This window comes from Archangium violaceum Cb vi76 (assembly GCF_000733295.1).
GTDB lineage: Bacteria > Myxococcota > Myxococcia > Myxococcales > Myxococcaceae > Archangium > Archangium violaceum.
This window is the reverse complement of sequence record NZ_JPMI01000166.1, coordinates 1-57,671: the sequence shown is the minus strand read 5'-3', so window position 1 is coordinate 57,671 and position 57,671 is coordinate 1. Positions and strand designations below refer to the sequence as shown.

The 57,671-nt window shown below is 69.0% G+C and carries 46 protein-coding genes and 1 pseudogene (1 of these 47 running past the window's edge); 25 read left to right on the top strand and 22 right to left on the bottom strand.

Features of this window, described 5'->3' with window-relative positions; translation table 11 throughout:
* From Q664_RS24455 to Q664_RS24445, 3 genes are all read right to left on the bottom strand, one after another.
* On the bottom strand, nt 1–596 hold the start of the coding sequence (locus Q664_RS24455; protein WP_052518618.1) for a neutral/alkaline ceramidase. It extends 1,450 nt beyond the left edge of the window; only the first 596 of its 2,046 coding nucleotides appear in the window; it begins with the start codon at nt 594–596; its stop codon lies beyond the left edge, outside the window.
* An 87-nt stretch (nt 597–683) separates the two neighbouring features.
* Nucleotides 684–1,853 (bottom strand): two-component system sensor histidine kinase NtrB, encoded by a 1,170-nt coding sequence (locus Q664_RS24450; RefSeq protein ID WP_043400357.1) that lies wholly within the window; start codon nt 1,851–1,853, stop codon nt 684–686.
* Nucleotides 1,854–1,997: 144 nt separating this feature from the next.
* Nucleotides 1,998–2,618, bottom strand: a complete 621-nt coding sequence (locus Q664_RS24445) for an acyltransferase (protein ID WP_052518617.1) — start codon at nt 2,616–2,618, stop codon at nt 1,998–2,000.
* A gap of 283 nt (nt 2,619–2,901) precedes the next feature.
* Between Q664_RS24445 and Q664_RS24440 the strand changes: the two genes are divergently transcribed.
* On the top strand, nt 2,902–3,234 hold the full coding sequence (locus tag Q664_RS24440; protein WP_043400352.1) for a cupredoxin domain-containing protein: 333 nt from the start codon (nt 2,902–2,904) through the stop codon (nt 3,232–3,234).
* 19 nt (nt 3,235–3,253) lie between these two features.
* Here Q664_RS24440 and Q664_RS24435 read toward each other — a convergent pair whose 3' ends face one another.
* Together Q664_RS24435 and Q664_RS24430 are read right to left on the bottom strand one after the other, a co-directional pair.
* Complete coding sequence (locus Q664_RS24435) at nt 3,254–4,657, bottom strand: sigma-54-dependent transcriptional regulator (RefSeq protein ID WP_043400349.1); 1,404 nt, start codon at nt 4,655–4,657, stop codon at nt 3,254–3,256.
* A 3-nt stretch (nt 4,658–4,660) separates the two neighbouring features.
* A complete protein-coding gene (locus Q664_RS24430) occupies nt 4,661–6,106 on the bottom strand; it encodes a sensor histidine kinase (protein WP_043400346.1) in 1,446 nt (481 codons plus the stop codon).
* Between the two features lie 383 nt (nt 6,107–6,489).
* On the opposite strand from Q664_RS24430, the gene Q664_RS24425 reads away from it, so the two are divergent.
* The 7 genes from Q664_RS24425 to Q664_RS24395 all read left to right on the top strand — a co-directional run bounded on the left by Q664_RS24425 (nt 6,490) and on the right by Q664_RS24395 (nt 15,713).
* On the top strand, nt 6,490–7,986 hold the full coding sequence (locus Q664_RS24425; RefSeq protein WP_235216855.1) for a TolC family protein: 1,497 nt from the start codon (nt 6,490–6,492) through the stop codon (nt 7,984–7,986).
* A gap of 13 nt (nt 7,987–7,999) precedes the next feature.
* Nucleotides 8,000–9,418: an efflux RND transporter periplasmic adaptor subunit gene (locus tag Q664_RS24420; RefSeq protein ID WP_043400341.1), complete on the top strand. Its 1,419-nt coding sequence runs from the start codon at nt 8,000–8,002 to the stop codon at nt 9,416–9,418.
* 4 nt (nt 9,419–9,422) lie between these two features.
* Entirely contained in the window at nt 9,423–12,719 is a 3,297-nt protein-coding gene (locus Q664_RS24415) for an efflux RND transporter permease subunit (RefSeq protein ID WP_043400339.1), read from the top strand.
* A gap of 121 nt (nt 12,720–12,840) precedes the next feature.
* Nucleotides 12,841–13,431 (top strand): hypothetical protein, encoded by a 591-nt coding sequence (locus Q664_RS61150; protein WP_052518608.1) that lies wholly within the window; start codon nt 12,841–12,843, stop codon nt 13,429–13,431.
* Nucleotides 13,432–13,467: 36 nt separating this feature from the next.
* The gene (locus Q664_RS24405) at nt 13,468–14,091 is read left to right on the top strand and encodes a hypothetical protein (protein ID WP_063934749.1); all 624 of its coding nucleotides are present in this window, start codon (nt 13,468–13,470) and stop codon (nt 14,089–14,091) included.
* Nucleotides 14,092–14,456: 365 nt separating this feature from the next.
* Nucleotides 14,457–15,047: a hypothetical protein gene (locus Q664_RS61145; RefSeq protein ID WP_052518607.1), complete on the top strand. Its 591-nt coding sequence runs from the start codon at nt 14,457–14,459 to the stop codon at nt 15,045–15,047.
* A 36-nt stretch (nt 15,048–15,083) separates the two neighbouring features.
* Nucleotides 15,084–15,713 (top strand): head protein, encoded by a 630-nt coding sequence (locus Q664_RS24395; protein ID WP_200883762.1) that lies wholly within the window; start codon nt 15,084–15,086, stop codon nt 15,711–15,713.
* On the opposite strand, the gene Q664_RS24390 is transcribed toward Q664_RS24395, so the two are convergent.
* Nucleotides 15,708–16,454, bottom strand: a complete 747-nt coding sequence (locus Q664_RS24390; protein ID WP_052518606.1) for a phosphatase PAP2 family protein — start codon at nt 16,452–16,454, stop codon at nt 15,708–15,710. The two genes, Q664_RS24395 and Q664_RS24390, sit on opposite strands and share 6 nt — an antisense overlap.
* 272 nt (nt 16,455–16,726) lie before the next feature.
* On the opposite strand from Q664_RS24390, the gene Q664_RS24385 reads away from it, so the two are divergent.
* Nucleotides 16,727–17,200: a hypothetical protein gene (locus Q664_RS24385; protein ID WP_043400334.1), complete on the top strand. Its 474-nt coding sequence runs from the start codon at nt 16,727–16,729 to the stop codon at nt 17,198–17,200.
* Between the two features lie 165 nt (nt 17,201–17,365).
* Here the strand turns inward: Q664_RS24385 and Q664_RS24380 are convergent, their stop codons facing one another.
* Both Q664_RS24380 and Q664_RS24375 read right to left on the bottom strand, forming a co-directional pair.
* A complete protein-coding gene (locus tag Q664_RS24380; protein WP_043400331.1) occupies nt 17,366–18,064 on the bottom strand; it encodes a class I SAM-dependent methyltransferase in 699 nt (232 codons plus the stop codon).
* Nucleotides 18,065–18,229: 165 nt separating this feature from the next.
* On the bottom strand, nt 18,230–19,657 hold the full coding sequence (locus Q664_RS24375; RefSeq protein ID WP_052518605.1) for a hypothetical protein: 1,428 nt from the start codon (nt 19,655–19,657) through the stop codon (nt 18,230–18,232).
* Between the two features lie 419 nt (nt 19,658–20,076).
* On the opposite strand from Q664_RS24375, the gene Q664_RS24370 reads away from it, so the two are divergent.
* Both Q664_RS24370 and Q664_RS24365 read left to right on the top strand, forming a co-directional pair.
* Nucleotides 20,077–21,489, top strand: coding sequence for an NAD-dependent succinate-semialdehyde dehydrogenase (locus tag Q664_RS24370; RefSeq protein ID WP_043400328.1), 1,413 nt, complete (start codon nt 20,077–20,079; stop codon nt 21,487–21,489).
* Nucleotides 21,490–21,648: 159 nt separating this feature from the next.
* The gene (locus Q664_RS24365; protein ID WP_235216854.1) at nt 21,649–23,865 is read left to right on the top strand and encodes an RCC1 domain-containing protein; all 2,217 of its coding nucleotides are present in this window, start codon (nt 21,649–21,651) and stop codon (nt 23,863–23,865) included.
* 19 nt (nt 23,866–23,884) lie between these two features.
* On the opposite strand, the gene Q664_RS60115 is transcribed toward Q664_RS24365, so the two are convergent.
* Nucleotides 23,885–24,619, bottom strand: a complete 735-nt coding sequence (locus tag Q664_RS60115; protein ID WP_200883761.1) for an RpnC/YadD family protein — start codon at nt 24,617–24,619, stop codon at nt 23,885–23,887.
* A 59-nt stretch (nt 24,620–24,678) separates the two neighbouring features.
* Complete coding sequence (locus Q664_RS24355; RefSeq protein ID WP_152622312.1) at nt 24,679–25,896, bottom strand: hypothetical protein; 1,218 nt, start codon at nt 25,894–25,896, stop codon at nt 24,679–24,681.
* Nucleotides 25,897–26,097: 201 nt separating this feature from the next.
* Here Q664_RS24355 and Q664_RS24350 point away from each other — a divergent pair, with 201 nt between their 5' ends.
* The 4 genes from Q664_RS24350 to Q664_RS24335 all read left to right on the top strand — a co-directional run bounded on the left by Q664_RS24350 (nt 26,098) and on the right by Q664_RS24335 (nt 31,056).
* Entirely contained in the window at nt 26,098–29,016 is a 2,919-nt protein-coding gene (locus tag Q664_RS24350) for a sigma-54-dependent transcriptional regulator (RefSeq protein WP_043400431.1), read from the top strand.
* Between the two features lie 395 nt (nt 29,017–29,411).
* Nucleotides 29,412–30,377, top strand: a complete 966-nt coding sequence (locus tag Q664_RS24345) for a COX15/CtaA family protein (protein WP_043400326.1) — start codon at nt 29,412–29,414, stop codon at nt 30,375–30,377.
* Between the two features lie 198 nt (nt 30,378–30,575).
* On the top strand, nt 30,576–30,785 hold the full coding sequence (locus tag Q664_RS24340; protein WP_043400323.1) for a hypothetical protein: 210 nt from the start codon (nt 30,576–30,578) through the stop codon (nt 30,783–30,785).
* 76 nt (nt 30,786–30,861) lie between these two features.
* Entirely contained in the window at nt 30,862–31,056 is a 195-nt protein-coding gene (locus tag Q664_RS24335; protein ID WP_043400320.1) for a hypothetical protein, read from the top strand.
* 28 nt (nt 31,057–31,084) lie between these two features.
* Here the strand turns inward: Q664_RS24335 and Q664_RS52600 are convergent, their stop codons facing one another.
* The 4 genes from Q664_RS52600 to Q664_RS24315 all read right to left on the bottom strand — a co-directional run bounded on the left by Q664_RS52600 (nt 31,085) and on the right by Q664_RS24315 (nt 37,895).
* Nucleotides 31,085–33,721, bottom strand: a complete 2,637-nt coding sequence (locus tag Q664_RS52600) for an N-6 DNA methylase (RefSeq protein WP_160174488.1) — start codon at nt 33,719–33,721, stop codon at nt 31,085–31,087.
* Between the two features lie 405 nt (nt 33,722–34,126).
* A complete protein-coding gene (locus Q664_RS24325; protein ID WP_043400317.1) occupies nt 34,127–35,941 on the bottom strand; it encodes a serine/threonine protein kinase in 1,815 nt (604 codons plus the stop codon).
* Nucleotides 35,942–35,953: 12 nt separating this feature from the next.
* The gene (locus tag Q664_RS24320; protein ID WP_084610324.1) at nt 35,954–36,805 is read right to left on the bottom strand and encodes a DUF2381 family protein; all 852 of its coding nucleotides are present in this window, start codon (nt 36,803–36,805) and stop codon (nt 35,954–35,956) included.
* 250 nt (nt 36,806–37,055) lie between these two features.
* Nucleotides 37,056–37,895, bottom strand: coding sequence for an SIR2 family NAD-dependent protein deacylase (locus Q664_RS24315; RefSeq protein WP_043400314.1), 840 nt, complete (start codon nt 37,893–37,895; stop codon nt 37,056–37,058).
* 67 nt (nt 37,896–37,962) lie between these two features.
* On the opposite strand from Q664_RS24315, the pseudogene Q664_RS62985 reads away from it, so the two are divergent.
* Nucleotides 37,963–38,397: pseudogene (locus tag Q664_RS62985) on the top strand (DUF2378 family protein); the annotation flags it as partial.
* Nucleotides 38,398–38,509: 112 nt separating this feature from the next.
* Here the strand turns inward: Q664_RS62985 and Q664_RS60105 are convergent.
* Nucleotides 38,510–38,701, bottom strand: coding sequence for a hypothetical protein (locus Q664_RS60105; protein ID WP_043400309.1), 192 nt, complete (start codon nt 38,699–38,701; stop codon nt 38,510–38,512).
* On the opposite strand from Q664_RS60105, the gene Q664_RS24300 reads away from it, so the two are divergent.
* Nucleotides 38,700–39,560, top strand: coding sequence for an alpha/beta fold hydrolase (locus Q664_RS24300; RefSeq protein WP_052518602.1), 861 nt, complete (start codon nt 38,700–38,702; stop codon nt 39,558–39,560). The two genes, Q664_RS60105 and Q664_RS24300, sit on opposite strands and share 2 nt — an antisense overlap.
* A gap of 216 nt (nt 39,561–39,776) precedes the next feature.
* Nucleotides 39,777–39,971 carry a hypothetical protein gene (locus Q664_RS24295; RefSeq protein ID WP_043400300.1) on the top strand — a complete coding sequence of 65 codons (195 nt, stop codon included), beginning with the start codon at nt 39,777–39,779 and terminating at the stop codon, nt 39,969–39,971.
* Nucleotides 39,972–40,220: 249 nt separating this feature from the next.
* On the opposite strand, the gene Q664_RS24290 is transcribed toward Q664_RS24295, so the two are convergent.
* Entirely contained in the window at nt 40,221–40,994 is a 774-nt protein-coding gene (locus Q664_RS24290) for a hypothetical protein (protein ID WP_043400297.1), read from the bottom strand.
* A 248-nt stretch (nt 40,995–41,242) separates the two neighbouring features.
* Between Q664_RS24290 and Q664_RS24285 the strand changes: the two genes are divergently transcribed.
* From Q664_RS24285 to Q664_RS24275, 3 genes are all read left to right on the top strand, one after another.
* Nucleotides 41,243–42,265: a coiled-coil domain-containing protein gene (locus Q664_RS24285; protein ID WP_043400294.1), complete on the top strand. Its 1,023-nt coding sequence runs from the start codon at nt 41,243–41,245 to the stop codon at nt 42,263–42,265.
* Between the two features lie 188 nt (nt 42,266–42,453).
* On the top strand, nt 42,454–45,276 hold the full coding sequence (gene ppdK / locus Q664_RS24280) for a pyruvate, phosphate dikinase (RefSeq protein ID WP_084610320.1): 2,823 nt from the start codon (nt 42,454–42,456) through the stop codon (nt 45,274–45,276).
* 33 nt (nt 45,277–45,309) lie between these two features.
* Nucleotides 45,310–46,146 carry a hypothetical protein gene (locus Q664_RS24275; RefSeq protein ID WP_063934750.1) on the top strand — a complete coding sequence of 279 codons (837 nt, stop codon included), beginning with the start codon at nt 45,310–45,312 and terminating at the stop codon, nt 46,144–46,146.
* Between the two features lie 183 nt (nt 46,147–46,329).
* On the opposite strand, the gene Q664_RS24270 is transcribed toward Q664_RS24275, so the two are convergent.
* The 3 genes from Q664_RS24270 to Q664_RS24260 all read right to left on the bottom strand — a co-directional run bounded on the left by Q664_RS24270 (nt 46,330) and on the right by Q664_RS24260 (nt 50,300).
* A complete protein-coding gene (locus tag Q664_RS24270) occupies nt 46,330–47,814 on the bottom strand; it encodes an ABC transporter permease/substrate-binding protein (protein ID WP_043400291.1) in 1,485 nt (494 codons plus the stop codon).
* Nucleotides 47,811–48,554 (bottom strand): ATP-binding cassette domain-containing protein, encoded by a 744-nt coding sequence (locus Q664_RS24265; protein WP_043400289.1) that lies wholly within the window; start codon nt 48,552–48,554, stop codon nt 47,811–47,813. Before Q664_RS24265 ends, Q664_RS24270 begins: the two co-directional genes overlap by 4 nt.
* A gap of 81 nt (nt 48,555–48,635) precedes the next feature.
* Nucleotides 48,636–50,300: a mechanosensitive ion channel family protein gene (locus Q664_RS24260; RefSeq protein ID WP_043400286.1), complete on the bottom strand. Its 1,665-nt coding sequence runs from the start codon at nt 50,298–50,300 to the stop codon at nt 48,636–48,638.
* Nucleotides 50,301–50,338: 38 nt separating this feature from the next.
* On the opposite strand from Q664_RS24260, the gene Q664_RS24255 reads away from it, so the two are divergent.
* From Q664_RS24255 to Q664_RS24240, 4 genes are all read left to right on the top strand, one after another.
* Complete coding sequence (locus Q664_RS24255) at nt 50,339–51,166, top strand: DUF481 domain-containing protein (protein WP_052518600.1); 828 nt, start codon at nt 50,339–50,341, stop codon at nt 51,164–51,166.
* A 79-nt stretch (nt 51,167–51,245) separates the two neighbouring features.
* Nucleotides 51,246–53,075 (top strand): OmpA family protein, encoded by a 1,830-nt coding sequence (locus Q664_RS24250; RefSeq protein WP_043400284.1) that lies wholly within the window; start codon nt 51,246–51,248, stop codon nt 53,073–53,075.
* Nucleotides 53,076–53,086: 11 nt separating this feature from the next.
* Nucleotides 53,087–55,084 (top strand): adventurous gliding motility protein AgmC, encoded by a 1,998-nt coding sequence (gene agmC, locus Q664_RS24245; protein WP_052518599.1) that lies wholly within the window; start codon nt 53,087–53,089, stop codon nt 55,082–55,084.
* 4 nt (nt 55,085–55,088) lie between these two features.
* A complete protein-coding gene (locus Q664_RS24240) occupies nt 55,089–55,748 on the top strand; it encodes a hypothetical protein (RefSeq protein WP_043400282.1) in 660 nt (219 codons plus the stop codon).
* Between the two features lie 172 nt (nt 55,749–55,920).
* Here the strand turns inward: Q664_RS24240 and Q664_RS24235 are convergent, their stop codons facing one another.
* The 3 genes from Q664_RS24235 to Q664_RS24225 form a co-directional block, all read right to left on the bottom strand.
* Nucleotides 55,921–56,385 carry an SRPBCC family protein gene (locus Q664_RS24235; protein WP_043400279.1) on the bottom strand — a complete coding sequence of 155 codons (465 nt, stop codon included), beginning with the start codon at nt 56,383–56,385 and terminating at the stop codon, nt 55,921–55,923.
* Nucleotides 56,372–56,689, bottom strand: a complete 318-nt coding sequence (locus tag Q664_RS24230) for an ArsR/SmtB family transcription factor (protein ID WP_084610334.1) — start codon at nt 56,687–56,689, stop codon at nt 56,372–56,374. Before Q664_RS24230 ends, Q664_RS24235 begins: the two co-directional genes overlap by 14 nt.
* Before the next feature lie 75 nt (nt 56,690–56,764).
* Nucleotides 56,765–57,671, bottom strand: a 907-nt coding sequence (locus Q664_RS24225) for an RCC1 domain-containing protein (RefSeq protein ID WP_043400273.1), incomplete at its 5' end; no start/stop codon positions are given.

The window sequence follows — 57,671 nt, the reverse complement described above, 5'->3', positions numbered from 1 at the left end:
GCCTCGGGCGAGCGGTTGCGGCTCGCGTCGAGCAGCTCCCCCGCCGCCAGGGTGATGTGGCCCGGCGCCAGGTGCTCGTGCGCGCGGACGATGGACTGGTAGATGCCCTGGACGATGACCTCGAAGTTCTTCGGCTCGAAGCCGAACGTGCTCAGGTTGTAGAGCGCGTAGTGCGAGTAGCCCCCGGGCCCGCTGTGCGTGTGCGTGGCGCTCAGCAGCACGTTGTCATCCGCGTAGAGCGGCCCGAAGGTGGCCTTCAACCGCCGCACCACCTCCTGCTTCACGCCCTGGAACACCATGCCCAGGTCCGCGCTCACGAACACCACGCGCTTGCCATTGCACGGCGAGGCGATGACGAAGGCGCGCGAGCGCAGACGCTGGTGGATGCCGGCCGTCTGCTGCTCCAGCTCCACGTACCCCATCATCCCCACCTCGGCGGCGGGGCCGGTGATGTCGTGGATGCCACTGCCGATGAGGAACGACCGCTGCCCGGCACAGGTGCCACCGAGCCCCTGCCCGCCCCTCCCCATGGGGAGCCCTCCGTCCGTGCCGGCCTCCCGCGAGCCGCGCTGGCCGCAGGCGGCGAGCGCCAACATCAGTGCGAGCACCCCCAGACGGATGAAGGACGGCACATCCACCTCCAGGAAGGGCCAGAGCACGGCCCCTCACAGGAGGTTAGGAACTCAGGAGGCCATTGGCAGCGTCACGCGGAAGACGGTCCCCCGGCCCACCACGGACGTCACGGTGATGCTTCCACCGAGCCCCCGGACGATGTCCCGGCACACCGACAGCGCCGGCCGGGCCTCGCGAGAGGTGAAGCCCGGCTCGAAGATTTGCGAGAGCTGCTCGGGGGGGAAGCCGGCTCCGGTGTCATGCACCTCGACCACCACGGAGCCGCCGCCCGCCTCGCGGGTGACCAGGCGGACCTCGTTCTCCTCCGTGTCTCCGCCATCCTTCAGCGACAGCACGGCGTGGAGCACGAGGTTGAGCAGGGCCTGACGCAGCCCGCTCTCACTGCCAGCCACCTCCGCCCGGGCCCCGTAGTCGCGCACCAGCCGCCCGCGCGAGCGCAGCGTGCTGGACACCATCTGCCCCACCGAATCGAGCAGCGTGTTCAGGTCCACCGGCCCCTGGGACTCCGAGCGGTAGCTGCGCAGGTGGCCGATCAGCTGCCGCAACCGCTCGGCGCCCTCGCGCACCTCGCCCACCGCCTCACGCCACTCGGCCACCTGCGAGGCCGGCGCGGACCCGGCGATGTCCCCCATGCTGGAGAGCAGGTAGTCGAGATTGGCCAGCATGAAGGCCAGCGGGTTGTTCATCTCGTGCGTGAAGCCCGGCACGAGCATCCCCAACGTGGCCAGCTTGTCCGACTGCTGCAGCCGCGCCTGGAGCTGCCGGCGCTCGGTGACGTCCGTGAGCGTGCCCAGCACCTCGCCCTGGCCCGTGGGCGAGCTGTGCGCGGCCAGCTCCACCCACCGGGGGCCACCGGCCGCCAGCAGCTTGAGCTCGAGCCGGAAGGAGGCCTGCACCCGCGCGGCGATGGCATCCAGCAGGGCCTGCACCCGCGGCCGCTCCTCCGGGTGCACCATCTCCGCCAACGGCTGGCCCAGCACATCCTCCACGGCCAGCCCGGTGAGGGCCGTCCACGTGGGGCCCAGGAAGGTCAGGTTCCCCTGGCCATCCAGGTGGAAGACGACCTCGCTGAGCTGCTCGGCCAGGAAGTGGTAACGCAGTGCGTCCGCCGACAGTCCGGAGCGGAGCCCCTCCGCGAGCAACCCCATGCGGGACAGCGCACTGCGCGATGGGCTCTCGTCCTCGAAGGTGATGACCTGAGAGAGCTGCTGGTACGCCATACCGCGCTCCTTTCCCCCGGGGAGCTGCTCAGTCGGAGATGGGCCACAGCATAAGGCTCACGAATGAAAGCGCGTCAATTCGCCGTCATCCCCCAGCTACAGGCCTGTCACGAGTTGACAGAATTACCGGAAAAAGTCCGGTGGTTATTGTTCCGAATCGTCCGGTGGTGACCAGGAGGCGCTGGGAGTGCCGGAGCGGCGGCGCTCGCGGCGATCACCGATGACCCGTGCGGGGACGCCCGCGACGATGGCCCAGGGGGGCACATCGCGGGTGACGACGGCGCCCATGCCCACGACGGCGTGGTCACCCAGGCGCACCCCGTCGGTGATGCCCGCGTTGGCGCCCACCCACACGTCCTTGCCGAGCACGATGCCGCGGGAGGTGACGGGCTGCTCGCGCACGGCCCTGTCCGGGGCGAGGCCATGGTCGAAGGCATAGAGGGTGGCGCCGGTGGCGATGCGGCTGCCCTCGCCGATGTGGATGCCGGAGGCGCCTCCATCCAGGCTGACGCGCGCGTTGAGGCTCACACCGGCCTCCAGCACCACGGGCCCGTGCACGAAGGCGTTGGCGGCGATGCTCACTCCGGGGCCGATGATGCGGATGGGGCGGCCCGGCTCGGCGAAGAGGTGGGCGTCCGGGGAGATGAAACAGCCCTCGGCGATCTCCACCGTCTCCAGCTCGCGCAGCTGGTCCTGCACCTCCTTCTGCCAGGCCTCGGCCCAGGCGCGGTGGCGCGGCTTGAGCGTGAAGTAGAGCCACGGCATCCAGGACAGGCGCTGCTTGTGCTGCTCACGGCGGCGGGCGTCGAGATCGTCCACGGCGTTTGACTACCACGAGGGAGCACCCATGCAACCAGGCCCCATGCCGCACGAGCCCCGGGCGTCGGAGCCCTCGCGACCGTGACCGTGCGGGTTACAGGGAAACCCGCCTGGACACTCCCGTCGGGGAGCTCACGCCCCAACCCCGCGAGAACAGGCACGCGCGGACCCCGGCACGCGCCGTGCTTTGCCTGGGAGCGAATCCTCACCCCTCCCGGAGAAACCACCGATGAAGACCCTTCTGATGGGAGCCCTGACCGCCCTCACCCTCGCCGCCGCCCCGGCCAACAAGAGCGGCGTCCGCACCGTGGAGATCTCGGTGACGTCCAAGGGCTTCGAGCCCGCGAACGTGACGGTGAAGGCGGGACACACGGTCCGCCTCGTCATCACCCGCAAGACGGACAGGACGTGCGCCAAGGAGATCATCCTGGATGACCTGGGCATCAACCAGCCCCTGCCCCTGGACACGCCGGTGACCCTGGAGTTCACCCCCAGCGAGTCGGGCACGCTGCGCTACGCCTGCGCCATGGACCACATTGGCGGGATCGTCACCATCCAGTAGCCCGCCGTGCCGCGGCCCGTCACGACCGCGGCTTGAAGTCGTCGGAGCGGATGCTGTAGCGCTTCAGCAACCGGTGCAGGCTCTCGCGCTCGATGCCGGCGTGCTCGGCGGCGCGGGTGACGTTGCCCTCGAAGTCGCGCAGCAGGGCCGTGAGGTACTCGCGCGAGAAGCGGTCCCTGGCCAGGTCCAGCGCGTCCCGGTAGGGCAGGTGCTTCGCCGCCCCACCCGGCAGGGTGCCTTCCTGACGCTCGCGCACCTCGGGCGGCAGGTCGCGCTCCGTCACGGAAGGCCCCGTGGCCACCGCCACCGCGCGCATCAGCGCGTTCTCCAGCTCGCGCACGTTGCCCGGCCACGGGTAGCCCACGAGCGCGCGCAGCGCCTCCGGGGTCATCCCCTCCAGCGTGCGCCCCATCTCCTTGCAGTGCTTGTCGAGCAGGTGGGCCGCCAGCAGCGGAATGTCCTCCTTGCGCTCGCGCAACGGCGGCAGTTGCACCGGGAAGACGTTGAGCCGGTAGAAGAGATCCTCCCGGAAGCGCCCCTGGGCCGCGGCCGCACGCAGCTCCCTGTGCGTGGCGGCCACCACCCGCACGTCCACCTGCACGGGCCGGGTCTCGCCCACGCGCCGGACCTCCCGCTCCTGCAGCACGCGCAACAGCTTCACCTGCGCGTTCAGCGGCAGCTCCCCCACCTCGTCCAGGAAGAGCGTTCCGCCATGGGCCTCCTCGAAGAGGCCCGCCTTCGCCTGGGCCGCGCCGGTGAAGGCGCCCTTGCCGTGGCCGAACAGCTCGCTCTCCACGAGCTCCGCCGGCAGGGCCCCACAGTTGACGGCCACGAAGGGCTTCTCCCGCCGGGCGCTGTTGAGGTGCACCGCCCGCGCCGCCAACTCCTTGCCCGTGCCCGTCTCGCCCGTCAGCAGCACCGTGATGTCCAGGCGCGCCGCCTGCGCGAGCAGCCGATGCGCTTCCTGCATCGCCGCGCTGCGGCCCACGGCTCCGGCGAAGGCGAAGTCCGAGCCCGGAGCTTCCGGCCCCAGGCGCTCGGCCTGGAGGCGCAGCCGCCGGCGCTCCATCGCCCGCGCGACCAGCTCCACGGGAGCGTCCGGGAGGAAGGGCTTCTGGAGGTAGTCGAAGGCGCCCGCCCGCATGGCCTCCACCGCGTCCGGCACCGTGGCGTAGCCCGTCATCATCACCACCTCGGTATCGGGGGAGCGGGACTTGACGGCGCGCAGCACCTCGAAGCCGTCCGCCCCGGGCATGCGGACGTCCGACACCACGACGTCGAACTCCTGCGCCGCCACCAACGCCAGCGCACGCGCGCCGTCCTCCGCGCACGTCACCTCATAGCTGTCGCCCAGCAGCCGGGCGAAGAGCTTGAGGATGTTCTCCTTGTCGTCCACCACCAGCACACGTCCGCGCGTCTCCATGCCTCACGCCCTCCCCTGCGACGTCGCGGGCAACCACACGGTGAAATGTGCGCCCGGCCCCGTTCCCGCGGCGGCCTCCAGGTTGCCCCCGTGCGCCTGCACGATGCTCTGACTGATGGCCAGCCCCAGCCCCGTCCCGCTGGGCTTGGTGGTGAAGAAGGGCTCGAAGAGGCGCTCGCGCGCCGTGACGCTCAGGCCCGGGCCCGTGTCCTCCACGTGCACCTCCGCCCCCTTCTCCGTCTGCACCAGCCGCACCCGCACCCGCCCCGTCTCTCCGCACGCATCCACCGCGTTGCGCATCAGGTTGAGCACCACCTGGCGCAGCTTCGTCAGGTGTCCCGCGGTCCGCGCCTCGCCTTCCACGTCCACCGTCACGGCGCCCAGTTGTCCTCCCTGCCTCAACCGCTCCACCACCTCTTCGCACAGGGCTCGCAGATCCACGGGCTCGGGCTCGGCCGGCAGGGGTCGCGAGAGCGCGAGCAGATCCTCGACGATGTCGCGGCTCCGCACCGCCTCGTCCTCGATGACCTGGAGGTCCTCGCGCAGATTCCCCTCCGCCTTCTTCTTCATCATCCCCACATAGCCAAGGATGACGGTGAGCGGGTTGTTGATTTCATGGGCCACCCCCGCCGCCAGCCGGCCGATGCCCGCGAGCTTCTCGCTCTGCACCAGCCGCTCCTGATGCTCGCGCAGCGCCGCCGTCATGGCGTTGAACTGGCGGGCCAGCTCGCCGAACTCGTCGGGGGTCGTGATGTCGATGCGCGCGTGCATGTCTCCCGCCGCCAGCCGCGCCGCGCCCTCGCGCAGCCGGGCCACGGGCCGCGCCACGGAGCGGACGATATAGACACCCACGCCCATGGCCAGCAGCGGCGCGCCCACCAGGAAGAACAGGGTCCACTGGAAGGCGGAGCTCTGGAGCTCGGCCACCCGGGCCTCGGCCGCGTCCACCGAGTGGTTGAAGTGGCTCACCAGCCGGTCCGTGCGCTCCTCCATCTGGGACACGAGCCCCAGCGCCCGGCCATGCTCGCGCTCCATGTCCTCCTGCCGCCCCGCCAGCACCGCCGGCAGGAGCGCCTCGCGGAAGAGCGTGTCCAGCGAGCGCTGTGCCCGCTCGATGTCCTCCACCCAGGCCCGCTCTTCGGGCCCCAGGGCCTGTCCCTTCATCTCCTCCGTCAACCGGCTCACCCGGCTGGCCGCGGTCTCATAGAAGTGCAGGTGGCTGTCATTGCCCAGGATGAGGGTGTGGGCCTGGTGCGCGTAGGTGTCCCGGATGGCGCTGGCCACCTCGAGCGCCGAGCGGACCGCGTGCTGCCGCGCCTGCATCTCGACCATGCGGGCATGAATCTCCCGCATGTGCACGAGCACCAGGACGGATGACACCACGAAGAGGGAGACCAGGGCGGCGAGGGCCAGACTGAGACGCCGGGCCGTGCCCGAGGGGACCTGCATGGATGAGCGCTCCTCCACCACCAGTACTACGCAAGCCCGATGCCAACTGCCCGCCCCAGCCTAGGCCAGTGGGAGCAGGTTCATTCAAGGGCACTCTCGCGGGAAGGCACGGGGCGCCTTCCGGCCGCGCGGCGCGCCAACTGGTCCAACAGTCGGACCAGTTGCTCTCCATCGCCGCCGGAGCGCCTCTCCCCCCCTGACAGGACCTCCTCCTGGCGCAGGCGGGCGTTTCACCCGGGCCCATGTGATTCCCCCGGTTACACCGTGACGCCCCGGGTAGCTGTCGCGCCGATGACTCCGGGCCTGGAACCCGTCGCGCCCCTCTGTCCGCCTCGCCCTGACGAGGATGGGCCCGTGGCACACCCCCTGCACAACCCCTCCTCGTGCGAACCCCTCACGCTCCCTCCCAGCCAGTCCCCACCCCAGGCGGGCGGCGCCATGTGCTCGGGCAGCTCGCCCTCGTGCTGGCGCTGTGCTCGCCCGTGGTGGCGTTCGCGCAGACGGAGACTCGTACGCCTCCCACGCAGGCGGCCTCCGTACCGGCACTGCCCACGGACCCGACGCTGGAGCAGCTCCTCACGGAAGCCCTCGCGAACCGCCCGGAGTTGCCCCAGGCCGAGGCCCCGGTCCGGGCCGCCCGGGAGCGCGTGCCCCAGGCCAGTGCCCTGCCAGACCCGGTGCTGCAGGTGGGCATCCAGAATGACGGTTTCAACGGCTTCATGATTGGCGAGATGGAGACCAGTTACTTCAGCATCATGGTCTCCCAGTCCCTGCCCTTCCCCGGCAAGCGCGAGCTGCGTACCGAGGTCGCGCAGCTCGGCGCCAGGGCCGCGTCGACGCAGGTGGCGAGGGTGCGGCTGTCCATCGAGGCCGAGGTGCGCCGGGGCTACCTGGACCTGCTGCTGACGCGCGAGCGGCTGATGCTGCTGGAGCGGCTCCAGACGCTCTGGAAGCAATCGGCCGACGTGGCCCGCATCCGCTACGAGACCGGCGAGGGAGCCCAGTCCGACCTGCTGCGCGCCCAGCTCGAGCTCAACCGGCTGCGCCAGCGTCAGCTCGCGTTGCGCGCCGAGGAGCGCGTCCGGGTGCAGACGCTGAACCGGCTGAGCGGCCGGCCCCTGGAGACGCCCCTGCCCACCACCATGCGCGTGCGCGACATGGGAGTGCCCGAGCCCGGCGACGTCGAAGCCGCGGAGAAGGACGCACTCGAGCGCAGCCCCGAGCTGGCCCAACAGCGCACGCTGGTGGCGCAGGCCGGTCAGCAGGTGGCACTGGCTCGCCGGGAACGCCTGCCCGACTTCACCGTGAGCGCCGGGGTGATGCCGCGCGGCGGTGCCTTCCCGCCCATGTGGCAGGCCAACGTGGGCGTCACCCTGCCCGTCTTCTCCGGGAGCAAGCAGGACCGCGTGGTGGCCGAGCGCGGTGCCCAGGCCGAGGCCTCGGCCCGCGGGGTGGAGACCCTGGAGCAGGTGCTGCGCCTGCGGGTGCGCGAGCGCCTCATCGCCCTGGAGGCACTGCGCGACACGGTGGCCATCTACCGGGACGGTCTGTTGATGCAATCGGCGGCGACCGCCGAGAGCACCCTGACGCAGTACCGCGTGGGCCGCGCCTCGTTCGCCTCGGTGCTGGAAGCCAACACCGGCATCATCCGCGACGAGGAGGACTACCTGCGCACGCTCGCCGACGCGCAGCGCCTCGCCATCGCCCAGGCCGAGGTGAGCCTGGAGCCCGTGGCCTCCATGGGCGGCAGTGCACAGTCGGCGGGCGGCATGCCCGGTACGGGGAGCACTCCGTCCGCTCCCGCGGGTGGCGCCGCTCCAGCGGGTGGCTCGCCGGGTGCCCCCGCCTCCTCTTCCTCTTCCTCCATGTCGGGCATGTAGCCCTGGAGAAACCATGTCTCTCGAGACTCCCCCACTGCCCCCCTCGCCACCGCCCTCGCGCCGCCGCTTCGGAGCCGCCGCGCTGGCCGTGACGGCCCTGGGCAGCGCTGTCCTCGGCGGTGGCGCCGTGCACCTGCTGGCGCACAGGGACGCGGCACACGAGGCCCACGCACCCGCCACGACCACGGCCACCTCCGAGCCGGCGGCCACGAAATACCAGTGCCCGATGCACCCGAGCATCGTGCAGGACCACCCGGGCAAGTGCCCCATCTGCGGCATGGACCTGGTGCCGATGACGCCCGCGTCGGCATCCGCTGGCGACCCGGGTGCCCCCGCGGTGGAGGGCCTGGCACCCGTCACCATCGACCCCTCGCGCCAGCAGCTCATCGGCCTGCGCACCGCGCCAGTGACGGAGGGCAAGGTGGGGGGAACATGGCGGACCAACGGCCGCGTGGCCATGGACGAGACCCGCGTGCGCCGCGTCACCCTGAAGGTGCCCGCCTTCGTCGAGCGCGTGTACGCGGACTTCACCGGCAAGCCGGTGCGGCGCGGCGAGCCGCTCTTCTCCGTCTACAGCCCCGAGCTGCTCGCGGCGCAGGAGGAATACCTGCTGGCCCTGCGCACCCGTCAGGCCCTGGGCCAGTCCGGCGGGATGTCCGCGGACGGCGACGCCCTGGTGGCCGCGGCCCGGCGCAAGCTGCAACTGTGGGACGTACCGCAGGCCACCCTCGAGCGGCTCGCCGAGACGGGCGAGGCCACCCGCTCCCTCACCCTGGTGTCGCCCATCTCCGGGGTCATCACGAAGAAGGACGTGGTGGAGGGCGCACGGCTGGAGGTGGGCGCCACGCCCTATGAGATCGTCGATCTGTCGCGCGTGTGGGTGCTCGCCGACGTGTATGAGAACGAGCTGCGCCACGTGAAGGTGGGCATGCCCGCCACGCTCCAGCTCAAGGCGTTTCCGAACCGCATCTTCGCCGGGAAGGTGGCCTTCCTCGACCCGGTGCTCGACCCGGCCACGCGCACCGTCAAGGTCCGCCTGGAGTTCCCCAATCCCGAAGGCGACCTGCGCCCCGAGATGTTCGGCGAGGTGGTGCTCCGGGGCACGACCCGCGAGGGGTTGAGGATTCCCGCGGATGCCGTCGTCCCCACCGGAACCACCCAGGTCGTCTTCGTGGCGCTCGGCGGCGGCCGCTTCCAGCCCCGCGAGGTCCGCCTGGGCGAGTCGGATGGAAAGAGCGTGGAGGTGACGTCGGGCCTGAAGGCGGGTGATGAGGTCGTCACCGGCGCCAACTTCCTCGTCGACTCCGAATCGCGCCTGCGTGCCTCGCTGGCGGCACTGGCCGCGTCCTCCTCGGGCGGTGCCACGGCGCCTCCTCCCGCTTCGCCCCCCGCGGCGACTCCTCCCACTCCCTCCGGCCACGGAGGCCACTGAGGCCATGATCCGAGCCATCATCCGCTTCTCGGCGGAGAACAAGTACCTGGTCATCGCGGCCACCGTGGTGGCGCTCATTGGCGCGTGGTGGACCATGCGGAACACGCCGCTGGACGCGTTGCCGGACCTGTCCGATACGCAGGTCATCGTCTACGGGCGGTGGGACCGCAGCCCCGACATCGTCGAGGACCAGGTCACCTACCCCATCACCACCGCGCTGCTGGGCGCCCCGAAGGTGAAGGCGGTGCGCGGCTTCAGCGACTTCGGCTTCAGCTACGTGTACGTCATCTTCGAGGACGGCACGGACATGTACTGGGCGCGCACGCGGGTGCTCGAGTACCTGTCGAAGATAACGCCCCAACTGCCATCGGACGTGAAGGTGGAGCTGGGCCCGGACGCCACCAGCGTGGGGTGGGTGTTCCAATACGCGCTGGTGGACAGGAGCGGCAAACACCGGCTGGACGAGCTGCGCTCCTACCAGGACTGGTTCCTGCGCTATCAGCTTCAAAGCGTGCCGGGTGTCTCCGAGGTCGCCACCGTGGGCGGACAGGTGCGCCAGTACCAGGTGACGGTGAATCCCAACAGCCTGACGAGCTATGGGCTGTCACTGGACGCGGTGGTGCGCGCGGTGCGCCAGGGCAACAACGACGTGGGGGGACGGCTCGTGGAGGTGGCCGGGCGCGAGTACATGGTCCGTGGCCGGGGCTACGTGAAGAGCGTGGAGGACATCGAGAAGCTCGTGCTCAAGTCCCAGGGCGGCACGCCCGTCACCATCAAGGACGTGGCCACCGTGACACTGGGCCCCGAGCTGCGCCGCGGCGTGGCCGACCTGGACGGCGAGGGCGACGTGGTGGGCGGCATCGTGGTGATGCGGCAGGGAGAGAACGCCCTCAACGTCATCGAGCGCATCAAGGCGAAGCTCGAGGAGCTGAAACCCTCGCTGCCCGAGGGCGTGGAGATCGTCACCACCTATGACCGCTCGGACCTCATCGAGCGGGCCATCGACACGGTGACCTTCAAGCTGGTGGAGGAGATCCTCATCGTCTCCCTCATCATCCTCATCTTCCTGTGGCACATCCCCTCGGCCATCGTGCCCATCGTCACCATTCCGGTGTCGGTGGCGCTGGCCTTCATCCCCATGTACGCGATGGGGCTGAACGCCAACCTCATGTCGCTGGCGGGCATCGCCATCTCCATCGGCGTGCTCGTGGACGGCGCCATCGTCGAGGTGGAGAACGCGTACAACAAGATCCACCACTGGATGAAGGATGGGAAGAAGGGCGACTTCCACCAGGTGCGGCTGGAGGCGCTGATGGAGGTGGGACCGGGCGTCTTCTTCAGCCTGCTCGTCATCGCCGTGGCCTTCATGCCCATCTTCACGCTGGTGGACCAGGAGGGCCGCCTGTTCCGCCCGCTGGCGTACTCGAAGAACCTCGCCATGGCCATCGCCGCGCTGCTGGCCATCACCCTCGACCCGGCCATGCGGATGCTCTTCGCCCGCGTGGAGCCCTTCCACTTCCGCCCGAGATTCCTGGCGTCGATGGCGACGCACGCACTCGTGGGCAGGTACTACTCGGAGGAGCGGCACCCCATCAGCCGGCTGATGCATCGAATCTACGAGGGCCCCTGCCGCTTCGTGCTGCGCCACGCGAAGGCCACCCTGGCGGTGAGCGCGCTGCTGGTGGCCAGCAGCATCCCCGTGTACCTGCACCTGGGCAGCGAGTTCATGCCGCCGCTCAACGAGGGCACCATCCTCTACATGCCCTCGGCGGTGGAGCCCGGCATGTCCGTGGCCGAGGCGCAGCGCGTGTTGCAGGTGCAGGACAAGCTGCTCATGCAGTTCCCCGAGGTGGAGCGCGTCTTCGGCAAGGCGGGCCGCGCCAACACGTCCACCGACCCGGCGCCGTTCACCATGATGGAGACGACGGTGCTGCTGCGCCCCGAGTCCCAGTGGCGCGAAGTGCCACGCTGGTACAGCGGTTGGGCGCCCGAGTGGCTGAAGGGGATGCTGCGTCCGTTCTGGAGGGATCGCATCACCCAGGCCGAGCTGGAGTCGAAGATGAACGCCGCGCTCCAGTTGCCGGGCATCTCCAACGCGTGGACCATGCCCATCAAGGGACGGCTGGACATGCTGTCCACGGGCATCCGCACGCCGGTGGGCATCAAGATCATGGGCGCGGACCTGGCCACCGTGGAGCGCATCGCCCGCGAGACGGAGGCGGTGGTGGCGAAGGTGGAGGGCACGCGCAGCGCGTTCGCCGAGCGCGTGGCGGGCGGCTACTTCCTGGACTTCGTCCTCAAGCGGGACGAGCTCGCCCGCTACGGCCTGAGCGTGGACGACGCGAACATGATGGTGATGACGGCGGTGGGAGGCGACAACCAGTCCACCACCGTGGAGGGCCGCGAGCGCTACGGCATCAACGTGCGCTACGCGCGGGACTACCGCGAAGACCTGCAATCGCTCAAGCGCGTGCTGCTGCCGCTGCCGGACGGCAAGGGGCAGATTCCCATGGAGGCCATCGCGGACGTGGTGCTCGCCCATGGGCCCTCGATGATCCGCAACGAGAACGGGATGCTCACCGGCTACGTGTACGTGGACTTCGACACCGCCAGGTACGACGTGGGCCGCTTCGTGGATCGCGCCAAGGAGGCGGTGACGGCGAGCGTGAAGATGCCGACGGGCTACTCCATGACGTGGAGCGGGCAGTACGAGAACATGCTGCGGGTCCGGGAGCGGTTGAAGCTCGTCATCCCGCTCACGCTCGTGCTCATCTTCGGGCTGCTGTACATGAACACGAAGTCGGCGTTCAAAGCGGGGCTCGTGATGCTGGCGGTGCCCTTCTCGGCCATCGGCGCGGTGTGGCTGCTCTGGGCGCTCGACTACAACGTGTCCATCGCGGTGTGGGTGGGGATGATCGCCCTGATGGGCCTGGACGCCGAGACCGGTGCCTTCATGCTGCTCTTCCTCGATCTGTCGCACGACGAGGCGAAGCAGCGCGGGCGGCTGCGCACGGTGGGCGATCTGGAGGAGGCCATCATCCACGGGGCGGTGAAGCGCGTGCGGCCCAAGGCGATGACGGTGATGGCGGCGATGCTGGGTTTGCTGCCCATCATGTGGTCCACGGGAACGGGAGCGGACGTGATGAAGCGGATTGCCGCCCCCATGGTGGGCGGACTGGCCACGAGCTTCCTGCTGGAGCTGCTCGTCTATCCGGCGGTGTACTTCCTGTGGAAGCGCCGCGAGGTGGTGCCAGGTCCGGCCACTCCCGAGGCGGAGGGCCCTGGCACCGTCATGGCGTGAGCGCTCCAACCCGCGTGTCGAGCCGCCCCGCTGCGAGCAGGGCGGAACATGCGTTGAGCCAGAGGATCCACCGTGCTAACCGCGACGAGGCACTGTCCACTGTCCTCCGCCCCCCGCCCGAATGACTCCAGCAAGACCCATCGTCCTGTTCCTCTGCGTGCTGCTCATCTCGTGCAGCACTACCCGCCACGGCGCCGCGCCTACTGCCGAGGAACTGACCCGCTACGTGCTCGTCCTCGAGGAGTCGCCCGGCGGCCAGGTCACCGAGCACTGGCGGTACGCCGAGGAATTCGACCTCTCGTGGTACCGGTTTCCCACGAGCGCCCGTGAATCGACGTACGGGCGCATCGTGCGCGTCGCGAAGACCTACCAGCGCGACTGTGATGCGGAGAACAACCAGTGCATTGAGATGTGCATGAGCCGCCCCCTGCCTCGGGGCTTCGGACACATCAGGTCCGGAGGGCGGAAGATGGGTGGAAAGGATAAGTGGTGCCGCGAGCAATGCCAACAAGCCTACGATGACTGCCGGGAGTTGGAGGGTCGTCAACGCCAGGAGTTCTCGGCTGTGGACGAAGCCGTCGACTGGTTGAAGCGCCATCACCAGGGCCTGCTGGTGGGCAGCATTGTCGTCATCGCCGGAGTTGCCTTCGTCACGGTTTCCGCCGGAACGGGGCTCGTCGTCCTCGCACCCGCGGTGCTCCTGGCAGCCTGACGAGCCCTGCTCGGCTCCACATCACCGAGGCACCCCATGAAACCCCAAAGCCCCGTCTTCGAAGCCATCAATCTCCTTGGTTTGATTCATGAGAAGACCGAGTCCGCGGAGGAGAAGGAGTTGCTTCTCACCGCAGCCGATGCGCTCGACTTCATCATTACGACGGGCCAGCGGTATGAATTCGACGACTACCGCCAGGAACTCAGAACCGAGGGACCCGAGATGGTCATCGCATCCTTCGCCACGCGCGAAGAGGCGGAAGCGTGGCTGAAGAATCAGCCCAGACCGCCCTACATGGCCCTCGTGCTGATCGCGGACCAGTACCACGTCGTCAGGTATGACCGGGATAGCAACTTCCGCAAGCTGTCCTCCACCCACTCCATCGAGTACCACTTCGAGGAGATGATGAAGGACTGCCGCCCTCCTCAGGCGGTGGCCAGCTTCGACACCCGGGAGCAGGCCCGGGCCTGGTTCTACAGTCTGCCCGAGCGGCCCTCACAGGCCGTCATCCAACTTGGGGGCGAGCCCTATCTCGCGGCGTACCATCGCAACATCGACCACCTCGCCTTCCACCCCTTCTCCCTCTTCGAGCGGTTCGAGCAGTGGCGCAAGACGCTGGACGAGAAACAGGAGCCCGAGGATCCCGAATCACAGTCCTGACCTTCGTGCTCCCTCATCCGCCGGACGGGCCACGGGCGGACGGGCGGGCCACGGACGAGGTTTGACACCTTTCTCAAGTCCGACAGCTGGCTAGTGGAGTGGCGCATAGGGTAATGCCCGACGCGCAGGCCTCAAGTCGAGGTGGAGGACCCGGCTTGCGCGTCCCCAACGGGATTTGAACCCGACAGGGGGCCGCTCCGTTCTCAGCTCATGAAGGTGACGGCGGACCGCTAACCACCAAGCACGGAGAAACCCGGGGCGCAGGTGGGCGATCCACCGTGAGCAGGGCGGAACATGTGTTGAGGCAGGGGATCCTCTGTGCTACCCGCGACGGGGCACGGTCCTCCGGACTCTGCCCCCACTCAATGGCCCCAGTAAAACTCATCGCCTCGCTCCTCTGCGTGCTGCTCGTCTCGTGCAGCGCTACCCGCTACGGCGCCGCCCCCACTGCCGAGGAACTGACCCGCTACGTGCTCGTCCTCGAGGAGTCGCCCGGCGGCCAGGTCACCGAGCACTGGAGGCATGCCGAGGAGTTCGACCTCTCGTGGTACCGGTTTCCCACGAGTGCCCGTGAATCGACGTACGGACGCATCGTCCGCGTCGCGAAGACCTACCAGCGCGACTGTGATGCGGAGAACCGCCAGTGCATTGAGATGTGCATGAGCCGTCCTCTGCCTCGGGGCTTCGGACACATCAAGTCCGGAGGACGGAAGATGGGTGGAAAGGAGGAGTGGTGCCGCTTGCAATGCCGACAAGCCTACGATGATTGCCGGGAGGTGGAGGGCCGTCAGCGCCAGGAGTTCTCGGCCGTGGACGAAGCCGTCGACTGGTTGAAGCGCCATCACCAGGGCCTGCTGGTGGGCAGCATTGTCGTCATCGCCGGGGTTGCCTTCGTCACGGTTTCCGCCGGAGCGGGGCTCTTGGTCCTCGCACCCGCGGTGCTCCTGGCATCCTGACGAGCCCTGCTCGGATCCCCATCACCGAGGCATCACATGAGACCCAAAAGCCCCATCTTCGAGGCAATGAATCTCCTCGGCTTGATTCATGAGAAGACCGAGTCCGCGGAGGAGAAGGAGTTGCTTCTCACCGCAGCCGAGGCGCTTCGATTCATCATTACAACGGGTCAGCAATATGAGTTCGATGACTACCGCCAGGAGCTCAGGACCGAGGGACCCGGGATGGTCGTCGCCTCCTTCGCCACGCGAGAAGAGGCGGAAGCGTGGCTGAAGAACCACCCCAGACCGCCCTACCTGGCCCTCGTGCTGATCGCGGACCAGTACCACGTCGTCATGTATGACCGGGATAGCAACTTCCGCAAGCTGGTCTCCACCCACTCCATCGAGTACCACTTCGAGGACATGATGAAGGACGGCCGCCCGCCTCCGGCGGTGGCCAGCTTCGACACCCGGGAGCAGGCCCGGGCCTGGTTCTACAGTCTGCCCGAGCGGCCCTCACAGGCCGTCATCCAACTCGGGGGCGAGCCCTATCTCGCGGCGTACCATCGCAACATCGACCACCTCGCCTTCCACCCCTTCTCCCTCTTCGAGCGGTTCGAGCAGTGGCGCAAGACGCTGGACGCGAAACAGGAGCCCGAAGACCCCGAGCCTCCCTCCGGCTCATGAGGGCGCGGTGTCGCCCCGGGACTCCTCGCGCAGCCCAGGGCTGCGCCGCTTGACCCCACGGGCCATCACCGCCGTCAGCAGCGCCCACGCCAGCCCCGCCATCCACCCGCCCAGCACGTCCGTCGGGTAGTGCACCCCGAGGTACACCCGCGTCAGGCCAATCAGCAGCGTGAGCGTCAGCGCCACCCCCACCAGGTACGCCCGCAGCCACCGCCGCTCCACCAGCTGCGCCAGCAGCGCTCCCAGCGTCAGGTAGACGATGGCCGACAGCATCGCGTGCCCACTCGGGAAGCTCTCCGACAGCACGTGCGTGAGGTGTGGCACCACCGTGGGCCTCGGCCGGGCGAAGTGGCCCTTGAGGACTCCATTCACCGCCGCCCCGCCCACCGTCGAGCCCAGCACCAGCGCCAGCGTCCTCCAGCGCCGCACCAGCACCAGGAAGCCGCTCACCGCGCACACCACCAGCGTCAGCACCGACACGCCGCCCAGCGCCGTCACGTCCCGCGCCGCCTCGGCCAGCCACCGCGGGCCTCGCGGCACCTCCGGATCGTCCGCGCGCCTCAGCGACAGCAGCACCCGCTCGTCGAAGTGCTGCGTCTCGTTCTCCCGCACGTCATCCGACAGCGCGATGAATCCCAACCCCACCGTCACCAGCAGCAACAGCGTGGCCAGCAGTCCGATGCCGTCGGCTCCCAACCTTCCGTGAAAGCGCTCCCACAGCGCCCTCGATGTGAGTCGCATGGTCTCACTATGGCCGCACACCCGGTGCGCTCCTACCTTCCCGGTGCCTTCGCCACTCCTCCTCCCTCCAGCACACCACGGATGCGTGTGCTCCCGGACACTGTGGCCCCCGGATTCGTGCGCTCGACGGCAGACGGCGCGGGGTGCACTTGGGCTTCGGAGTCTCGATCACCAGATTGACCGCACCAAGTCGTGATCGAGCCGGGCACGTCAGGCGCTCGGAATACCTTTCCGAGGGCCTTCCCGGCCCGCTTCCTGGGAGTGATGGTCCCATGACCGCTTTCGCTACCGCCGTCTCCGCTCCTCCGAACTACAAGACGGGCCTCATCAACAAGGTCTTCTTCATCCGCTGGGAGCAGCCGCCCAGCCCGCAGGATCTGTTCGTCGTGGACAAGCGCTTCCGGGAGGCCTACGAGGCGTACCGGCAGCAGCTCTCCGTCGTCGTCGTCACCGGGTCCAAGGCCCGGGTGCCCAACGGCGAGCAGCGCAAGGGCCTCTTCACGCTGCTGGAGAACAACCGCAAGTACATCTGCGAGCTGCACCTCCTCATGGAGGGCAATGAGCTGCAGCACAACCTGCAGCGCATCATCGCCTCCGCGCAGCTCATCGTGACGCGCATCTACGACAACAACTACGCGCGCCTGCACAAGAAGGCGGATGACATCGCCCCCTTCCTCACCAGCCGCCTGAAGGTGGACGGCAACCGCATCATCCACGACGCGCGCCTGCTGGGACTGGTCGCCTAGTCCCGGGCCCGTGCCTCGGGAGTCCGTGCCGGGCGCCTCGAGCACCTGACGCTCCGGCCAGGCGCCCGGGAGGAGGTATTCGCACCGGACCGTGGAGCCTGAAGCACGGCTCACCGGCCGTGGAGACCAGGAGAGGCGCCGCCCTCCCGGTCCCGGCCCCGTGGGCTAGCGCGCCATGCAGACGTAGTAGTTCTCGCCGTAGTAGTCGTCGCCGTCGGCCGCGAGCGCATGGGAGAAGCCCAGGCCCCGCAGCGTGTCCACCAGCGCCTCCGGCTCGAAGAAGGTGACCATCTCATTGGGGTCGGTGACGAGCCTGCGCGTCACGTCGACGTGGTAGGAGGTGGCGGCCTGCAGCGGCGCGTCCCAGCGGCCCTCCGCCTTCCACTCCTCGATGGAGTTGACCATCACCTTGCGCAGGTCCGGCCGCTGCCGGGGACCGGTGGCGATGAGCACGCCGCCCGGCTTGAGGTGCCCGAGGCACTGGCGCAGCACCTGCTCCGGGTCGCGCACGTAGAAGAGGACGTTGTTGAGCAACACGGCGTCCGCCTCGCCCGGCACTCCCCGGGGAAAGGTGCGCACATCCCCTTCCAGCACCTTCCAGCGCCGGCGCGCCTCCTCCGGCGCCCGGGCCTGCTTGCCCAGCGCCAGCCCGAGCATCGCCGGGTTGTTGTCGAAGCCCACCACCGTATGGCCCCGCTCGACGAGCGGCTGGCTCAACAGCCCCGTGCCGCACCCGGCGTCGATGACGTACTTGCGGCCCACCGTGTCGCGGAGGACCTTCGCGGCCATGCGGCGGTAGCAGTTGAGCTGGGAGCAGATGGCGTCGTAGCTCCTGGCGAATTCGGTCCAGATGTTGTCGACCACGGGGGTCCTCGCTCTGGCCCGGGCTCATCCCGGGCGCGGGCTCACAATCTAAGGAGCCGGGCAAGGGCGGGGAGTCCCCCCGGAGGGGCGCGGGGTGCTCCAAAAAAAACGGGCCCCGCGTCTCCGCGAGGCCCGGGCATCGGGGCGACGGCAACGCCCCGGCGCTCAGTGCTTCTTCATCCACTTGTAGATGGGCTCCCACACGGCCGTCTCGGCATCGCTGGCCAGGAACAGGTCCGCATGGCCGTAATCGGCGACGCGGGGCATGCCCGGCTTCTGCACCAGGTGGACGCTCACGTCCTTGCTGCCCAGCAGCTTCGTGCTGTGCGCGCCGTAGCTGCCGAAGCCACCCGCGGCGCCCACGTACAGCACCGGCACCTTCACCTGCGCCAGGTGGTCGTCATACGGCAGGCTCTCGTCGCCACACATGAGGCGATCGCTCTCCACCATCTCCGTGAAGCTCTGGAAGGGGTGGGCGGTGCTGAGGAAGTCGAAGAACGGCTGGGGCTGCACGTACTGCAGGGCCACGGGCAGGCCGTCCGCGCCGAACGCGCCCGCGGTGAAGTGGTAGAAGGGCACCGACGGCTGGATGCCGTACGCCTCGTTGGTGAGGAGCGAGAAGGTCGCCGCTCCCACGACGATGCCCAGTTGCTGGTAGGTCATCGGCGGCAGCTCGATGCCCGGAATCTGCGCGGGCTCGTTCGGCAGGAATCTGGCCGCCTGCCCCACCATCTGGATGGCCACGCCCGCGCCCGGCCCGGACAGGTTGCCCTCGTAGCGCCCCGAGCCCAGCACCATGCCACCCACGGCCGCGCGCACGCAGGCCCACTGGCGCTGCTCCTCGGCCTCCGGCCCGAACTTCAGCACCATGTCCACCGGGATGAAGCCGCTCACGTGGCGCAGGCCCTGCGGCCGCTGCGTCTCCGCGTTCATGTAGGCGTAGGCCACCGTGGCCCCGCGGCTCCAGCCCAGCAGGTTCATCTTGCCGCCGCCGCTCCCCGTCAGCGCGCGCACCGCCCGCGCCACCGTCAGGCCCGTGCCCACGTCCTTGGCGTGCGTGCCCAGGTTCCAGCCCTTCATGAAGGAGAAGTCCTGCGTCCCCTCGGGCACGTGCGTCCAGCGCAGGTCGATGCCCCACACGTCCACGTCCTTCTTCGCCAGGTACACGGCGATGGACTTCTTGTCGTCCACCACCTCCGTCAGCGTGCTGGACATGAAGGCGCCCTGGAAGTCCCAGGCGTCGCCGTGCACCATGAAGACGGACTCGGGGGCGCGCGCCGGCCACCACGGGAGCCGCTCGCGCACCACGCGGTGCAGGGTGATGACGTCGTTGGCCGTCCCGCCCACGCGCAGGCGGATGCGGTAGTGGTAGATGTCATCCACCACCCGCTCGCGCTCGAAGCCGCTCGAGAAGCTGGCGCCCTCCGTCCCCACCAGGCAGCCCGGGCAGTCCGAGGAAAGCTGAAGCATGGAGCGCGCCTGCCCCAGCTCCTCGGCCGCTACGGGCACCGTCTCGGAGACGGGAGTCTCAACACCGCACCCCACCAGAGAGAGCAGGGCGACCGGGACGATGTGGCGGAGATTGAAGCGCATGAGTTCCTCAAAAAAGAGTTTCTACAAAGCCGGAGAAGCAACGTTGCTGCCACCCCTCCGGTCCCACTTGCACGCGATGAAGAGCAGGAACCGCGCCAACCCCTCAAGCCCGCGAAAATACTGGAACACCCTCACAGGCGTACCGTCATGGCTGAAACATGACGCCTATATTAAACAAAGGAAAGCCTGATTTTCAAAGGGGACGGAGATAACGCGTCGAACTTGAAACTCGTGCTTCAAGATTGAATCAGAAATCCTGCGATAGCGGATATCCACGACATCCGTGTCCTCTCTGGAGGACTTCGCCCCCTGACACCGCCGTCCGGAAACCGCGTGCAGGTGTGAACGGGGGGCTGCACACGTGGCTTGTCGCCCTCGGGAGGCCGGGCCCACACTCCGCGCCCCTGGAGGAAGGCCCCATGAGCTTCGCCACCATCGATCCCACCACCGGTAGGACACTGCGCACCTTCACCCCCCACACGCCGGAGGAGGTGGAGACGCGGCTGCGGCGGGCCGAGGAGACGTTCCACACCTTTCGCCACACCCCGCTGGCCGAGCGCGCCCGGTGGATGAAGCGGGCGGGGGAGCTGCTGGAGACGGAGGCGGACGCCTACGGGCGGATGATGACGCAGGAGATGGGCAAGCCGCTGGAGGCGGCGCGCGCCGAGGCCCGCAAGTGCGCCACGGCCTGCCACTACTACGCGGAGAACGCCGAGCGCTTCCTCGCGGACGAGCCGGTGGACACGGCGCCGGACACGAGCTTCGTGCGCTACCAGCCGCTCGGGCCGGTGCTGGCCATCATGCCGTGGAACTTCCCCTTCTGGCAGGTGGTGCGCTTCGCCGCCCCCGCGCTCATGGCCGGCAACGTGGGGCTGCTCAAGCACGCGCACAACGTGCCCCAGTGCGCGCTCGCGCTGGAGGAGCTCTTCGAGCGCGCGGGCTTCCCGCGGGGGGTGTTCCAGACGCTGCTGGTGGACGTGGCGGGGGTGCGCCGGCTGATTGAAGACCCGCGCATCCGCGCGGTGACGCTCACCGGCAGCGAGGGCGCCGGACGCGACGTGGGCCAGCGCGCGGGCCAGCAGCTCAAGAAGGTGGTGCTGGAGCTGGGGGGGAGTGATCCCTTCGTGGTGCTGCCGGGCGCGGACCTGGACAACGCGGTGGAGACGGCGGTGAAGGCCCGCCTCATCAACAACGGCCAGTCCTGCATCGCCGCCAAGCGCTTCATCGCCACCGCGCCCATCTACGAGGAGTTCGAGCGCCGCTTCCTCGAGCGGATGCGGCGCGCCGTGGTGGGGGACCCGTTGGAGGCGAAGACGGAGGTGGGGCCGCTCGCCATGCAGAGCATCCGCGACGGGCTGCACGACCAGGTGGAGCGCAGCGTGGCCGCGGGAGCGAAGCTGCTGCTGGGGGGCAGCAAGCCCTCGGGGCCGGGCTTCTGGTACCCGCCCACGGTGCTGGCCCATCCTCCGCCGGGCTCTCCGGCCTATATGGAGGAGATGTTCGGCCCGGTGGCCGTGCTCTTCCGCGCGAAGGATGCCCGGGACGCGCTGCGCATCGCCAACGACTCGCCCTACGGACTGGGCGCCAGCGTGTGGACGCGCGACGAGGCCGAGCAGCGCTTCTTCATCGACGGGCTGGAGGCCGGCACGGTGGCCGTCAACGGCATGGTGGCGAGCGATGCCCGCCTGCCCTTCGGTGGGGTGAAGGCCTCGGGCCACGGGCGCGAGCTGGCGCGCCACGGGCTGCTCGAGTTCCTCAACATCAAGACGGTGCGCCTGTCGAACCCCTCGGCCCCGGCGCCCGCGAGCACGCGGGCCCAGGCCAGCGAGTAGGGCCCGCGTCCGAAATTTGTCACCCGGGGGCGCGCGAAACGTCACCCCGCCTGGTGGGCAACCGGGAGGCCGCACGGATTCCGGGAGCTTGGAGCACGCCGGTTCCTGGCATGCCCGCTGCTTTGGCGCCGGGGCACGCGGTGGCGTGTCCCCGGAGGGATGATGCGGCAACGGAGTCGTGGAGCCTGGAGTGCCTGGCTGTGGGTAGTGCTCGGTGCCTCGTTGATGGCCGGCTGTGGTGGGGGGCGGCCCCCCGCGGAAAAGCCCACCCCGGGAATCCCTCCCCCACACCCGAAGACGGTCACCCGGCGGGTGCTCGGCACGAGCAACACCCACTCCCTGATGGTGCGCGCGGACGGCACCGTGTGGGCCTGGGGCGCCAACAATGAAGGCCAGGTGGGGGACGGGACGAAGACCACGCGTCACGCGCCCGTGCAGGTGCCTGGGTTGACGAACGTGGTGGCTGTCGCCGCCGGCGGCTATCACTCGCTGGCGTTGCGCCAGAACGGCACCGTGTGGACCTGGGGCTCGAACATCTCCGGCCAGCTCGGAGATGGAACGAAGAGCGCCCGGTTCACGCCCCAACCCGTCCCCGGACTCACGGGGGTGGTGGCCATCGCGGCCGGCGGCTATCACTCGCTGGCGGTCCGCCAGGACGGCACCGTGTGGGGCTGGGGGTCGAACTCCTCCTTTCAGCTCGGAAGCCCGTCCAATCCCGAGCCACTGAAACCGCGCAAGGTCCCCGGTCTCACGGGCGTGGTGGCGGTGGCCGCCGGACTGATGAACACCCTGGCGCTGCGCCACGACGGCACCGTGTGGGCCCTGGGTGACAACGCCTTTGGCCAGCTCGGCGATGGGACGGTGACGGGCCCGCGGGCCACGCCCGCTCAGGTGCCGGGCCTCTCGGACGTGGTGGCGCTCGACTTCAGCTTCCAGAGCGCCGTGGTGGTGAAGCAGGACGGCACCGTGTGGACCTGGGGCGACAACCGCCGGGGCGAGCTCGGCGATGGGACGAAGATCTCCCGGGCCACGCCCGGGCAGGTGCCGGGCCTCTCGGACGTGGTGGACGTGAGCGCCAGCACCCAGGGCCACCTCCTGGCGCTGCGCGGCAACGGCACGGTGTGGAGCTGGGGCAACAACGCCTTTGGCCAGCTCGGCGATGGAACGGACTTCCCCCGTGCCGCGCCCGCGCAGGTGCCAGACTTCACGGGCGTGACCGGTCTCGCTGCGGGGGGCACCCATTGCCTGGTGCTGCGCGAGGACGGTTCCGTGTGGGGCTGGGGCCCGAACCACGGCGGCTGGCTCGGAGTGGGCTCGGCGCGGCGGCCCACGCCGGTGCGGGCGTCCGGGCTGCCGGGCGTGGTGTCAGTCGAGGTCGGGGTGGGCTTCTCGCTGGCGCTGGACACGGAGGGGCGCGTGTGGACCTGGGGCAGGGGCATCCGTCCCGCGGGCCAGGCGCTCCCGGCCGCTATTTCACCCGTGCAGGTGCCGGAGCTCTCGGGTGGGGTGGCCATCGCGGCCAGCGGCTACCACGGCCTGGTGCTGCTCGGGGATGGGACCGTGTGGGGCTGGGGAAACTCCCAAGGCATCGTCCCGGGCATACCGGTGCCACGGCAGGTGCCGGGGCTCTCGGGCATCGTGGCCATCGCGACCGTCTACGCTCAGTCGGTGGCGCTGCATTCGGACGGCACGGTGTGGCAGTGGGAGCATACGTTCGCCCCCGGAAACGGAAACGTGGAGCCGGGCCACCGCAGCACGCCCTTCCAGGTGCAGGAGCTCACGGACGTGGTGGCCATCGCCGCGGGGGACTCTCACTTCCTGGCGCTGAAGAAGGACGGCACGGTGTGGGCCTGGGGCTCCAACTTCCATGGCCAGTTCGGGGATGGGACGACGCGAAATGAAATCGTGCCGGTGCCGGTCCAGGTGATGGGGCTCACGGGGGTGAAGGCCATCTCGGCCGGCGGCAGCCACTCCGTGGCGGTGCTCGAGGATGGCACCGTGTGGAACTGGGGCGCCTATCGCCTCGGTGTGACCGACGACGGACCGACCATCTCACAGACCCCCGTGCAGGTACCGGGGCTCACGGACGTGGTGGGCGTCTCGTCCCGCTACCACACCTCCCTGGCGCTGCGCGGCGATGGCACCGTGTGGACCTGGGGCGAGAACGAGGACGGGACGTACGAGCCCGGCTTCGCGCCCAAGCAGGTGCCGGAACTCACGAACGTGAAGGCCCTGGCCGCTGGCTCCTCCGTCCATCACTCGCTGGTGGTGCTCCCGGACGGCACCGTGCGCGGGTGGGGTGACAACTACTACGGGCAGCTCGGGGATGGGACGTCGGGGCAGCATTTCACCCCGACCCGTGCGCTGCTGCCCTGAGGAGCGCGGAGAATCACCCTCAGGAGTGGGCCGCCTTCTTCACCCGGGCGGTCCGCTTCCGGGTGCCTGGGTGGGAGGAAGTCCCCGAGCCGTCCAGCACCTCGGAGAGTCTCTCGGCGTGCAAAGCCCGCTCGAACCACCGGTCGAGCGTAACCAGATCCGTGCAGCGAAGGATGCGCCGTCGAGATACGTCCCCCACGCGCACGCCCCGGGCCGAGAGGAGCCGAAGCACCGCTTTGGCCAACCCTTTGGCCAGTCCCTCCACCCGCCCCTCCGCCCGTCCGACCCGACGCCCTTCCGCTCGGAGCCGCTGTCCCTCCGTCCACATGAGTTCCTCCACTCCTTGTTCCCGCATCACGCAACCTAACACCCGTCGGGTGACTTCTCCAGTAGTCTTCGTCCCCCGCTCCCGGAGGTAGTAGACGACCGCCTCCAGCTCCTTCCTTCCCTGGGGCGAGCCGTCGACCTCCTTGAACAGGTCTACCTGGTGCATCAGGCGTCTGTTCAACGCCCGGGTGCTGGTCAGGCGCAGCAACACCAGGGTCAGTCTCACCAGTGGCGGACAGGGGAGCGTCTTCAGTTCCCGCTCGCTCCGGGCCATCAGGTCGAACAGCACGTACTCCAGACGCACCACGTGCTTCAGCCACCCCTCCCGCCGCGCCTGCTTGAGGGGAAGCTCCAGCAACTCCTCGAGCCGCCGGGGCGCCGTCCAGGGACCTCGTGGCCCGTGGTAGAGCACACGCCGGGCCAACACCGCCCAAGAGGGAATCGGCGGAGCGCGACCGTCCACGCTGGTGGAAACCGTCTCCGCCGCTACCGGGTCGGCACCCGCGTCCGGGGCGGCGCGTCGCGGTGGACCTCTTCCATCGCCTCGGCCACCGCGTCCATCTCCAGGCCCAGTTGCTCCACGCTGCGGCGCAGGCCCGCTCCCGCCACGTCCGCTCCCGCCGCGTCCGCCGAGCGCACCCGCAGCACCTGCGTGTAGAGATTCTCCAGCGTGTAGTACAGGCGCATGTGCTCGGCCTCCAACCGCGAGGCCGCCGTCGCCAGCTCCGCCCGCTGCTTGCGCTGCTCGTCCAACAGCCGCAACGCCCCCTCCAGCCGCTCCTTCACCACCTCGTCGCGCTCGGACTCCACCCGCGCCGCCAGCCTCGCGCGCTCCTCCTCCAACCGGCGCTCCTCCTCGGGCGGGCTCAACGCGCGCAGCTCCCGCTCCCGCCGCGCCAGCTCATGGCAGCTCTTGCGCAGCCCCTCCACCGTCTGCTCCGGCTGGTGCACCACCTCCCGCAGCACCCCCGGCCCCGCGCGCAGCTCCGCCAGCAGCTTGTCGCACAGCGTGTCCACCCGAGCCGTCCTCGGATCTTCCACCTGCCGGGGCGCCTCCGCCTCGGTGGAGCGCTCGGGGGCCTCCTCCCGCGCTTCCTCCTGGGCCTCCTGCCCCGTCCCCAGGCCCTGCTTCTGCCCCTCCTGGAGCCGGAGCTGGTGGACGCGGCCGAGAATCCCCGCCGACGCCGCCCCCATGCCCAGCGCCACGAAGATGAGCCACCACAGCGTGTGGACGTTGATGATGGCCATGACCGTCATCACCACCGCCGCCAGCGCGAACACCCACCCCATCATCGGGTTGGCTTCTTCCAACTCCCGCTGCCGCCTGAGCGCGCGCTGCTCCTCCTTCCACCGCTCCCGCGCCATGCGCCGCTCCCACTTGCGGCGCTCCTTCTTGTCCTGGTGCTCCCCGCCCAGCGAGCCCATGTGCTCCGCCCACTTCTCCACCCCCTGGGCCCACCGCTCCACCCCCTGGGCATGCCGCTCCGCCCACTTCTCCACCCCCTGGGCCCACCGCTCCGCCCCCTTCTCCACCGCCTCGGCATGCCGCTCCGCCCACTTCTCCATCTCCTCGGCATGCTGGCGCTCCCACATCTCCTTCCACTGAGCGTGGCGCTTCTGGCCCTCGGCGAGGGCCTCCAACATGCGGCGCAGGTGCTTCTGGAGGGGCAACTCGGGCGGCGGAGGGGGCGGTTGCGGAGCCATGGCTGTCTCCCGGCGGCGACGGCGTTACGTCCCGGTGTTACACCGGGCGCACCCTGTCTGCCCACGATTCGATGACGCTCCTTTCCCTACCCGGGATGGATGCGGGGTGCCCGCCTGTTCGCAGGCCCACAGCAAGGTTTGCCCTTCACCGCCAGATGAACGAAGAAGAGAGGACGGTTGGGGGGCCGCAAGGGGACGGCCGTGTCGAGGAATGAAGCAGAAGCATTGGGGCCCGAGGCGATTCGCGCGCTGCGCGGAGAGCAGAGCCGCGCGGCGTTCGCCCGGCAGCTCGGCGTCACCCCCCTCACGGTGTACCGCTGGGAGCTTCCGGAGGCCGCCGCGCAGGCCCGCCGTCCCCGGGGCCGCGTCATGGAGGCCCTGCGCCAGCTCGCCGGGGGCGGCCAGCCCGCCCTGCCTTCCCTTCCCCGCCCGTCCTCCAGCCTGTTCCGGCAGGACGTCTCGCGCGAGGAGCGCGCCCGGCTGTCTCCCTGCCTGACGCTGCTGCAACGGGCCGACTGGCGCGACGCGGAGGACACGCTGCTGGGGTTGCTCACCTCGGGAGCCCTGCGCACCCCGGCCGCGCGCGCTCTGGCGGCGGGGGGACTGGCCTACGTGTACCGCTGGGGCTTCGAGGACGCGCGGCGCGCCTTCACGGTGCTGCTGCCCCACCTGGACGAGGCCGAGGCGGGCACGCTGCCCGATGCCGCCGCCGCCCATGTGCATGCCATGGCCGCCAACCTCTTCGCCTCGCCGGACGGCCGCATCTTCGACGCGGGCAAGGTGAACGTGCACGTGGCGCGCGCCGAGGCCCTGCTGGGCCCCCACGTCTTCTCCAGCGGGGAGGTGCGCTGCCACCTGCGCGTGGCGGAGCTCGCCGCGGCCTTCTACCTGGGCACCCCCGAGCTCATCATCCGCCAGTACGGGCGGCTGGAGGAGGCACTGTTGGGGGTGGCGGACCCGACGCTGCGGCTGGTGGCCTCGGACGGCGTGGCCCACGAGACGGCCTTCCGGGGCGAGGCCTCGCTGGCCACCCGGCGCTTCCGCGAGACGGCGCAGGCCGCGGCGCGCGTGGGCTATGCCTTCCTGGAGGCGCGCAACCTCGGCTTCCTCGCGCAGCGCCGGCTGGACGAGGCGTGCGAGCCCGACGAGGCGCTCGGCCTGGTGCGCCGTGCCCGCGAGGTGGCCTGGAGCGGGCGGCTGCCCCGGGGCCTCTCCTTCGTCTTCGCCGCGCGCGCGGAGGCGGACGCCCTCATGCGCCTGGGCCGCTTCGCCGAGGCCGAGACGGTGCTGAACCAGGCGGAGGCGGTGACGGAGGAGCTGCGCTGGACACCGCACCACCTGGTGGGGCAGCGAGCCCGCCTGCTGTACCTCACCGGCCGCTACGCGGACATCCGCGAGCTGGCGGCGCGCATCTCCCGCTATGACGGCCCCGTCCAGCAGCACCTCACCCGCGCCTACGGCTGCTTCGCGGAGGCGCTAGCGGACTGGGCCGAGGGCAACGTGCAGCGGGCCGCGGAGGGCTACGCCAGCGCCCACGCCCGGGCGCTGGAGGTGGGTGGCTGGCCCTACCTGCGGCGCGACTCCCTCATCTGCGAGGTGGGGACGCGCGCCGCCGCGTTCCAACTGCCAGAGGCCCGCGCGGCCCTGCGCCGGGCCCGCTCCATGCTGGAGCAGTTCCCCTCCGCCTGGCACACCGCGCTGCTGCACCGCCAGGAGGGCCTGCTGCTCATGCGCGAGGGCCGCTGGCGCGAGGCGCGCGAGAAGCTGGAGGCCTCGCTGGCCACCTTCTCCCTGGCGGGAGATCTGCCCGAGGCCGCCCTCACCCGCCGCACGCTGGCCCTGACGGCGCGTGCCCTGGGAGAGGCGGGAACCGAGACGTCGCTCGCCCAGTGCGAGGAGGAGCTGCGCCGCTACGGCATCACCGCGCCCCTGGACTTCAGCGCGGACCTCCCCCCCGCGCAGGAAGCCCCCGCTCCGGAGGTGGCGCCCCGGCTGGGAGCCGAGTCGCTGGTGGTGCCCTTCGAGCGGCTCGCCGTGCGCGGCATGGGCGCCCCCCTCATCCAGCGCGAGCTGGTGGCGGTGCTCGAGGGGCTCTTCCCCGGCCGCGCCCCGCGCCTGGAGGAGCTGGACTCGCAAGGCCGCGCCACGCCGCTGCTGGGGGAGGCCGGCGTGCCCGCCAACGAGTGGGTGGAGTTCGGTGACGGCTGTGGCCGCCGGCTGCGCGTGGGCGTGGAGGGTCCGCTGCCCGCGGATGGACGGGCCCTGCTCAGCGCCCTGGCGCGCCTGACGGGCTTCGCGCTGGAGGTGGCCGTGCTGCGCGGCTTCGCCCACGCGGAGCCCCCGTTGCGCGAGCCCGAGAGCGCGCCCGAGGTGCCCGGCTTCATCGCCGCCTCGCCCGCCATGCGCAAGCTGAAGACGGAGCTGGCGGGGCTGAGCGGCTCGCGCGCCACCGTCATCGTCACCGGCGAGTCCGGCAGCGGCAAGGAGGTGGTGGCCCGCGCGCTCCACCAACTGTCGGCCCGGGCCGAGCGGCCCTATGTCGCCTTCAACTGCGCCGCGGTGCCGCGCGAGCTCTTCGAGGGCCAGCTCTTCGGCCACCGGCGCGGCGCCTACACGGGCGCGGCCACGGACCACCCGGGCGTCATCCGCGCCGCCCACGGGGGCACGCTCTTCCTGGACGAGATTGGAGAGCTGCCGCTCGAGGTGCAACCCAAGCTGCTGCGCTTCCTGGAGAACGGGGAAATCTTCCCCCTGGGCGAGACGCGGCCGGCGCACGTGGACGTGCGCGTCATCGCCGCCACGCACCGGGACCTGGGACAGTTGGTGCGCGAGGGCCGCTTCCGCGAGGACCTCTACTACCGGCTGCAGGTGGTGCCCGTGCGCGTGCCCCCGCTGCGCGAGCGGCGCGAGGACATCATCGCCCTGGCGCGCCACTTCGTGAACCAGCTCAGCCCCGAGGGGCGCGAGCCTCCCCAACTGGGTCCGGACGCGCTGGCCGCGCTGGTGGCGCACTCCTGGCCCGGCAATGTGCGGGAGCTGCGCAACGTCATCGAGCGCTCGCTCGCCTTCGGCTCGCTGCCAGCGGTGCTGGGCGCGGACAAGCTGCGGATTACCGGGTGAAAAGAACACCGCGGGCCAGGACAGGGGGCGAACCCGACCCGCGGTGCATGGCTACGACTACAGCCGTGAAAAGATGCGCTCGTGGGCCGAAGTGGGGGGCCTCCGACCCACGGAGCGCTTCGGGCACCAAGGCGCCCGAACTCGAAATCGTTACCGAGCGGACATGTAGCAGGGGGCGTGCCAACGTTTTCGAGCCCTGGGAAGCCGTTTGGAAATCATCCAGGAGGCATCCGAGAGCAGGCAGGCACATCCAACGCCCTATCCAGGTAGGGATGAGGGGGATTCGGATACCCGCTGGATATGGATGGTGGTGAAGCGGGCGAGTAGCCAGACGTGCGGAGCGGAGGCTCGCGAGGCGGCGGCCGGAGACGAAGTGGGCTAGGGAGGGGGCGACGATGAGCGCTTCCGTGTCCTCCCGAGGCTTCCGAGTCCTGAGCTGGTCCACCCTGGTCTACACGCTGGCCGTGGTGCTGTGGGGCGCGTTCGTGCGTGCCACGGGCTCGGGGGCGGGGTGTGGAGACCACTGGCCGGTATGCAACGGCGAGGTGGTGCCGCGCGCGCCCACCCTCCAGACGCTCATCGAATACACGCACCGGCTGACGAGCGGGCTGGCGATGGTGCTGGCGGTGGTGCTGTGCGTGTGGGGGTTGAGGGCGCACGCGAAGGGGCACCCGGTGCGCAAGGCGGCCGTCTTCTCGCTCGTCTTCATGCTGACGGAGGCGGCGGTGGGAGCGGGGCTGGTGCTCTTCAAGATGGTGGCGGACAACGAGTCGCTGGCGCGGGCGTGGTGGATGGCGGCGCACCTCATCAACACGTTCCTGCTGGTGGGGGCGATGGCACTGACGTGCTGGTGGGCGGAGGGCCGGGAGCGGCTGACGTGGCGTCAGCAGGGGCTGACGGGGTGGCTGCTGGGCGGAAGCCTGGCGGGGCTGCTGGTGCTGGGGGTGAGCGGGGCCATCGCGGCGTTGGGGGACACGCTCTTCCCGGCGTCGAGCCTGGCGGAGGGATTCCGGCAGGACATCTCGCCCACGGCGCACCTGCTGCTGCGGCTGAGGGTGCTGCACCCGGTGCTGGCGGTGGTGATGGGGGCGCTGGTGGTGTTCTCGGCGGCGACGGTGGCGAGGCTGAGGCCCTCGCCGGAGACGAAGCGGGCGGCGGCACAACTGGGCGTGCTCTACGCGCTGCAACTGGTGGCGGGGATGGTGAACCTGCTGCTGCTGGCGCCGGTGGGGATGCAGCTGGTGCACCTGCTGATGGCGGACGTGGTGTGGATCGTCCTGGTGCGGCTGAGCGCGGCGGGGCTGGCGGTGGGAGCACCCAGGGTGGACGAAAGCCCGACCCCCGCCCCATCACCGACCTGAGGTACCAATCCCCTTCCGCGCATCCACTCCCTCGCCCTCCGGGAGAGGGTCGGGGTGAGGGTATCGAGTTCCCCTTCGACCTTACCCAAGATTTGAAGCCCGTAATGCCCGATGCAGGCCATCGAGTACGGTTATTTGTTGTGTCGGCTTCCCGTTGGTAGGCGTGCCCCCTCCCCCCTACGAAACGAGGAATGGAAGATGAGACCGAAGGCCGAAGTGAAGATGAGGCTGAACATCCCGACCCCGGCTGAGCTCAAGGTGCAGCTCAGCAGCGGCAGGGAGGTCACCATCCCCGCCAGGGAGGAGGAGGTCCCATCTGCCATTGAGGGCCTCGCCCTGTCCTTGGAGGAGGCGGAAGAGCTCAAGGGGCTGATCAACCGCGGTGCCGTCAGCATCGTCTGGTCGTAACACCGGCGAGCACCCTCACAGTATGAGCCTCCCCGGGAGTTGGCCCAGCCGCTCCTGGCGGAGGCTTTTTCGCGTCATGCGGGCCACGCCATGTGCCGCGAACGGCGCGACACCGGTGGAGCTGTTGCAAGTCGTGCGGGGCGACAGCAAGCAGGTGGAACGCATCGTCGCGAGCTTCAAAGCATTCGGCCCCGTGCCCGTATATCTGTACTACCGGTTGCTCAAGGGCATCGGAGAGCTTCTCCGGGTCACCATGGATGATGGCCCGTGAATTCGGTAATGGCTCTGTTATCAACTGCTCATCGCGGAGGCTTGAATGCGAGAATGATGTTATTTGCCTCTTCGCTGGTGAGCGCCATCTCTCTTTCGAGCTTGCTCTGTGCCTGGGCCCGCAACTTTGCAGCCTCTTCTTCCAGTTCCCGCGCTCGCTTAAATGCTTCAACGGTGGATTTGCTCAACTCCGCTGTCGGGCGTGGTACGCGCAGTTGGAGGAGCACTGAGGAATCAATCCGGTGGCGGCCATGGCCTGAGGTACTTGCGAGCATATCTGCCCTGACTTCTGGGCTGCGCAGAATGGCCCAGAGCGCATGCGCACTCATGCCCTCCTTCGGTGTCAGTACCGTGTACTCAGGCGATACAACGCTCCCATCGAGTTCCGCTGGGAGAACGCAGATAGCACCGTGGACCGCGTTGATGTGTGAGGCGACGAGGTCACCAGCACGAGCGACGTAAAGGTCCTTGCCCTTCACGGTGTCGCGTTCTTTCTCTTCCGCGACGGCGTGCCCGTCATACGTCACCGACAGCATATTTACGGTTTCCGAGGGTTCGCCGGACCACAACTCCACTCGCGGCAATACCCACTGGGATAACGAGGCAACTTCCAGCCCCTTCGCTTCCCAGTCCTTGGCCTTTCGAGAGAGCCGCACTACGCACGATTTGACGTCCAGCCGGTCGCCTATGCGAGAGGCGGGGACGAGGTGGGCCTTGTCCTTCCCCGCCTGCGCCTTCCGAAAGGCCTCAACTACACGGAAGATTTCCTTCGTCGCTTCTTCGCGGCGCACTGCATCTTCGGGCAACACGCGTTGTCGCGCGGAATCGTCCACGCCGATTGCAGTGCAGTACCACATAAAGACAGCTGGCTGCTCCTCGTCGGCAGATTGCCGTCGAGTGAGGTAGACGATGGACGTCTTCACGCGCGCCCCCGAGCGCTGGAAGGCATCCCCAGGTAGCGAGATGACCGCACGGACGATGAAGTTGGCACGGATGAAATTTCGCACATGTGCGAACGAATCGCCGGCCAGGAGGCTGTCATCGACGATGGCGAGCACTTTTCCGCCCGGGCGGGCAAGGTCTCGGTAACGCTCTAGAAAGAGGGCGTTGGACTTCAGCTTCTTCTTGGCTGCCGCCCCCTGCGCGAGATCGTATTCACGCAGAATACTGCGCTCGCTGGCGACTGCCGGGTCGTACTCCTTCGAGAAGGGTGGATTTGTTATGATAATGTCGAAGAGGCCCTCCTTCTCCGACAGCTTCCGCTTGAGTTCGCTCACTTCCGCAGCGAGTTCGGGGGACATGTGGCTCTGCGGGCCGACTCCCTTGTCGAGCGCCTCCGCGATGTAGATGCGGCTGCCGCCGTCACCATGGAGGTACATGTTGATACGTGCAATGCGCGCGATGGGTGGCTCCTGTCCCACATCAATGCCAAACAGGGCACGCTCGCGGATGAACTTACGGAGCTTGTTCTTCTCCGCGTTCGACAAAGTGTCGTTCTCGCTCACAGCCCGTTCGAGAACTGCCATAGCTTCGATGAGAAAACCCCCAGTGCCGCAACATGGGTCAATGATGCGATCAGTCTTGTCCCCGTGAACCTGAGGGTCCGCAAGGCGCGTCATGAGTTTCACTGCACTACGGGGAGTAAAGTACTGGCCGAGTTCGCGCCCGCGCATCGTCGCGCTGAGGAACGCCTCGAAGAGCCGACCATTAAGGTCCTCGTCGATTCCGAAGAGGTCGTAGTTTTGGAGCCGACGCACAACCTCTTTGGCCGTATCCGGGCGGAGCTTGATGCGCTCACCCTTATCAAAAATGCGCTTCTTTGTGCCGCTGATCACCTCGCGTTCGAGATCTTCAAGCAGCTTTTGGAACTGGATGTCCAAAGGATTGGGGTGCTGGTCCTTCAGACTTTCAAGCCAAGCGACAGAGAAAACGACGTCCTTAACCGGCACGGGAAGTCCCTCCCGCATTTCGTCGGAGTATTTCCCGTGCAGTTCGCGATCGGCTTTGATTTTGAGGAAGACCACCTTTACGAACTCATGAAAGGCGGCTGCGGGCGAGATGTTATCGTGTTTGTAGATGTAGTTGTTGCACTCTGCAAACACGCCGTTGATGACGTTCGGTGTGGGGTGCACAAACTTCATCATTCGCTCGCCAGACTGGTCTCGTTTCGACTCCTTCCACGCCTTGACTGCGTCGGCCGAGAGTAGCGCTTCAAGTTGCTTGAGCTTGGAATTACCCTTTAGGCAGTCCTCGAACTGGAGCACCAACAGGGGCTCGGCCTTATCCCAAGCGTAGACACGGCTTTCCAAGCCGTTAGTGAGCAGGAAGTAGAGGACACGATTCTGGCCGGCTTTCAACCGGCTATTGATGGCGAGGCAGTAACTGGCGCACTGCTCAACCCAATTGTCGAGGTTCTCAGAAGGAGCCTTTGCATCAATGATCCATCGCGGGGTCTTTCCCACGAGGAGCATGTAGTCAGGCTTGTAGTGAAGCTTCTTGGACCCCTTGCCGATAGGCAGTTCATCGATGGAGGTCTTCGGGAGTACCTGCTCATCAGCGTAGCCAAGGTGCTTGAGAAGCCGATCGGTGAACAGCCGTTCCACAGATGCTTCGTTCTTCAGGTCGGTTCGAGCGCAGAACAGATTGGTGGTCAGCTTGTTGCTCACAGGCAGCTCCCGCACAGCGTGTGCTTGCGTACGCCCATCCTGTTTCAAGTCCCACATCTGTCCACATTTTGAACTGGGGCACGCAAGTGTCCGTCAGCTAGCACAGGGCATGCCGCCCGCATAGCCCCATCCGAAACCATTGACTGAAGTACCCCGTCGTAGCTCCAGGGAGACCTACGCCATCAGCAAGGAATCAGGGCCAGCGCCAGAGTACTCACCGGCACCTTGCGCGGCAGCACGGCTACAATCGGCCTTAGAGCCAAGCATCTTGGCCTATCGCCCATCAGGCCATTCCACGAGGGTGCACAGGCACTTGGCGATCGTCCAGCAGCAGGACCTGGGTATAGGGCCGTGGACTGTACCCCAGCTTTTGCTTGAGCCCAGGTCCGAGCGACAGCAGCGCTCTTACGGCCAGCGCCAGACGGCCGCCACTGGCAACTCCCGTTGCAGTCGAACGGCCCCAGGCTCGGAGCCGGGCAGCTTGCGCCAGCGACCCTCCGGCCCGCCCAGGGCGACGCATACCGGCAGCTTGCGACCGTCCGGCAGCAGCGCCTCGGTGTAGCGCCCCAGCACGGCCTCCTCCCCATCCCGGTTCTGAATCCCAGAGCCCGTCCAGAGCTTCCCGTACAACAGCGTGCCACCAGGTAGCTGCGGTGCAGTCCCCTCGCGCTGCACCACGCGGCCGACAATGGGGCCGTCGCGGTAGATGCCCTCCTGGTACGGGTCCCCAGGCTGGTTGATGTCGACGATGGCCTGGAGCCGCATGCCCTCGTCGAGCTTCATCTCCTCGAACATGGTGTGCCGGGCCTCGGGGGAGCAGTCCTCTGGCTCCGGCCTCACCTGGGCGGCGGGACAGCCCAGCCCAGCAGCGGTGCACAGCCACACGGCGAGGACTCCGAAGCGTGAGCGGCTGGAGGGAGTCGAGTCCTGGGGCGTGGTGAGAGGGGGCACGGGCGCACTTCCTTTCTCGGGGGAGCCGGATGAGATGGACTCCGACATGTGGGAGCGCGCGAGTGTGGATCGCACCAGCCATGAGGCAAGGAACAGGCCGGCGAGGAGAAGCAGACCCAGCATGGCGAGGCGCCCCACTCGCCACGTGCGGTGCTCCTTGGCGGGAGCCTCCTCACGAGCGCCCGCCGACGGCCTCATATCCTCTGGAGGAGGAGTTGCTTCACCCGCAGGTGTTGCTGGCTGGGGCTGGGCCACCTGCTTTTGTTCCGTCTGCTTGGGCGGCGCCTCTGCCGGGCTCCTCTCCGGCGCGGTGAGGGGCACCCGCCAAGCGGGGGACTTTCTCTGCTTCTCGCTGGCCTGCTCCAGTGCCTTGAGCAGGGTTTCGGTGTTGGGGTAGCGGTCCTCTGGCCGCTTCTCCAGCAGCTTCATGGCGATGTCGCTGAGGGAACGCGGCACCAGGGAGTTGAGCAGATGTGGCGCGGTGGGCGGGACGGCGGCGATGGCGGCCAGCAGTTCCTTGTCCGGTAGCTCCGGGTCGAAGGGGTGCCTGTCCGTTTGACCCTGGTAGAGCAGCACGCCCAGTGCGTACAGATCCGCAGCCACCCCGCCATGGAAGGGCTCACCCCGCTTCCAGGCCTCGGTGCGCGTGTAGGCCAGGAGCTCGGGGGGTACCAAGTGCAGGACGCCCTCGGGCAGGCCCAGTGTCTTCGTGAGGGCCCCTGGGATGCGCGCGGTGCCAAAATCAATGACGAACGGTCGGCCGTCCTTCTTGCGGATGAGGATGTTCTCTGCCTTCAAATCCCTGTGGAACACACCGCGTGCATGCAGCACACCCACGGTGCGCACCACACTGGAGAAGGTGTTCACCAGCTCGATGGCGTGAAGGGGCTTGCGCCAGCGCCTCTCGTGCCAGGTTTCCCCGTCGATGAAGTCCATGACGATGAAGGGGTAGCCCTTGGTGGGGTGGGGCCAGAAGTCCACCGCGTACACGCGCAGCAGGTTGGGATGGGAGGAGTAGGTGAAGAGGGTCGCAGCCTCTCGCGCCAGGCGCCGGTAGACGCTCGTCTCCTCCACGTACTGCTCTTCCGTGAGTTCCTCCGTGGATTGGGTGAGGGGCAGTAGCGCCATTTTCAGGGAGTAGGGCTGGCCATCACGCTCCACCTTGAAAACCCGGGCGGAACCTCCACGGCCCAGCACCGCGACGATGCGCCAGGGCCCCACCATGTGGCCGGGCTCCAGGTGGTCCGGGTGTTGGGCGTCAGTCGTCATGGGCCGGCCCTCCTAGAGTTCAACCTCGGTGATGGGCAGGAGCCGCCCGCCCTCGGAGTCCACCAACTCCAGCCGGAAGCGGACCTCGTTGGAGGCGGGGGGCTCCACCATGATGGCCACGAGGGCGAACTCGCCCGGTTGGAGCTGGGGCTTCTCCATGTGCACCGAGAGCACCTTCACCGGCGTTCCCTTCACGCTGGTGAGCCGTGCCGCACCGGGCGTCCAAGCAGGCTGTCCCGGGAGGTTGCGCACCTTGACAACCACCATGGCCCAGCGAGTGCCCCGGTAGCCGGTACCAAGCCCCGGCTCAAGACCGCCCTTGTAGCCGGGAGCCGGCTTCCCGACGAAAAGCTTGGCCCGGACGTCCTTCGAGTCGAGCACCCCGGAGAAGGCGAGGTTGGGAAGTCCGCTCTGCGCGCACTGGGCCTTCAGGGAGACGAGCTCGGCTTCCACGTGGGACAGCCTAGCCTCCAGCGCCTCGACGGTGCGCGGGCGGCGCACCACCTCCACCTCCTTGTCCACCAGCGTGGGGTGGGAGACGAGCGCGAGGGCCGCGTACGACGGGGTGCCGCCGTCCTTGTAGCGCACCCGTACGATGAGGCGCTCTCCAGGGGCTGGCTCGACGGAGGGCTCAAGCGCGAGGGTGTACTCGCCCGGGTCCACCAGCTTGAAGCGCGTTGTCCGCCCCTCCACCTCCACCGAGGCCCTATCGATGGAGGCCCCGAAGCGGAAGATGGTGAGGGTGTTGGCCGCCACCCGCGCCTCTGGCACGGGCTCGCCGGGACCGGGGACGACGACTTGCCGCTCCTGCCGCTCGCGGGCCGGGGGCTGGGTCTGGGCCGCAGAGGGCGTCCCAAGGGTCAGGGTGATGAGAACGAGCGGGGCGAGGGGTGATAGTAGTGCCAGGGTGGATGACCTCTCCGGTCCACCCTAGCAGATGTCCCACCCAGCGCTGCCAGCACCTACCGTGCGGACGCCCCCACGCGGAGCGCGTCCTCACCGGCCGCCTCTGGGCCTGGGCTCCCCTTCCCTCCGAGGGCCCTTTCTCTCTCGGAGAGGCCCTTCAATTTCTGGGTAAGGTCGAAGAGGTCCCCGGGTTGAATCCCGGGCCGCGTCACCCGCGCGCCATCTCCGCTTCAATCCCCCGCAGTGCCTCCAGGGCACGCAGGGGCAGACCGATGCCCCCCGAGGGAACCTCGGGCTCACGCACGTTGATGCGAATCAGCGTCCCGTTCCCCGCGGCGGTCACGCGCTCGCAGAAGTGGCGCACCGAGGGAATGGCCGTGCCCGCGCCACACTCGACAACGGCCAGCGAACCAGGCTTCACGGCCTCGAGCCACGCCGAGAGCCGCTCCTCCTGGGCCTCGGTGCGCGAGGAGTCCCATCCCCAATCACCGAACATGAGGATGTTGGGCCGCACGAGCGAGCCGCAGCGCGGACACGTGGGCAGGGGTGGCTCTGCGCGGAAGGACTCCGGGTCCACCGCCACGGAGTACGGAGCGGCGGAGGCAATCCCCTGACAGGAGCCGAGGCACTGCACGTGGTGGATGGAGCCGTGGACCTCGAGGACACGGTCCTCGGGGAAGCCCGCCTTCTGGAACTGGCCGTCGACGTTGGAGGTGAAGACGAAGGCGCCGTGCCGCATGCGGGAGGCCCAGGAGCGCAGCAGCTCGAAGCCGGGATGGGGATTGGTCGCGCGGTACAGCCCGAGCCGGTGGCCGTAGAAGCCCCAGGCGAACTCGGGATCCTTCCGGAACCACTGGGGGTTGGCCATGGAGGCGAAGTCGAGTCCGAGCTTCGCGTAGGCGGGGTAGGCGCGCCAGAAGCCCTCGGTGCCGCGGAAGTCGGGCAGGCCCGAGTCGACGCCCATCCCGGCACCCGCTCCAATGATGAGGGCCTCGGCGGAGCGGAGGACATCGGCGGCGCGGCGGAGTTCCTGGCTGTTCACGGTCACCGCTCTCGCTCCTGGCTCGGGGTACCCCAGCCTCAATCTTTCTTAACGAAGACGCAAAAGAGACGACATGAGCCGGGTGTTTCATGACGTCATGGAACTCCAGCCACTGAACACGTGGAGCACCCCCCACACCCGGACGAACAGCGTGCCCCACCGCGCCCTCCGGCGCGAGCCCGTGGTGTTCGGCCATGCCCTGGAGACCCTGATGGCCGGGACGCTCGGGCCGCGGGCACTGGAAGCGCTCGCCGGGCTGGGACTCTCCCCTCGGGAGCCCTTGCGCGCGGCATACCCGGGCGTGGTGTGGACGGGCGCCATCCATGTCCTCTCCAGTGTCCTCTACCCGCACCTCTCCGCGCCCAGGGCGGAGTTCATGCTCGGGCGGCGGTTCATGGAGCACTCGCTCGTGACGAGAATGGGCGCGGCGATGCACGCCCACGCCCGGGCGGTGGGGCCGGAGCGCACCCTGCTGCGGCTGACCCACAACCTGCGGACGTTGAACAACTTCATGGGCGCCGCGGCGCGTGAGCTGCCCGGACAGAGCGGCTGGGAGCTCGTCATGCGGCCGCTCCCCGAGTTCCTGCTGATGGCCGAGACCCATGGAGAGCCGCCCCACTTCACGCGGGGGCGCTCACCACCGCCTTCCACGCCGCGGGCGTCTCCAGCTTCCGCATGGAGGTGGTGCGCCACGACGAGCAACTGGGCGCCTCCACCTTCCACATCACATTCTGAGCGATTCCACACGGGCCGTACGCCTGGGAGTCACCGCCCCCCGGTATGTTGGCGCCCCATTTCAGGAGGAGCGCCATGCCACGTTGGATACTCGGTCTGTTCGTTCTCACCTGGCTCGGATGCGCCACGACGCGCCCGGCCGCGCCATCGGGCCAGGAAACATTCACCTCCGTCGAGGGCGGGGCCGGCAAGCTCCGCGTCTCCGATGGAGGGCGCGGCGGCACGCCGGTGGTCTTCGTCCACGGGCTTGGCGCGGACCTGGAGGTCTGGCGCGCACAGCTCGACCACGTCCGGGCCTCGCGCCGGGCCGTGGCATATGACCAGCGGGGCCACGGCGACTCGCGGCCCGCGAGCGACGGCGTCTACACCATCGAGGTGCTCGCGGAGGACCTGGACCGCGTGGTGAGCGCGCTGGGCCTCGAGCGCTTCGTGCTGGTGGGCCACAGCATGTCCGGCAACGTCATCTCCGCCTACGCCGCGCGCCACCCGGAGAAGCTGGCCGCGCTCGTCTACGCCGACGCGGTGGGCGACGTGAGCCAGGCGCCCCAGGAGATGAAGGACTGGTTCAACAAGCCCCCGGAGAACTACGGACCCACCCAGGTACAGGAGGAGTTCGCGCAGATGCTCGGCCCCAAGGCCCGGAGCGGAACGCGCGAGTACGTCCTGGCCTCGGTCGGCCGTGTGGAGCCCACCACCGTGGTCGCCCTGCGCCGCTCCATGGGCGCGTTCTCGCCTCGCCCCGGACTGGACCGCTACACCGGGCCGCGCTTCGCCATCGAGGCCGAGGGGGCCGCGGAGGAGAACCCCTTCACCGCCTCGCGCAGCATCCCCGGCGTGGTCACCACCACCGTGCCCGACGTCTCGCACTGGCTGATGATGGACGACCCCCAGGGCTTCAACCGGGCCCTCGACGCCGTGCTGAGCCAGGTCCCCTGAAGCCCCTGGGCGCGGGCCGGTCAGGAAGCGCGCCGGCCCCGCCACGAGCCTTATGCAGAGGAGCGCATGGTTCTTTACTGCTTAGCTAGGCAGCCGAGCGAGCGTGGACTTTCCGCTTCTGTGCATTGGCCGCGTATAATACCGGCAGCCCCCTATCGTGGATTGAAGCAGGGGTCACCCGAGGAGGGAGTCGCACGTCACAAGTGGTTCACGTGGTTGGCTGGCGCCGTCGCCATTCTTGCACTCATCAGCTTGAAGGCGTTAGGGCTCATCACCGTTGCTCTCGTTCAGCCGGAGGTTTCCATGGGGATCATCAATAACGTGTTCGCACAGAAGGTCATGTTCGTAGCTCTCATTGAGACGGCATGGTCGATCGGCGTGAACCTCGTGACTAACGCGACCTCTGCTTGAGTCCACGATCTGGGGCAAGCCCACGTCGTCACGGGCGAGGCCGCGCGGACGTTCGAGCACGGCCTGGAGCACTACCTGAAGCTCGCCCAGGGCTTCTACACGGGCACGCGCAACCGCAAGGAGGGCATCGTGGTGCGCCCTCTCACCGAGCGGCACTCGCCCACGCTCGGCGGCAGGCTGTCGTTCAAGGTCATCAACAACGACTTCCTGCTCAAGGACGAGGACTGAAGGAGAAACGCGGCGCCCGGCTCAGAGCACCTCGCTCGAGACCAGGGCGCCGCGTCCCGCGTCGGTGCACGCGTAGAGCTCGCTCGTGGCGTGCAGCCCCTTCCCGTCGGCGAGCACCCGCAGCACCCGCTCCTGCTCGCTGCCGTGGTCGCCGCACGGCGTCTCGACCGACTCGATTCGCGCCGAGCCCCGCAGCATCGCCCAGGTCTCCGGCTCCAGCACGAGGGGCGTGTCGGGATGCTCGGCGGTGCCCAGCGCGCGCACACGGCCATCTCGCCTGTCGACGCCGATGAGCACCGCCTCCCGCAGTCCGCACCCGTGGGCCTGCGTCTGCAGCACGAACTCGCGCGCCTGCCCATCATGGTCGTAGTCCCCGAGCACCATCGCCCGCACGCGCTCGCGGCGCTGGAGCGCCTGGCGCCGCGCACCGGGGGCAAGCGCCTCATCCCCCTCGGCGGGTGCCCACCCACGCAACATCGCCAGGGGTCGCGCCTCGCCCTGCACGGGAGGCCCGAACAAAGGTGAGAGCGGGAGCCGCTCCACGGGCCCGCCCGGACGCGAGCGCACGAGCTCCAACTCGCCCCGCTCGCCCTGCGCGAAGCCCTCGCAGGGACACGTGACGCCCTCCGTTTCGAAGCACGCGAGCCCGGGAGGCGTCCGCCACTCGAGCCGCCAGCGCTCGGTGACACCGTCCACCGTCACACGGACCTCCTCACGAAGCACGGCTCGGGAGCGCGCCACACCCGCTCCCGCCACCAGCACCGCGCCCACCGCCAGCCATGTCCACAGCCGCATCCGAGCCTCCTTCCACGTACCCACGCGTAGGCCGGGCCATACCGTACCAGCCAGGTTGCGTGGAGGGGTGGGTCTGACATCCCAGGTCTGGTGCGAGAAACCCCCTTCCGGAGCCACGCCGGAGCCCGGGGAATGTCAGACCCATTGGGTATTTCCTACGCATGGCCGCCCGAGAGGGGGCCGAGCACTCCCACCGCCACGGCCGGGCCCTACCTGAGAGGACCCGGACCCAACCTGGAGCATCACACATGGCTACTCGCACCGCCGCCCGTAAGGCCTCCCGCAACCGCACCACCGAGCAGACCAAGGCCGCCTTCGAGGAGCTGGCCCGGAAGAACCGCAACAAGCCCGTGGTCTCGGCCAAGGAGCAGGAGGCGCGCACCACCCACGCCAAGAGCGTGCTGACGGATGTCTCCAGCCTCACGGCGGAGTCCGCGGTGAAGAAGGTCACCGAGGCGGGCCTCACCATCAACCGCACGCTGGCCGGCATCAACGAGCAGGTGATGGCGCTGGTGGAGGAGCTCCAGCAGCTCGACGAGGCCATCAAGCTCAAGACGGAGGAGCTCACGGCCCTGCACGGCCAGGACATCGCCGCGAGCGCCATCGACGTGCTGGTGGCCGAGTACGACCGGAAGAAGGAGGAGCTGGAGGCGGAGATGGAGCGGCTGCGGAAGGAGATCGCCGACACGCGCACGAAGTTCGCCCAGGAGCTGGCGACGGAGCGGGACTTGATGGAGGTGGCGCGCAAGCGGGCCGAGGAGGAGTACACCTACGGCATCGTGCTCTCGCGCAAGAAGGAGCAGGACGCCTTCGCCGAGCAGATGCGGGTGCAGGCCGCGGCCGAGAGGGATCGCAAGGAGAAGCTGGAGAAGGAGTGGGCGGTGCGCGAGGAGGCGCTGAAGCTGCGCGAGAAGGAGCTGGAGGAGCTGCGCAAGCAGGTGGCGGACTTCCCGGTGGTGCTGAAGAGGGAGACGGGCGCGGCGGCGGCCATCGCGGGCAACCAGGTGAAGTCCGACTGGGAGATGAAGTTCACGCTGGCACAGAAGGACGCCGAGACGGCGCAGCGCGTGGCCAGCATGGAGATCGCCTCCCTGAAGGAGACCAACGCCAAGCAGTCGCAGGCCATCCTCTCGCTGCAGACGGAGCTGAACGAGGCCAAGCGTCAGGTGCAGGCCATCGCCGAGAAGGCACTGGAGTCGGCCTCGGGGGCTCGCGCGCTGGCCGAGGTGCAGGGCGTCATCGCCAGCCGGGACTACACCAAGGGCAAATAGTGGGAGCTCCAGGTTCCGAGGGAGCAGGCAGAACTTGCGCCTTCGGACGGCGCGCCCCCAGTTTGGAGGACGGGGGCCGCAGGAATTGCGCACCGGGCGACAGTGGCTCGCCCTGAAGTACGGCTGGCACGGCAAGTGCTGCGACTCCCGTCGCGTGGTTTCCACGCCCTCTCACGGAGTTGCACACCATGCCCCGCCGCGCCCGGAAGACTCCGCCCACCAAGAATCGCCGCCGCACCCGCCCCGAGCCCCGGCTCGCCCGTGCGCCCAAGGGCTCCCGCACATCCAAGACCTCCCGCACGTCCAAGGCCTCGCGGGAGAAGTGGGTGTACCTCTTCGACGAGGGCCGCGGGGACATGAAGGAGCTGCTGGGCGGCAAGGGGGCCAACCTCGCCGAGATGACCCGCATCGGGCTGCCCGTGCCGCCCGGCTTCGTCGTCACCACCCGGGCCTGCAACGCCTTCCTCGCCGCGGGCAACCGGTTCCCCGAGGGCCTCTGGGAGCAGGAGCTCGCGGCGCTGCGCAAGCTGGAGAAGCGGGCGGGACGCTCGTTCGGGGACCCGGAGAACGCCCTGCTCGTGTCCTGCCGCTCCGGCGCGCGCTTCTCCATGCCGGGGATGATGGACACCATCCTCAACCTCGGGCTGAACGACGGCGTGGTGGAGGGCCTCGCCGCCGAGACGGGGGATGCGCGCTTCGCCTATGACGCCTACCGTCGGCTGGTGCAGATGTTCGGCACGGTGGTGCTGGGCCTGCCCCACGAGCCCTTCGAGCACGTGCTGGAGGAGCACCGTCGCCAGCGGGGCCTGGAGAACGACGCGGCGCTGCCCGCCGAGGATCTGAAGGCCATCACCCGGGCCTTCCAGCGCATCATCCGCGAGAAGACGGGGCGCGACTTCCCCCAGGAGCCCATCGAGCAGCTGCGGCTGGCCACCGAGGCGGTGTTCCGCAGCTGGAATGGCAAGCGCGCGGTGGACTACCGCAACGCGGCCGGCATCGCGCATGACCTGGGCACGGCCGTCAACATCGTCACCATGGTGTTCGGCAACCGGGGCGAGGGCTCGGGCACCGGCGTGGTGACGACGCGCAACGTGTCCACCGGAGAGCGGGAGATGGAGGGGGACTACCTCTCCAACGCCCAGGGCGAGGACGTGGTGTCGGGCACGCGCCCCACGCTGCGCATCTCCGCCCTGAAGGGGCTGCACCCGAAGCTCTATGCGCAGCTGGAGCGGTACTGCGAGAAGCTCGAGCGGCACTTCCGTGACGTGCAGGACGTCGAATTCACCATCGAGCAGGGCAAGCTGTGGATGCTGCAGACGCGGGATGCCAAGCGCACGGCGCAGGCGGCGGTGCGCATCGCGGTGGAGCTGGCCCGGGAGAAGCGCATCACCCGCCAGGAGGCCGTGCTGCGGGTGAAGCCGGAGCAGATCGACTTCTTCCTGCACCCCCAGTTCGCCCCGGCGGACAAGCAGGCGGCGAAGGAGCGGGGGGAGCTGCTGGCCACCGGGCTGAACGTGTCGCCGGGCGCGGCCAGTGGCGTGGTGGCCCTGGACGCGGACACCGCCGAGCGTTGGAGCAAGGAGGAGAAGAAGGCCGTCATCATGGTGCGCCCCGAGACGAAGCCGGACGACGTGCACGGCATGCTGGCGGCGCGGGGCATCCTCACCAGCCGGGGTGGGCGCACCAGCCACGCCGCGCTGGTGGCGAGGCAGTTCGGCAAGCCCGCGGTGGTGGGCGTCTCGGCCATGGACGTGGACTGCGAGCAGCGGCGGCTCACCATCTCCGGACGCGTCATCCGCGAGGGGGAGACCGTCTCCATCGACGGCACCACCGGCGAGCTCTTCGTGGGCAGGCTGGAGACGGTCATCCCGGACCTGAAGGACGAGTACATCCTCGAGCTGCTGCGCTGGGCGGACGGCTTCCGGGAGATGGGCGTGTACGCGAACGCGGACTACCCGCGTGACGCCAGGAAGGCCCGGGAGCTCGGCGCCGAGGGCATTGGCCTGTGCCGCACCGAGCACATGTTCTTCGAGAAGGACCGACTGCCGCACGTGCAGCGGATGATCCTGGCCCGGAGCGACACGGAGCGGGACGAGGCCCTCGCGGCGCTGCTCCCCTTCCAGCGCGAGGACTTCCTCGGGCTGTTCCGGACGATGGATGGGCAGCCCGTCACCATCCGCCTCATCGACCCGCCCCTGCACGAGTTCCTCCCCAACCACGACGAGCTGCTGCACGACGTCACCGAGTTGGAGACGCGGCTGGAGCTGCTGAAGGGCAAGCCCGAGGCGGAGGGACTGGAGGAGCGGCTCGCCCGGAAGCGGAGCCTGCTGGAGGCGGTGGAGTCGATGCGCGAGGCCAACCCCATGCTGGGCCTGCGCGGAGTGCGGCTGGGCATCCACCTGCCGGCGATCGTCCGCATGCAGGTGCGGGCCATCTTCGAGGCGGCGTGCCAGTGCATCCGGGACGGCGTGCGCGTCTTCCCCAAGGTGATGATTCCGCTCATCGCGCACAGCAACGAGCTGCGCGTGGAGAAGGAGCTGCTGGAGACAGAGGCCCGCGCGGTGATGAAGGAGCAGGGCGTGAAGGTGGCGTACCAGCTCGGGACGATGATCGAGATTCCCCGGGCCGCGCTTACCGCGGATCAGATCGCCCAGGACGCGGAGTTCTTCTCCTTCGGGACGAACGATCTCACCCAGACCACCTACGGCATCTCGCGGGACGACGCGGAGACGGGCTTCCTCAGCGAGTACCTGCAGAAGCGCATCCTCCCGGAGAACCCCTTCGCCACGCTCGACCAGCGGGGCGTGGGCTCGCTCATGGAGATGGCGGTGAGACTGGGCCGGGGGGCGCGGCCGAAGTTGAACATCGGCATCTGCGGCGAGCACGGTGGAGATCCGAAGACGATCGCCTTCTGCCACCGCATCGGGCTGGACTACGTATCGTGCTCGCCCTTCCGGGTGCCCATCGCGCGTCTGGCGGCGGCCCATGCCGCGCTCAGGTCCGAGACCTGAGGCAAGGTGATAGATAGGGGGGCCATGGGTGCCATGACCTCCCCGACCGACCGACCTTCCCCGCGCCTCCGGTGGCTGCTCGCCCCGCTGGTGCTGCTCACGCTGACTGGCTGCTTCGATCTGCTCCAGGAGATCTGGATCCTCCCCGATGGCTCGGGACGCGTGGTGCTCGACGTGGGCCTGCCGAAGTCGTTCCTCGACCTGGCGCGGACGCAGGGGAAGGACCCGCTCGAGGGGATGCGCGCGGACGCCCGGGCCGCCGAAGCCGAGCTGAAGAAAGACCCGGACGTGACGAAGTTCGAGCTCCGGGAGTACGAGGAGAACGGGCAGCAGCACCTCGTGTACGACCTGACGGTGAAGGACGCCACCCGGCTGGGCGAGCTACAGAAACGGGCGATGGAGCTGAGCAGCACGGCGAAGCAGGCGAAGCAGGGCAAGGGCAAGGCGGACCTGACCTTCCAGATCGAGAGCCGCGGGTTCGGCGAGTACGTCTTCGTCCAGCGCTTCGGCGATCCGAAGAACGCGCCCGGTGCCACGGACGGGGCGGGTGATCCCACGGAGCGGGCGGCCAAGGACTTCGGGATGCAGATGGCCCGGGCGCTGATGGGCAACCACTTCTACGTGGTCCGGGTGCACGGCCAGACGGTTTCGGAGACGAACGGCACGCTCAACGAGAAGAAGGACACGGTGGAGTGGAAGTACAGCCTGGTGGACCTGTTGGACGAGGCGGGCAAGGGAGGGGAGTTGCGCGCGGTGGTGCAGGCGGCGCCTCCGCTCTGGCTGTGGCCGGCGGTGCTGGGCGTGCCACTGCTCGTGCTGGTGCTGGCGGTGATGGCGGCCCGGCGGCAGCGGACCCGGCGCGCCGTCTGAGGCAGCAGCCGTCCGACACCTGCGCTGACAATTTCCCCTCTCCCCCCGGGAGAGGGACGGGGTGAGGGTATCAGTCCCTGTTCTTCAATCTGTGGCCCACATTGTGGACAGGGGGTTCAACCCGAGATTCGTGGCACCCTCACCCTGACCCTCTCCCGGAGGGCGAGGGGTCGTAGCCACGTTTTAAAGCCGCAACCCCCGGGGCACCACGAGCCGCTCGACGAGCTCGAACAGGCCGCTGACGAGCAACGCGAGCACGGCGGCGGGCACGGCCCCCTGGAGGATGAGTGAGGTGTCATCCAACCGGATGCCGGTGAGGATGGGCTGTCCATAGCCCCCGGCGCCGATGAGGGCCCCCAGCGTGGCGGTGCCCACGTTGATGACGGCGGACGTCTGGATGCCCGCGAGGATCGACGGCGCGGCCATGGGCAGCTCCACCAGCCGCAGCCGTGCACCGGGCGGCAACCCGAGCGCCTCGGCGGACTCGCGAACCTCGGGAGCGATCCCGGTGAGCCCGGCCGCGGTGTTCCGCAGGATGGGCAGCAGGCTGTAGAGGAACAGCGCCACGATGGCGGGCCGCGCGCCAATGCCGAGCAGCGGAATCATGAACACCAGCAGCGCCAGCGAGGGCACCGTCTGGATGATGCCGGCCAGCGCGAGCACGCCCTGTCCCAGCCTCGGCCGGCGCGCCACCAGCACGCCCAGCGGCACCGCCACGGCGATGGCCGCCAGCAGGGACAGCCCCACGAGGAACAGGTGCTCGCGCGTGTGGCGCCACAGGCTCGCCCCCATGCTGTCGCCGCGCACCGTCACCGTGAGCCCCAGCTCGCGCTCCAGGAACGCGGCCGCGACCTGACGCTCGGGCACCCGCTGGAGCTTCGCCCGCGCGTTGAGCTCCACCATCTCCGGCTCCGAGATGCGGCCCTCCAGCCGCCCGAGCGCCGACACCACCTCCGGGGCCCGCCCGCCCAGGTCTTCCCGGTAGAGCAGCACCGCGTCGTACGTGGGGAAGTGGCGCAGATCATCCTCGAGGACACGCAGGCCGTAGTACGCGATCTCCGCATCCGTGGAGTACAGGTCCGTCACCTGGATGGCCCCACTCTCCAGGCCCCGGTAGGCCAGGTCGTGGTCGAGCCCCCGCACGTCCCGCTGGGGCAGCGCGTAGCGGGCGCGCAGGGCGGGCCAGCCGTCGCCACGGTCCATGAACTCGTTGCTGAAACCGAAGCGCAGCTCCGGGTGCTCGCGCAGGTCCGACAGTGTCCGGATGCCCAGCCGCTCGGCCTCGGCCTCCTTCATGCCCAGCGCATAGGTGTCGTTGAAACCCAGGGGCGCGCTCATGCGCAGGCCCTCGGCGGCGAGCGCCTGGCGCAAGGACTCGTCATCGGGCAGGGCGCGGCCGGCGAAGATCTCCTGACGCAGGGTGCCCGTGTACTCCGGGTAGACGTCGATCTCCCCGCGCCGCAGGGCCTGCCAGAGCACCTGGGTGCCACCGAGCTCGCGCCGGTGCTCGGCCCGCGCGCCGGTGCTCCGCGCCAACTGCGTCACCATGTCGCCGAGGATGACGGACTCGGTGAACTTCTTGGAGCCCACGCGCACGGGAGCCTCCTCCGAAGGCGCACCGGAGCACGCGGCGAGCACGAGCCAGACCCCGATGATGAGCGCCCTCATGCGTGGCCACCCGAGACAGGAAGACGCTGCGCCTGGAAGAAGCGGGTGACGAAGGGATCCGCGGGAGCACGCTCCAGCTCGGCGAGCGGGCCCTGCTGGACGATGCGTCCCTCGCGCATCAGCACCACCTGGTCGCCGAGGAAGGCGCCCTCCCCGAGGTCATGGGTGACGAGCACCACCGTCTTGCCGAGCCGGGAGAAGATGTCGCGCAGGTCTCCCTGCAACTCGTAGCGGATCATCGGGTCCAACGCGCCGAGCGGCTCGTCGAGCAGGAGCACATCCGGGTCGAGCATCAACGCACGCATGAGGCTGACGCGCTGGCGCTGTCCCCCGGAGAGCTGGCCGGGGTAGCGGCCGAGGGCGTCCGGCGGAAACCGGGTGAGCTCGACGAGCTCGCGCAGCCGGGCGTGGACGCGCTCCGAGGACCACTTCAGGTAGCGGGCCATGAGGGTGGCATTGCCCTCGGCGGTGAGATGAGGGAAGAGGCCACCGCCCTGGAGCGCGTAGCCCATCCGCTGGCGGACGGTGAGCAACTCCTCGTCGCGCAGGGGCTGTCCCCGGAAGAGGACGCGGCCGGTGTCGGGCCGGAGCAACCCGTTCATCAAGCGCAGGAGCGTGGACTTGCCACAGCCACTCGGGCCGAGCAGGACGGTGGTGCGCCCTTCGGGCACGTGCAGGTCCAACGGCTGCAGCGCCTGTGTGCCTGCGAATCGCTTGGACACCTGTTCGAGCTCGAACACGCAACGCCCTCCCCACCCCGTACGCGGGCGGTCCCCGAGTCATACCGCGAGGAGCGGCGGCTCGGGGCAACCCTCGGGGAGCTACCCGGCCCGCTTGCCTGGCGGCACCACCACGTTCTCCCCGGGCTTCCCCGCGGGCAGCGGCCCCACCAGCGGCATGGCCGAATCCGGGGTGAGAGTGGCCTCGGTCCGCAGCATCGGCACACCATGCGGCTGGCGCTGCAGGAAGGCGATGAGCTTCTCGCGCACCAGACAGCGCAGATCCCACTGCTTGCCCGCGTCCGCGGCGCTCACCAGCGCGCGCAGCGTCATCGCCCGCTCGCTGCACGCCGTCACCTGCACGCCCTGCGCCTTGCCGTCCCACAGCTCACGGCCCTCGTTCTGGAGGATGCGCACCAGCTCGACCCGCACCGCGGCCACGTCCGTCTTGTAGTCCGCGTACAGCTCCACCGTGCCGAGAATCTCCGGCGACACCTTGCTCCAGTTCTGGAAGGGCTTGTCGAGGAAGTGGCTCATCGGCACCACCAGCCGCCGCAGGTCCCACACCTTCACCACCACGTAGGTGAGGGTGATTTCCTCGATCCACCCCCACTCGTTCTCGACAATCACGGTGTCGCCGATGCGCACCGGCTGGGTGATGGAGAGCTGGATGCCCGCCAGCAGCGTGGAGATGGACTTCTGCGCCGCCAGGCCGATGACGAGGCCCGCGAGACCGGCCGACGCCAGCAGCGACACGCCCACGTTGCGCACCGCCTCGAACTGCAACAGCAGCAGCGAGATGGCGATGAAATACGTGGCCGCCTCGATGATACGGCGCATCACCACGAGCTGGGTGCGCAGCCCCCTCACCCGCCCCACGTCCGCGCCGGAGTTGCTGACCACCTTCTGCTCGAGGAAGTGCGCGGACAGCTTGAGGAAGCGCAGGATGAACCACGCCATCGACACGATGGCCAACGAGCGGGCCGCCAGATCCACCGCGTGCTGCGCCGGCGGGGGCAGCAACAGCACCCGCGAGCCCAGCGCGGCCATCACCGCCAGCAGGGTGAGGCGCAGCGGGCCCTCGCCCGCCGCGAACACCTGATCATCCCAGCCGGAGCTCGTCAGTCGCATGGCACGCGCGCCCACCCGCAGGCCCAGCTTCTCCAGCAGCCGGCTCGCCGCCGCCGCCACCACCACCCCCAGCACGAGCCCCAGCCACTGCCACACCTCCAGCACCCAGAACGGACGCATGAGCAGGAAGGCCGGGAGCGACTCCTGCAACCGCGAGCCGTGCTCCTCGAAGAGCGCGTCGATGGCCCGCACCGTGTCCTCGCTGAAGACCCAGACGGGCTCGCCCCCCGGTCCGCTCACCTTGCGCAACCGGATCTCCCGCTCGCCCCGGCCGAGCGCCACCCGCCCCAGCGTGTCATGGAGCGCGTCCGCCGCGTCCCCCTGCGGCTCGTGGCTGAGGCGCGAGAAGTCGAACCACAGCGTGCGGTCCAGCACGAACATCAACCGCAGCGCGAGCCGCTCTCCCGCCTCCCGCTGCTTCTCCTTGGGCAGGTGCGACAGCCACAGGTAGTGCGGCATGCGGGCGCTGTCCCGCGCATGCGTCGCCTCCAGGAAGCCCGCCACCGTGGCCGCCGGGGTGCGGCGATCCACCTCCACCGGAGGCTCCCCCAACCCCTCGTTGAGAGCGGAGCCGAGCGCGAGCCCGGTGGACGGCGCCAACAGGAGCAGCAGCGTGAGGACGAGGTTTCGAAGCATCCCTTGTCCCTTAAACTAGTTTGAGTTCAAAATAAACGATGGAAGACTTCATTTCCCTGGTCCCCAGGCTGGCGAGCGGGCGCCGGGCGCGGAGCGGGCCGGTGGGCCCGTGGCTGCTCGTGCTGGTGCTGCTGACCTCCGTGGAGGCGGCGGCGCAGATCGTCAACGTGCAGGCACTCTTCGACGAGGCGGCGTCGCCCATGGGGGTCTCGGGGGGCGCGGAGCTGTCGCTGGACTGGCGCACGGGCAGCAATGAGATGGTGGTGGTGCGCGGGGCGGTGCTGGGCCAGTGGCGCACGGAGAAGCACACGCTGCTGGGCGTGGTGCGGGGCGAGTACGGCCATGCCCAGGACACGCTCATCACCAGCCGGTTCCTGGAGCACGCGCGCTACCGCTACCGCTTCACGCAGTGGCTGGCGGGAGAGACGTTCCTCCAGCACGAGCTGGATGCCTTCCGGCGGCTGCGGCTGCGGGGGCTGGTGGGCGCGGGGCCGCGCTTCACGCTGTGGAGCACGGAGGCGGCGTCGCTCATCCTCGGCGTGGCGGGGATGCTGGAGTACGAGCAACTGCGCAACGACGGCGAGCCCGACGCGGGCCAGGAGCGGTTGGATCCCCGGCTGAGCAGCTACGTGATGGGCCGGGTGGAATTGATGAAGAACATGAATCTCGTGGAGACGCTGTACGTGCAGCCACGGCTGACGCAGTGGTCGGACGTGCGGGTGCTCAACGAGACCCTGTTGACGGTGGAGCCCAACGAACGGTTCATCTTCAGCATGGGCTTCGTCCTCACGTACGACGCGGCCCCGCCCGCTACAGTGTCGCGGTTTGACACGCAACTGCGCTCCTCTGTCGGCGTGAAGTTCTGAGCAGGCACCTCCGGGCCCGGAGACGCGGCGGGCGACGTTTCATTGCCAGCGGGCTACAAGAAGTTGATACGGAGGGAGCATGAGCCACGTGCGTCTATCCGCCGTCGCAACCTTGTTGCTGGCCTCGGCCGCGCTCGCCCAGCCCGCGAGCGTGCCGGCGTTCGAGCTGGAGCGTCTGGAGTTGAACCCCAATGCCCGGGGCTCGCTGGTGATGGGAACCGGTGAGCTGCTGCCCGCGGGCGGCTTCCGCCTCTCGCTGCTGGGGCATTACGAGAAGGATCCACTGGTGTTGTACGCGGACGGCAGCCCCGTGGGCGCGCTGGTGGGGCACCGGGCCACGGCGCACCTGCTGGCGGCCTGGGCCCCGCTGCGGTGGCTGGAGCTCGGCGCCCAGTTGCCCATGGTGGTGTGGCAGAGCGGGGATGACCTCGGCGCCCAGGGCCTCGCGGCGCCGGCGACGACGGGACTGTCCACGCCCTCGGCGTACGTGCGGGTGGGACTGCTCTCGCAGCGGCGGGAGAACCCGTTGGACCTGGCCGTCGAGCTGGGCGTGGGCCTTCCCGTGGGCAGCGCGGAGGCACTCGCGCGCGACTCCACCTTCCGCTTCTCGCCGAAGGTGATGGCGGGCCGGCGCTTCGGCCTTCTGCGCGCCGGTGTGGAGGCGGGCGTGCTGGTGCGGCCCACCGCCACGCTCATCGCGGACGAGAACGTCCAGGACGAGGTGGGCAACGAGGTGCGCCTGGGCGCGGTGCTGGCCACCACGGGCAGCGGGCTGCGCGGAGAGCTCAACGTGCGGGGCACCGTGCCCCTCACCCGCCAGCCGGGCTCGCTGGAGCTGCTCGCCGGCCTCCGGATGCCGCTGGGGAAACTGGGCGAGGTCTACGCGCTGGGAGGACCCGGCTTCGGAGACACGCCGGGCACCCCGGCGTTCCGCGTGCTGCTCGGCGTGGCGCTGGGAGGCACCGAGACCGAGGAGCCCCTCACCGCGCGGGATGATGACGGCGACGGCGTGAGCAATGACCAGGACAAGTGCCCCAACGAGGCGGGCCCGGCCGCGAGCCAGGGCTGCCCGGTGAAGGACACGGATGGGGATGGCATCGTGGACTCGGCGGACCGGTGCCCCAACGAGGCGGGCCCGGCCGAGAACCAGGGCTGCGCGGACGTGGTGAAGGGGAAGGACTCGGACGGAGATGGCATCCCGGACTCGGCGGACAAGTGCCCCCAGGACGCGGGCTCGGCCGACAACGGGGGCTGCCCGACGAAGGACCGGGATGGAGATGGCGTCCTGGACGCCGTGGACAAGTGCCCCCGCGAGGCGGGCCCGGCCGCGCGTCAGGGCTGCCCGGTGAAGGACACGGATGGGGACGGCGTGGTGGATGACCGGGACAACTGCCCCACCGAGGCGGGACTGGTGGAGCTGCGCGGTTGCCCGGCACGGGACGGCGATGGCGACAGCGTGGCGGACCACCTGGACAACTGCCCCAAGGAGAAGGGCGAGGCCGCCAACCATGGCTGCCCGGCCAAGGACGAGCAGCTCGTGGCCATCCAGAAGGGCAGCCTGGAGATCAAACAGGCGGTGTTCTTCGCCACCGGCAAGGCCATCATCCAGAAGCGCTCCTTCCGGATGCTGGACCAGCTCGCCTGGGTCATCAACCAGCACCCGGAGATCGAGAAGATCAACATCGAGGGCCACTCCGACAACGTCGGTAACCCGGACGCCAACCGCAGGCTGTCGCTGGCACGGGCCCAGTCGGTGAAGGACTACCTCGTGAAGAAGGGCGTGGAGGCCTCGCGCCTGGAGGCGCAGGGCTTCGGGCCGGATCGGCCCCTGATGACCAACAAGACCGCCAAGGGCCGCGCGGCCAACCGCCGCGTGGCGTTCACCATCGTCACCCCCGGGAACGAATGAAGACTCCATTCATGAAGACATGGCTCTCGGCCGCGCTGTGCGTGCTGGCCCTCGGCTCGAGTGCGGCGCTGGCGGAGGCCGACACGTTCGGGGTGGGCGACGGGCACAACGGACCGCTCGTGGTGGCGGGGCCCAACACCGTCATCAACAGCTATGCGCCCGTGACGGCCGCGCTGGTGGTGGGCAGCACCTCCATCCCCATCGGAGCGTGTTCTGGGGAGGCCTCCTGCTTCGCGGCGGATGACCTGGTGCTGGTGCACCAGACGACGGGCATCACACCGGTGCCCGCCTCGGGGGCGCCCGATGCGGTGGACCTCAGCACCCGTCCGGTGGGCCGCTGGGAGCTCGCGCGGGTGGACTCGGTAACACCGACGACGCTGGAGCTGACGGCGCCGCTCGTCCACGAGTACGCGGCGAACGTGACGCAGGTCATCCGGGTGCCCGAGTACACCAACGTCACCATCGCCGCGGGCCGGAGCATCACGGCTCCGCCCTGGGATGGAAGCACCGGAGGCATCGTCGCGTTCCTGGCCGATGGCACCGTGACCAACGGCGGGCAGATCAACGCCAGCGCCCTCGGGTTTCGTGGGGGCCAGTATGTGAATGATACCACCGGGGCCACGGGCTGCTCGGGACTGTCGGCACTGGAGCAACCGGCGCCCTCGGGCGCGCAAAAGGGCGAGGGCATTGCCAATACGCGCTACGGCGACACCCAGACCGGGCGTGGCAACGTGGCCAATGGCGCGGGCGGCGGAGTCTGCTTCAAGTCGGGCGGTGGCGGCGGTGGCCATGGAGGAGCAGGAGGCCAGGGCGGGCGCTCGGAAGACACCGGTGGACGGGACGTGGGCGGGCTGGGAGGCACGGCACTCACCTACCCTGCCCTGACCCAATTCACCTTCGGCGGTGGCGGCGGGGCCGGTCATGGCTCCGACGGCACGGGCGTGCCCGGAGGGCGCGGAGGCGGCGCCATCTTCATCCGGGCCGGTCAGCTCACGGGCTCGGGCACCCTCACCGCCTCGGGTGGTCTGGCCAGCGCCGCGGCCTCGGATGGAGGCAGTGGAGGTGGCGCGGGTGGCTCCATCTACCTGCGCTTCGTCAGGACGGCCGATTGCGCGGCGCTCTCCGTCACGGGCGGCCTCGGTGGGAACGTGAATGCCATCCGGGTGGGCCCTGGCGGCGGTGGTGCGGGTGGGCGAGTGCTGTTCCAGGCAGCGGGAGGCACCTGTCCCATCATCGCCACTGGCTCCGCGTCCGGCGTCCAGCAGGAGTCCTCGGAACCCGCCTACGGAGCCCAGCCGGGTACCAACGGGACCTCCGACGTGCGGCTGAGCGGCTTCGTCGTGCCCGAGCCCCCCACGATCATCACGCCGCCCAACGGCAGCGTCACCAGCAACCGCCGTCCCCCCATCACCGGCCAGGCCCTGCCCGCAGGGGCGGCGATCGAAGTCATCCTCTACATCGATGGCAACGAGGCCGGCAGGGTGACGTCCGACGCCAGCGGCAACTACACCTTCACTCCGACCACGGACCTGTCCGATGGCCCGCATACCGTGCAGGCCGTCTCGGAGGTGCTGGCGGTGCGCAGCCTCCGGAGTGCAGTCAACACCTTCACGGTGGACACCACTCCACCGGACACCAGCATCGTCTCCGGCCCCTCGGGCTACACCCGGCAGACCACCGCGACGTTCGAGTTCAGCGCGACGGAGCCGGACGTCACCTACGAGTGCAATCTGAACGACGCGGGCTTCACCTCGTGCCCATCGCCTGCCACGTTCAGCTCGTTGGCCGAGGGGGCATACACCCTGCAGGTGCGAGCCCGGGATGCCGCGGGCAACGTGGACGAGACCCCAGCCACGCGGAGCTTCCGCGTCACCGGCGCGGACCTCGCCCTGCTGGGCAGTGGCTGCTCGGCCACGGGAGGGGATGCCTCATGGTTGCTGCTGGGCCTGAGCACCTTGAGCGCACTGACCCGCCGCCAACGCCGGAGGTCTTGCCGTGCCCTCTCGTGAGACCATGAAGGGTCCAGCCCATCACGCGCTCGAAACGCTGCATGCCGCCCATCCCAACCTCGCGACCAGCGCGGCACGCGAGTTGCTGACCATCGACGTAGACTGGGCCCTGCGACCGCCGCCGGCCCTCGACACGCCAGTGTGGCAGCCGGAGCAGCCCTATCTGGTGGTGGACGGCTCCCTGACGACCCAAGCCAACGTGCTGGTGCGGACCGGCCGTCACGACAACGGCGCACTGATCGTACTGGGTGATTTGCGCTGCCACAACCTGATGGTGTCGTGGGGCTTCGACCTGGTGGTGACCGGGTCGTTGCTCGTGGAGGAAGTCGTCATCACCGCGCCGGCCGACTCACAATTCGTGGTCGGCGGCGACCTTCGCGCCCGGCTGCTCGCGTCCGGAACGCCCACCTGGGTCACCCTGGCCCATCCCCGTCATCAGCAGGCCCAGCACACCTCTGGCTATGTGATGGCGCCGGACAAGCCCTCGAGACCCTCCACCCAGGCGCCGCTGACCACGCTGCTGCTCGCGGAGGTGCTCGACCGCGAAGAGTGGGATGCCATGGACGAGTCCGAGCGGGCCAACGAAGACATCAACGATATCCTGCGCGTGGACACGAAGGCCGCCCACCAATACCTGGCAGCCGGCCGCTCGCTCCTGCGTTGAACGGTCTCCAGGTCCATCCCGCGCGGCGGTGCCCCTCACCGTCCGCGCCTGCCGGGCGCGCTCTTCACGAACTTGTCCAACTGTCGGACAAGTCTGGCGAGACCGTGCCCGGAGGGGTCCCTCCTGCTCTCGAGCTGAGAGCAGACCCCTGTACGGACTTTCTTCTGATGGCTTAGCGACCCCAGCGCTTCGTCGTCATGGCGAGCGGCTGGCCGGTCTCGAGCAGCGACTTGAGGCTCGAGAGGATGGGCGGCCAGCCCTGCGAGATGCCCTTCATCATCGCGCCGCCCTCGACGAGCTCATCGTGCGTCACGGTCAGGCGCACCGAGCCCATGAAGGGCTCGATGAGGAAGGTGACCCTGGAGGGAGGCTCGGCCCCAGGACGTCCCTCGGGCCAGCCCCAGGTGAGGACGAGCTTCTTCGGCGGCTCGGCCTCGAGCACCTGGCCGGTGACGCGCACCTCGTGGGTTTCGTAGTCCTGATGCGTCCAGCGGGAGCCGGGCTTCCAGTCCGAGACGTTCTTGTGCAGGCCCCAGAACTGCCGGGTCATCTCGGGGTCCTGAAGGGCGGCCCAGACCTTCTCCGGCGTCGTCTGGATGTACGTGACGTAGACGAACTGCGGCTTAGGACTCGTCATCTTCTTCCAGCCTTGTCTTGAGCGTGTGCAGCGCGTGCAGGCGCTGACGCTCGAACTTCCCGATCCACCGCTCGTAGATGTCCTGCAGCGGCACGGGATTCAGGTAGTGCAGCTTCTCTCGGCCCCGCCACACCACGGCGACGAGGTTGGCCTCCTCGAGCACGGCCAGGTGCTTGGTGACCGCCTGACGCGACATGTCCAGGTGCTCGCAGAGCTCGCCGAGCGTCCGCCCGTTCTCCTGGTACAGCAGATCCAGGAGCTGCCGGCGGCTCGAGTCCGCGAGCGCCTTGAACACGATGTCCATGTCCATCTATCCCTATCAATATGCAACCTGCGGGTTGCATGTCAAGGTTGCATGAGGACCGGCGGGAAGAGCGGTTCAATACAGCAAGGAGCGAATGGGCGTATCCGCGTTGGAAAGCGAGCCAAAGCCTAGCTGGCCGTAGGAGCTGTCGCCCCAGGCCCACAAAGTGCCATCGGAGCGCACCGCCATCGAATACGTCTCGCTACCAGCGATGCTCACGACCCCCGCCATATCCGCCACTTGAACCAACGGGCTCCGGAGGACCGTTGTACCAGTCCCCAACTGGCCAAACTCGTTGGAGCCCCAGCCCCACATAGTGCCATCCGAGCGCATGGCCAGCGAGTGCCAGAAGCCTGCGGCCACGGCCACGACCCCACTCACTCCTAGCGCCTGCACCGGCAAGAGACGGGTGCTCGTGGTCCCATCCCCCAGCTGGCTCAGGGAATTCATGCCCCAGGTCCATACGGTTCCATCGGAGCGCACCGCCATCGAGAAGGCGTAACCGGCGGCGACGGATACCACCCCGCTCAGACCCTGCACTTGCACTGGCAAGAAGCGGGTGGTCGTGGTGCCATCGCCCAACCGACCAATGCCGTTGGAGCCCCAAGCCCATAGGGTGCCGTCGGAGCGCACTGCCAACGAGTGGAGGAGGCCCAGTTTCACGGCCACGACCCCGCTCAGCCCTTGCACCTGTACCGGCAACAAGCGGCTGCTCCGGGTCCCATCCCCCAGTTGGCCGAAGGAGTTGGAGCCCCAGGCCCACACGGTCCCATCGAAGCGCAACGCCATCGAGTGGGCAGAACCCGAGGCCACCGCCACCACTCCACTCAGTCCTTGCACCTGCACCGGCAACAAGCGGTTGATCCGGGTCCCATCCCCCAACTGTCCCTCGGCGTTGTAGCCCCAGGCCCACACGGTTCCGTCAGAGCGCACCGCCAGTGCGTAGTTAGAACTCGAGGCCACCGTCACCACCCCGCTCAGT

Coding starts and splice junctions, on each gene's coding strand:
- Q664_RS24385 (WP_043400334.1), top strand. CDS start 16,727: ATGACCGCTTTCGCTACCGCCGTCTCCGCTCCTCCGAACTACAAGACG.
- Q664_RS24435 (WP_043400349.1), bottom strand. CDS start 4,657: ATGGAGACGCGCGGACGTGTGCTGGTGGTGGACGACAAGGAGAACATC.
- Q664_RS60105 (WP_043400309.1), bottom strand. CDS start 38,701: ATGGCGCTCCTCCTGAAATGGGGCGCCAACATACCGGGGGGCGGTGAC.
- Q664_RS24300 (WP_052518602.1), top strand. CDS start 38,700: ATGCCACGTTGGATACTCGGTCTGTTCGTTCTCACCTGGCTCGGATGC.
- Q664_RS24345 (WP_043400326.1), top strand. CDS start 29,412: ATGAGCGCTTCCGTGTCCTCCCGAGGCTTCCGAGTCCTGAGCTGGTCC.
- Q664_RS24260 (WP_043400286.1), bottom strand. CDS start 50,300: ATGCTTCGAAACCTCGTCCTCACGCTGCTGCTCCTGTTGGCGCCGTCC.
- Q664_RS24365 (WP_235216854.1), top strand. CDS start 21,649: ATGATGCGGCAACGGAGTCGTGGAGCCTGGAGTGCCTGGCTGTGGGTA.
- Q664_RS24325 (WP_043400317.1), bottom strand. CDS start 35,941: ATGACGACTGACGCCCAACACCCGGACCACCTGGAGCCCGGCCACATG.
- Q664_RS24415 (WP_043400339.1), top strand. CDS start 9,423: ATGATCCGAGCCATCATCCGCTTCTCGGCGGAGAACAAGTACCTGGTC.
- agmC (WP_052518599.1), top strand. CDS start 53,087: ATGAAGACATGGCTCTCGGCCGCGCTGTGCGTGCTGGCCCTCGGCTCG.
- Q664_RS24450 (WP_043400357.1), bottom strand. CDS start 1,853: ATGGCGTACCAGCAGCTCTCTCAGGTCATCACCTTCGAGGACGAGAGC.
- Q664_RS24390 (WP_052518606.1), bottom strand. CDS start 16,454: ATGCGACTCACATCGAGGGCGCTGTGGGAGCGCTTTCACGGAAGGTTG.
- Q664_RS24375 (WP_052518605.1), bottom strand. CDS start 19,657: ATGCGCTTCAATCTCCGCCACATCGTCCCGGTCGCCCTGCTCTCTCTG.
- Q664_RS24255 (WP_052518600.1), top strand. CDS start 50,339: ATGGAAGACTTCATTTCCCTGGTCCCCAGGCTGGCGAGCGGGCGCCGG.
- Q664_RS24250 (WP_043400284.1), top strand. CDS start 51,246: ATGAGCCACGTGCGTCTATCCGCCGTCGCAACCTTGTTGCTGGCCTCG.
- Q664_RS24230 (WP_084610334.1), bottom strand. CDS start 56,689: ATGGACATCGTGTTCAAGGCGCTCGCGGACTCGAGCCGCCGGCAGCTC.
- Q664_RS24240 (WP_043400282.1), top strand. CDS start 55,089: ATGAAGGGTCCAGCCCATCACGCGCTCGAAACGCTGCATGCCGCCCAT.
- Q664_RS61145 (WP_052518607.1), top strand. CDS start 14,457: ATGGCCCCAGTAAAACTCATCGCCTCGCTCCTCTGCGTGCTGCTCGTC.
- Q664_RS24430 (WP_043400346.1), bottom strand. CDS start 6,106: ATGCAGGTCCCCTCGGGCACGGCCCGGCGTCTCAGTCTGGCCCTCGCC.
- Q664_RS24270 (WP_043400291.1), bottom strand. CDS start 47,814: ATGAGGGCGCTCATCATCGGGGTCTGGCTCGTGCTCGCCGCGTGCTCC.
- Q664_RS24405 (WP_063934749.1), top strand. CDS start 13,468: ATGAAACCCCAAAGCCCCGTCTTCGAAGCCATCAATCTCCTTGGTTTG.
- Q664_RS24275 (WP_063934750.1), top strand. CDS start 45,310: ATGACCTCCCCGACCGACCGACCTTCCCCGCGCCTCCGGTGGCTGCTC.
- Q664_RS24355 (WP_152622312.1), bottom strand. CDS start 25,896: ATGGCTCCGCAACCGCCCCCTCCGCCGCCCGAGTTGCCCCTCCAGAAG.
- Q664_RS24235 (WP_043400279.1), bottom strand. CDS start 56,385: ATGACGAGTCCTAAGCCGCAGTTCGTCTACGTCACGTACATCCAGACG.
- Q664_RS24290 (WP_043400297.1), bottom strand. CDS start 40,994: ATGCGGCTGTGGACATGGCTGGCGGTGGGCGCGGTGCTGGTGGCGGGA.
- ppdK (WP_084610320.1), top strand. CDS start 42,454: ATGCCCCGCCGCGCCCGGAAGACTCCGCCCACCAAGAATCGCCGCCGC.
- Q664_RS24440 (WP_043400352.1), top strand. CDS start 2,902: ATGAAGACCCTTCTGATGGGAGCCCTGACCGCCCTCACCCTCGCCGCC.
- Q664_RS24445 (WP_052518617.1), bottom strand. CDS start 2,618: ATGCCGTGGCTCTACTTCACGCTCAAGCCGCGCCACCGCGCCTGGGCC.
- Q664_RS24420 (WP_043400341.1), top strand. CDS start 8,000: ATGTCTCTCGAGACTCCCCCACTGCCCCCCTCGCCACCGCCCTCGCGC.
- Q664_RS24395 (WP_200883762.1), top strand. CDS start 15,084: ATGAGACCCAAAAGCCCCATCTTCGAGGCAATGAATCTCCTCGGCTTG.
- Q664_RS24340 (WP_043400323.1), top strand. CDS start 30,576: ATGAGACCGAAGGCCGAAGTGAAGATGAGGCTGAACATCCCGACCCCG.
- Q664_RS61150 (WP_052518608.1), top strand. CDS start 12,841: ATGACTCCAGCAAGACCCATCGTCCTGTTCCTCTGCGTGCTGCTCATC.
- Q664_RS24370 (WP_043400328.1), top strand. CDS start 20,077: ATGAGCTTCGCCACCATCGATCCCACCACCGGTAGGACACTGCGCACC.
- Q664_RS24335 (WP_043400320.1), top strand. CDS start 30,862: ATGCGGGCCACGCCATGTGCCGCGAACGGCGCGACACCGGTGGAGCTG.
- Q664_RS24285 (WP_043400294.1), top strand. CDS start 41,243: ATGGCTACTCGCACCGCCGCCCGTAAGGCCTCCCGCAACCGCACCACC.